Source organism: Nodosilinea sp. FACHB-131 (assembly GCF_014695395.1).
Classification (GTDB): domain Bacteria; phylum Cyanobacteriota; class Cyanobacteriia; order Phormidesmidales; family Phormidesmidaceae; genus Nodosilinea.
Genome location: NZ_JACJOF010000012.1, coordinates 112241 through 169743, shown reverse-complemented (window position 1 = coordinate 169743; position 57503 = coordinate 112241). Strand labels below are relative to the sequence as shown.

Below are 57503 nucleotides of genomic sequence, written 5' to 3'. Positions count from 1 at the left end.
GCGTCGCTAGCGGCCTCGGGATGGTAGCTATGGCGCTGATCGCAGAAAAAGCCGTGCTCAGCACCGGGGTAGCGAAAGATTTGGTGAGGCACGCCATGGTCCTTTAAGGTTGCTTCGATTTGGTCTACCTCGTCAGCCGCAATTAAGGGGTCTTTTTCGCCAAAGAAGCCGTAGAGGGTGCCCTTGATCTCGGGGGTGCGGCTGAGGGTGGGTTCACCACCGCCAGGGGTCATGGTAGCAATGCCTGCCCCATAGAAGGAAGCGGTGGCCTTAACCTGCGGCAGGGTGGCGGCCAGGTAGGCGACATGGCCGCCAAAACAGAAGCCACTGCAGCCGACACCCTCAGGGATGACGTTGGCTTTGCTGTAGAGGTAGGCGATCGCCCCCTGCACATCCGCCAACAATTCTTCTGCCTGCGTGCCTTGCTTATAGCTGCGGCCCAGCTCTAGCTCCTCCTGGGTGTAACCCACCTCAAAGCCGGGGGCCTGGCGGTGATAAATGTGGGGGGCGATCGCCACGTAGCCCGCCCTCGCCAGCCGTTCGGCCACCTCGCGAATGTGGCTGTTGACCCCATATACCTCTTGAATCACGACGACGGCCCCATACCGGCCCGGACTAGAGGGCTCGGCCAGATAGGCCAAAATCTCGGTGTCACCGCTGGGGATAGAGATGGTCTCGGTACGCACGAGGGACGGCATGGCGAGTTGTCGTTGTCTATACTGATCACTCTTACTTTAACGCTGGCTTTAGCGCTGGCCCTAGTCCTAGCTACAGAGGTCTACAATTGTCAAAAATCATTGCGGGGAGCAGGGCGGATTGTCAGAACCCGGCGACTTTTTGAAGATTCGTCCTAAATTAGCAGTATGGCCGGTGTATCTATCCTGAGTTTGTTGAAATTGTGTTGTCTGGCGACAACCTGGAGGTAGTTTGGTGGTGCAGTTTCACATTCAACCCGATAGCGAGATTCCGGCGTCGACTCAGCTCTACGACCAGATTTGGTTTGCGATCGCATCTCGGCAGTATCCGCCTGGCTATCGGTTGCCCAGCACCCGGCAGCTGGCTATGCAGACAGGGCTGCACCGCAACACCATCAGCAAGGTCTACCGCCAGCTCGAAGACGCTGGCGTAGTTGAGGCTATGCCCGGCTCCGGCATCTACGTGCGTGAGCAAAACAGCACCGAGAGTGCCCGTCCCCAGACCGTGCTGTGGGCTGAGTTTCCCCAGGCGCGCGATGTGGTCGAGACTGGCCTGGACGAGCTACTGCGCCAGGGCTGCTCGCTCAACCAGGCGCGGGAGCTATTTTTGGCGGAAATCGACTGGCGACTGCGCTGTAGCGCTCGGGTGCTGGTCACCGCCCCTGGGCAAGACATTGGCGCCGGGCAGCTGATGGTGCGCGAGCTAGAGAGCGCGCTGCACATTCCGGTGCAGCTGGTGCCCCTCGAAGAACTCGACACGATTTTGGCCCAGACCCGCTCGGGCACGGTGGTGACCAGTCGCTACTTCATTAGTGAAGCAGAGGCGATCGCGGCCCCCAAGTCGGTGCGGGTCATCCCGGTCGATATTTACGACTATAAAAAAGAGCTGGGTCTGCTGAAGGATTTGCCCAAGGGTACCTGTCTGGGCATGGTCAGCGTCAGCACCGGCATTTTGCGGGCGGCGGAGGTGATTAGCTACAGCCTGCGGGGCGACGAAATTTTGCTGATGTCGGCCCAAACCGATGACCCCTACAAGCTCAATGCCGTGATCCACAGTGCTCAGACCATTGTGGTGTTTGATGAAGCGAGTCTGCCTACGGTTAAAGAGGCGATCGCCGAAGCCCGCGAAGACTTAATTCGCCCGCCCAAGCTGATAGTCTGCGACAACTACATCGGCGAAAAGTCGATCAACTTGCTCAAGCGCGAGCTAGGGTTGGATTGATAGAAATCGGGCAAGGTTGACAGGCATTGCCAAGGGTTAGCTGCTCCAACTCAGCAACGGGTCAGGCATAACCTCTTTACCTAAAAAAGGTGAATGAGTAGAAAGGTTATGCCTGACCGCCTAGCCAAAAATTTGCCGAAACTTTGCGTTGCTATCAATCTGCGCCGCCTTGTCAAAGTTCACAAAACTTAGCTTAAAAATTATTGATTCACAAAAGCGTCGGGCTAGCAAGGCCGATTTAGTAGACCATCTGCTATGCCATAGAGATGTGCCGACTTCCCTAATTCCTCAAGCATAGGAAAAGTACAACCCGGAATACTAGCTTGGCAGACAGGACAGCAAGCTTCTTCCAAAAACACTGTTTTCTATCAATAGATAGAGCCTTATATCAGCATTTTGGTAGCAGACTAAAGCTTAAGACATAGTCAAAATAGGCTTAATAAAAAAGACCGGACAAGATAAAGCATTAACTATTGACTCAGCGCTGTCTGAGCCGAGAGCTTACATCTTCAGGGGCATTCAAAACAATGCTCTCTCTTGGCAGTTTTGTAGCAATAGTCATACCGAATTTGGAGTTTGCGAATATGTCTCAACTTAACAGAAAGCAGCCCAGTTCTAACGACAAAAAACAGACATCGGGCAACGTTTTCAACGTTAGAACACAAAGATTTTGCCGCAGTGTTTTCGCCCTTGGGCTGATGACCATACTGGTAGGTGCCTGTGCCGAAAGCGCACCTGAGCAGGAAACCTCCGACGGTTCAACGAATGTGCAGACAGAGGAAGTTGCTGAAAACACCGAAGGCTATATTGGCCAAATCGTCACCGTTAGAAGCGCACCAGTCGAGAAAGTCGGCGATAACTCATTCACTATCAACGATGAGCAGTTCTTTGGTAGTGAGCCCATCCTGGTCATCAATGCTTCGGGCGAACCCCTGCTACTGCCTGAGGACGATGTTGAGGTACAGGTGACCGGAGAAGTTCGTAATTTTCTAATTTCAGAGGTCAATCAAGAGTTTGAGCTAACCCTTGATCAAACTCTCTACGAAGAGTATGAGGATCAGCCGGTCATCATTGCTCAGTCGATCGCGCTGGCACCAGAGCCCGGTGAAATCTCTGAAAATCCTGAGCAGTACTACGGCGAAACCCTAGCTGTAACCGGCGAAGTGGAAGAGATTCAGAGTGAAGACACGTTCACCCTACAGGAAGAACAGCTGTTAGGGGCAGACAACCTGCTGGTTATCTATGCCCAACCCAAGGCAGGCTCCCCAGAATCTCAGGCGGCACCACCCACCATTACTGACAATGAGCAGGTTGCGGTTACCGGTGTGCTGCGCCCCTTTGTCGTCAGTGAACTGGAGCGCGACTACGATTTGACCTGGGATGCTGGAGTGCAGGAGCAGCTAGAGGCAGACTACAGCGAAAAGCCGGTTCTGATTGCGACTCAAATCTACCCTTCGGCTATTCCTGAATAGCATGGCATTGAGACGCTGCTATTGCAGACGTCCATTGGGATAAGAGCCGACGTAGGGGCATTGCACTACAATGCTCCTACCAAAGAATTCCGCTTGTCAAAGTGTTCTAACTAAATCACCTAATCCAGCGGCTCTGCCCACTGCTGTTAACCTATTCTTTAGTAAACAGCAGCGGGCTTTTGCAAATTGCTGGGGCGATCGCAGCAACTCCCTTCCAATCTTGTTGGAGGCAGTGGGGTTTCGCTAGGCTTGTAGCCGCACTGTGGTCATTCCCTCGCGCAGTGGTCGCTGTTGCTGGGTCCAGACTTGTTTGACCACAGGGCCAAGGATGGGGGAGAAGGTGCTGAGCCCCTGACGTAAAACTCCAAAGCGGCGCAGTAGTTCTCCCCGGCTGGCTTCGTGGGCCTGAAGCTTTTGGGCCTGAATGATTTCAGGCTCGCGCTCGGCTTGGATGCAGGCTAAAGCGCGATCGAGAGCGATGGGGTCTGGTGCTGACGCATCGGCGGTTCTGAGTACCGGGATTAGGTGGTTGGCGGCTGCGATCGCATCCCTGAGCGCCAAATTAATGCCCTGGGCACGCACGGGCGACATGGGGTGAGCGGCGTCGCCCAGCAGCAGTAGGCCCGGGCGGTGCCAGCGGGGGCAGCGCCCGACCAGCACTGAGAGGCGCATAGGGGGCGAGATGTTGTCTTTTGCGGATTGAAAGTGTTCTACGAACTCGGGCGGTACGAGGGCGGCAAAGGTCTTGGCCCAATCTTTTTGCTCGGTGGGTTCGTTGGGTGCGATCGCCCAGGCCAGGTGCAGTTTGCCCTCTTCTGCTCCGTGAAAGAGGCTGAAGACTCGTCCCTTTTTCACCACAGTGCAGAAGCGATTGTCGGCCTCATAGCCGAGCGGTGCTGGCAACTTAAACCAGAGCACATCGATACTTTTAGGCTGGGTTTCTAGGGTAAGCCCGGCTTTTTGGCGAATTGCGGAGGCGCGACCATCAGCTCCAATTATCAGGTCAGCATCTATAGTGCGGCCATCGGCGAGTTGGATGCCGGTGACACGATTTCCGCTTTGGGAAGCTTCGCCGACGGTTTGCCAGAGCAGATCCTTGACCGCTGTTCCGGATATCCACTCGAAATTGGGCTCGCGTTGGGCGGTCTGCACTAGGGCTTCTAGCAGTGGCGGTTGAGAAACTAGGGTGCAGGGGCGGGCTGAACCTAAAGGCTCGTCGGCGCGAAACAGGCGGCGATCGTTGAGCCAAAATTCCCAAGCGCTGAGGGGGCGATGGGGAACTGTCTGTAGCAGTGAATCTAGGCCCATTTGGGTGAGAGCATCGAGGCCGCTGGGCATTAGCCCCTCGCCGCGAAACTGGCGCTGAAAGTCGCGGGCGGCTTCCACCAGGGTGACGGGGATGCCTTGCCGAGCCAAGAGGAGGGCCAAGGTCGTTCCAGTGGGGCCAGCACCAGCAATGACCACTTTGGGCATGGGTGTGCTGTTTATCAGAAACTCTGTTTAGGATAGCGCTCGGCGGCGAGTAGGCGTAGGGTGGGCAATGCTCACCGCTGGACTTGGGCGATCGCGTAGTGGTAGCAGCGCACAATTGGGTTCAAAGCCAGATCTGCCGCTGGGGCCAGCGAAATGGCCCCAGACCGCCAGCTTCGCGCGCCCTTCGGCCTACGACAAGGACGTTCCGTCGTCCTTGTCCTCACGGAAAAGATTGGCCGACCATCGGTTTAAACCCCTGTTCTGCCGACGGGCTTAGGGAAAGCACAAACCCTGTCGTTTCACATCACTCGGCTTGAAGCACTGTAGGGTGGGCACTGCCCACCATCAACCCTGGGGCTACCGATCGAGAGAATCGTATTGCTCACCGATCCAGGGCATAGTGGCTAAGTCTTCAAAGCTGACCTGGCGATCTTTCTCTAAAGCTTCAATCCGGCGTTTTTCGGCGTAAATTTGGCGCTGGTATTCAGCGAACTGCTCGGGGGCGGTGGTGCAGTCAGTCTTTTCCCATAGGGCGAGAAAGTGGCGGTAGCGCTTTTCGCAGAGGTTCTTTTCCATGCAGGCGGCGGCAGCACGAACGATTAGGGAGGCACGGATTACGTCGCGTTTGGTCTTTTCGCTGAGGTGCAGCAGGGCTTGTAGGGGCGTGGTGGCCAGGCCAGTATCGGCGAGTTGATTGCGTAATAGGTTGACCAGATCAACTCTGGGATCGTCAACTTCAGCGAGCAGTCGCTGCATCTGACGCCACAGGGCCCGGTGGTGAGAGTAGCTAAATTGCAGGTCGCGGTCTTCGAGCACCTGACGAATTTCGTCGCGGTAGGCCGCATCATGGAGAAAAATACGCAAGATGGCAGCCTCGGCCTGTTCTAGGGAACTGGCGCTAGGGGTGGTGGCCGGAGCCGATCGCTGGGGGGCTTCCGAGGAGGTGGTGCGACGCTGACGACGCACCTGGGTGACAAGGTTTTCAGCGAGTAAGGGCACCAGGCGGCTGTCGCCGTTGCTAAAGATTTCGGCACAGTAGCGCACATAGTGGGTGCGAGTGTCGGCGTTAGCAATGTCGCTGAGCAACTTGACCACCGCCTGGCTGGTCTGCTGAAACTGGTCGGCCTGACGCAGATCTTTGCCACCAATTAGGTTGTTGATCTGCCAGTCAATCCAGAGCGGGGCGGCCTCAATCAGATCTCGGTAGGCAGCGGCGCTGTGGTGCCGCAAAAACTCGTCGGGATCCTTGCCGTCGGGAATGTTGAGCACCCGCAGCTGCACGTCGCCCCGGTAGGCCATCTCCTCAACTTCGCCGATCGCCCGTTGAGCGGCCTTGACTCCGGCAGCATCGGCGTCAAAGTTGAGCAAAATTTGCTTGGACTCGGTGTAGCGCAGCAGTTGGCGCACCTGGGCTGCATTCAGGGCCGTGCCCAGGGCAGCGACAGAGTTTTCTAGCCCAGCAGCGTGGAGGGCAATAACGTCAAAGTAGCCTTCGACAACAATAGCGCAGTCGTCTTTGGCGATCGCCGCCCGAGCCAAATCCAGTCCATACAGGGTCTTGCCCTTGTCAAACAGCTCAGTATCGGGCGAGTTGAGGTATTTAGGCTTTTCGTCGCCCAGGGCGCGGCCGCCAAAGCCAATCACTCGGCTCTGCCCATCGCGAATGGGAATCATCAGGCGATCGCGGAAGCGATCGTAGTAACCATCCCCCTTTTGGCGAGGCACAATCAGCCCCGCCTTTTCCACTAGCTCGACGGGGTAGTGCTTTTGCTCAATCAGGTAGCCGTAGAGGGTCTGCCACCCCCCCGGCGCAAACCCCAGCTGAAACTGCTGAATGGTAGCGTCATTCAGGCCCCGCTCGTAGAGGTAGGCCAGGGCCGTGGCCCCGTCGATCTGCTGGAGGGCGTGCTCATAAAATCTAGCCGTCAGCGCCAAAATTTCGTAGAGCTGCTCCCGCAGGGTGAGCTGCCGCTGAAGCTCTTGGCGTTTTGCGGGTTCCAGGGTGGTGACCGGCACCTGGTAGCGCTGGGCTAGATCGAGCACCACATCGGCAAAGGAGCGCTTGTTCAACTCCATCAAGAACTTAAAGGCATTGCCCCCCGCCCCGCAGGAAAAGCAATAGTAAAACTGCTTACCGGGGCTGACGCTAAAGCTGGGCGACTTATCTTCGTGGAAGGGACAGAGGCCAACAAAATCTTTGCCCTGCTTTTTCAGCACCACATGCTGGGAGACCACATCGACAATATCGGCGCGATCGCGCACAGCTTCGATAGTGTCGGGGTGGAGGCGAGGGGTATCCATAGTGTTGAGACTGCGCGGTGGCCGGGAGGAGGACCACTACATGTTGGGTCGTGGCTTGATTGTAGCCCATGGTGTTCAGAAATCAGCCATCAACCATTTGCTTGGTAGTACTTCTAATTTATGACAGGAAAATTTAGGTCGGCCGCAGCTACCCTGTTAACAAAAAATCGCCGCTGGAGGCGTTTAAGCGTCCCCAACGGCGATTTTGATTCAATACTGTATGTCCTGTAGTCTGCCAAGCAGGAGATCAGCGCGGTTTATTCGGCAACTACCCGCAGGTTGACGACAGCAGTCACTTCAGGATGTAGCTTCACCTCGGCCTGGTATTCGCCCAGCTTGTTGATGTCGGGTAGCGAAATATCGCGGCGATCGACTTCTTTGTCCGCCAGCGACTTGATCACGTCAGCCACATCGCCAGAGGTGACGGTACCAAAGATGGCTTCGTTTTCGCCCACGGGCTTTTGAATGGTGAACATGCCGATGGTTGTCAGCGCTGTCTTAGTCGCTTCAGCCTCTTGCTTAATCTCTAGCAGCCGCTGCTTTTGCGCCTCGCGCCGACGCTCCACCTGCTTCAGCACGCCGGGGGTAGTGCGCACCGCTTTCCCGTTGGGGATAAGATAATTACGTGCATAGCCAGGGGCCACATCTACCAAGTCGCCGTTGTAGCCCAGCTTGCGAACATCTTCTGTGAGAACTACCTGTACCCGTTTTGCCATGATTTTTCTCGTATAGCCCAGTTGACTATACTACCCAAAGGCGTTGTCTCTTGGCAACCCTTCCCTGTCGCCCCACAACCTATCCTGGCCCATGATTAGATTTATGTTTGCCCTGGTACCGGCGGTCTGGGTGATTGCGATCGCCATCATCGCCGTGCAAAACGCCACCCCCGTCTCCATTCAATTGCTGACCCTGCAATCGATCGCCATTCCCTTTGGGGTGCTGCTGGCCTTTTGTGTCGCTGCCGGTATGCTAGCTGCCGCCCTGGTACTGCTGGTGCTGGGCGGAAATCCCCTGCGAGCACCTCGCCGTCAAAAAAGGTCTGAGCCGTAGCCCAGACCTTTGCGTAGTTGAGTTGTCAACCGGTTGTTTGGCTAGTTGCCCGGTGCCGTCGTGACGCTGTCGCCAGCGCGAGCTTCCTTAATTTCGGTGCTTAACGCTTCCAAGGCCGCCGCATATTGAGGGTCGGCATCGGTGCCAATAGCCTCACGATTGGTCGAGAGTTCTTCCTGCTGTTCTTCGGTCAGCTCAATTGAAATATCGGGCTCAATGCCGTGCTTATTGATGTCGGTGCCATCAGGGGTGAGGTATTTTGCCACCGTAATCGCCACCCCGGAGCCATCGCCTAGGCTGCGCACCGACTGCACTAGGCCTTTACCAAAGGTGCGCGTGCCCACCAAAATAGCTCGCTCGTTATCCCTCAGGGCCCCTGACAAAATTTCGCTAGCGCTGGCCGAACCGCCATCAACCAGCACCACGAGAGGTTTATCGGTCAGGGCACGGCTATTGGCTGTTTCTTCGTCAGCCACTCCCTGACGATTGACCGTAGACACAATAATGCCGCTGTCAATCCACATACGGGCGATGTCAATGCTGGAGTACAGCAGCCCACCGGGGTTCGAGCGCAGGTCGAGCACATAGCCCGTTACCCCCTGACCTTCAAGATCTTCAATGGCGGCGCCCATTTCTTCGGCGGCGTTGGCACTGAATTGGTTAAGGCGAATGTAGCCCACCTGACCCTCAGGACCAGCCTGCACGTTGTAGCGCACCGGATGAATTTCGATGCGGGCGCGCACCATAGAGAAATCCAGTTCTTCTTCACCCCGGCGAACAGTGAGGCTGACCTCAGAGCCAACGGTGCCACGAATTTTGCTGACTGCGTCGTTGAGCTCCATGCCCTCAGTAGATTCGCCATCGATGGCCAAAATCACGTCCTTGGGACGAATGCCCGCATCAAAGGCTGGGGTGTCTTCGATGGGAGCCACGACGACTATTTCTTTGCTTTCTTCATCCTGAGAGATTTGAATACCGACCCCGGTGAGTTCGCCGGAGGTGTCAATCTGCATGCTGCGAAACTCTTCAGGATCCATGAAGCGGGTGTAGGGATCCTCTAGCTTTTCTAGCATCTCGCGGATGGCGCCATAGGCTTCTTCCTGGTCGGCATAGTTCCGCCCCAGGTAGTCTGTCCGCACCGCATCCCAATCGACTTGGTTAAAGGTGGCATCGACGAAATTGCGGTCAATCAGCTGCCAAACTTGATCAATTAGTTCCTTAGGGCTTTCTTCAAAGAAAGCTTTGCTTTGGGATAGGTGAATCCCAGCGCCGGTTACAGTTACCGCCGCCACAGCAACGGCCGTGGCACCTAGAATCAGTCCGCGCTTTGCAAATGTCATGTGTGATATAGGTTCTAGCAGCAAATTACGCCCAATCTAACACACACAATTGAGAAGCAAGGGGAAGATTTTGTGAGGGATTTTGCCTCCGTTACTAACGGTAACAATAGGCACTTAGAGGGTGAAAATTGGGAAAAAATAGGGGCTTAATACTATTTTTCAGCGGTAATCGGTCTAGCGGCAGCAGCAGTGATTACTCCAAACACCGTGCCGCCTAGAGTGCCGCGCTATAATCAGTCGCGATCCTTTGCAGCACTGTCTGTAAAACGCTAACTCGATGAACCGCTGATCCAAGCCCCAGGCGTTGAGACGTTTAAATCCTATGGGCACATCTATCGCCGATCAGGGCACCCACATTTTGCTGGTGGGCACCAACGAGGGCCAAACCCGCCAGATGGAGTTTGACCTCCAAGAGTCTGGCTATCACCCCGTAGTGGCCAGCAGTGCTAAAGCGGGGCTGGCCCTAGCGACTGAGAGCCAGCCGGCGTTGATTGTGGTCGATCGCTTGCTAGGGGGCGAGTCGGGGCTGGTGCTCTGCCAAACCTTGCGCAACCAGGGCATCAAGTCGCCGATTGTGCTGCTGATGGCTAAAGATAGCCTTGAAGACCGGGTAGCCTGCCTCGAATGCGGCGCCGATGACTACTTTCTCAAACCCTACCGGGCCGACGCCTTCTTAAAAATTGTGCAGCTTTACCTACAGTCGGCCCCAGGGGAGGTCGAGCACCTGCGCTTTGGCGACCTGACGCTGGATTTGGACAATCGCCAGGCGCTGCGGGGCGATCGCATCATCGAGCTGACCATGAAAGAGTTTGAGCTGCTCAAATACATGATGGAACACCCCCGCGAGGTGCTGCCCCGCGAGCAAATTCTTGAGAATGTTTGGGGCTACGACTTTGTGGGCGAGTCGAACGTCATTGAGGTCTACGTGCGCTATCTGCGCCTCAAAATTGACGGCGAAGACGACAAGCGCCTAATTCAGACCGTGCGGGGCGTGGGGTATGTGTTGAGGGAGAGTTAGGCGGTGGGTGAGTGGGTAGGCGGGTGACGGGTAGGCGGGTGGATGGGTGAGGGAAAACATCTACGGGGTGAACGACTAGAATATTAACGCCCTGGTTGGGTGCCCACCGTTGCTTTCCCTGGTTTCTCCATGTCCTATCGTTTTGCTGGTTTGGCTCCCCAACGGCTCTATCTTTGGCTGAGGCAGGGCATGGCCTTGAGCCTGGTGCTCAGCGCTCTGGTGTTGGGAGCCGGGTGCGGGCCAACCCCCTCTGTGACTGAGCCCCCGTCCACCTCCGACGATGCCCCATCGACGCCGACTGCTACTGAAATCCCTATGGTTGACCCTCGCGGCCAACAGCTTGCCGTCACAGCGGTAACGACCCTGGGCGACGAAGAGATCTTTCTAGAAGTGGCGACTACCCCCCAGCAGCAGGCTCTGGGGCTGATGTATCGCGACGCGCTGCCCGACGATCGCGGCATGCTGTTTCCCATGGGGCGATCGCGCCCGGTGAGTTTTTGGATGAAGAATGTGCCGGTGGCGCTGGATATGGTGTTTGTCCACCAGGGGCAGATCGTGGGGCTCGCGGAGGCTCCCCCCTGCACGGCTGACCCTTGCCCGACCTATGGCCCCGGCAGCCAGCTGGTGGATCAGGTGATTGAGCTGCGGGCCGGGCGCGCTGCCGAGCTGGGTTTAGCCGTGGGGGATGAGGTTGTGATTAGGGAGTTAGGGCAATAGGGTAGATGGGTGGATGGATAGGGTGCTGTTAGGCTGCAGAACCGTTTGGGCTCAAAAGTCTGCTGCGCTAGGCCGTAACGCACCGTTGAGGCATCCCTACGTTGGGATTACTGATACAAAAACAGCCGTTTGGCGGCGCGGGTGAAGGCGACGTAGCAGAGCTGGTTGCGCTCGATCGCATTGCGGTTGGCCACCATCGATGGCACGTCCACAAACACATCCTGAAAGGTTGACCCCTGGCTTTTGTGGATGGTTAGGCTATAGGCATAGTCAACAGCGTGGAAGCGCTGCTGCAAATCCCAAAATTCCATCCAACGCTTTTCTTTGGCGAGAAAGTCGAGCCGGGTTTTGAACTCAGCCTGGCCCGACTCATGCAGCACCTGCAATGTTTTGTAGTCGCCGGTTTCGGTTTCAACTTCGAGCATCCATAGAGGCCATTCACCCTCGCGACCTCGGGCAATGTTGAGCACCTCACACTCAGCCGAGGTGGGCAGCACGATCGCCTCTTTTTCTAAACAGGGATTAATGGCAATCAGTCGCTCACCGGGCACAAACCGCTTGGCGTTGGGACCATAGATGGCGGCTCGAATGGTGTGGTTGAGCTGGGCCACCCGACGGTTGGTGTAGGCTAAGGCGCGCACCTGGTCGGGGTTTTTCTGGTAGGCAGAGCTGGTAAAGGCGCGAATCAACAGGTCGTGCCACGCCGTGCGAGGCAGCACAAAGCAGCCTTCGGTGTTGTCGGCATTAGTGTCGTTGGCAAACTGGGGCAGGGCATCGCGCTCCAGGTTGCGGCGAATGTCTTCGGCAATGACGCCGATCGCCCCGCCATAGCGCACCACCTCGGTGAGCTGCGATCGGTGAATAATCTGGCGAAAGCAGGCCGACTCGGGCTCGTTGACCGGCGGCAGCTGAGCTGAATCGCCCACAAATAGAATCTGGGTGCCCCGATACAGGTTTGATACGGCATTCACCAGCAGCTCCCACAGTTCCTGGTTGATCATCGAGCATTCATCGATGATCACCAGGCGGTAGCGATCGATCTGGCTGGCCTGTTGGCGATCGATCGCAAACACCTGCTTGCCATTTTCTTCGTCGATCACCGGGCGCAGGCCCAGCAGCTTGCAGCAAGTCATAGCGTCAATGTCTAGCCGCCACTGGGCCGCCATCGCCGCCAATACTTTGGTGGCTTTGTTGCTAAAGGCACTGAGCACAATGGGGCGATCGTCACCGCGATCGCGCAGCCCATTCACAAACACCTGAAGCAGCGTGGTTTTGCCCGTGCCCGCGTAGCCTGTTAGCAGATACAGCTTCTCGGTGCCCTGCACAAAGGCGTCCAGCGCCTCCAGAGCGACCTCTTGCTCGGTGGTGAGCGCCAGGTCAGCGTTAGCAGATTTGGGCGGGGATACAGCCATGAGTAGCGAACAGATGTTCTATCTCAGATTAGCCTGATTCACAGGTTCAGACAGGGGAGACTTCATCCTAGGGCAAGCTTCGGATAGCAGCTGCAATGAGGCTGGCCAACTCAGGTTTATCGAGCTGGCCCTGGGCAACCTGCATCACCAAATCGTAGGCGTCGTCATTCGTCAACAGCAAGCGTTTCCTATTCACCCGCAGAAAGGTGTCCATCACCGCAAAAGCCGTGCGCTTGTTGCCATCCACAAAAGGATGATTTTTCGATAAATGATATAGATAGGCTGCCGCCTGCTCCGCTAGGGTCGGATGCAGTAGCTCGCCGCCAAAGGTAGCCTGGGGTTGAGCCAGAGCGGAATCTAGCAGCCCGGCATCTCGCACGCCAGTGGTACCCCCAAACCGCTCGATCTGCCTAGCATGAAGCCTCAAAACGGCTTCTGCATCTAAAAACCTAGGAGTCGGCAAGGCGACGATAGACCTCTTCGCGTTCTTGCTCAGACTCTAAATAGGCTTGCCAAACCTCGTCTTGGGATGCCACGTTCTCGTCTCTTAACCCCTGCACGTAGGCCAAAATTTCAGCCAGCGTTTCTACGGGCAGAGGGTCGATCGCTTCTAGAATTTTGTCTTTAAGGGTAGTAGCGGCGGTGGTCATGGCTCTGGCCTCCAACCTATAGGGACTTCGAAGTTTGGTTCCGACTCCCCTCTCCCCCTGGGAGAGGGGCTGGGGGAGAGGGCTGCGGGGATTTGTGATTTACTAAGTTTTCCTAAACCACCGCCATGTCGGCTTTGATGGCAAAGATATGCGCGATGGTTTCTTCCACCGAGCGATCGGGGGTCGAAGCTCCAGAGGTGACACCCACGGTAATGGGGCCATCGGGCAGCCAGTTCTCTGTCACCGTCAGGTCACCGTGGAGGGGTTTGTGCTCGATGCGGTTGCCGGGGCCAATGCGGCTGGCGCTGTCTATGTGGTACGAGGGAATGCTGCGATCGATTGCAATCTCTTGCAGGTGGGTGGTGTTTGACGAGTTGTAGCCACCAATCACCACCATCAAATCCAGCTTTTCATCCACCAGCTCAAACATGGCGTCTTGGCGCTCTTGGGTGGCGTCGCAGATAGTGTTGAAGCTGAGAAAGTGGTCGTTGAGGGCCTGGGGGCCAAATTTCTTCAATATAGTGTGCTCGAAGAGTTTGCCGATTTGCTCAGTTTCGCCCTTGAGCATGGTGGTCTGGTTGGCGACGCCGATGCGATCGAGGTCGGCATCGGGGTCAAACCCGGCAGAGCAGGCGTTGCCAAACTTGGACATAAACTCGGCCTTGTCGCCGCCGTTGAGAATGTAGTCGGCCACGTAGTTTGCCTGATCTAGATTCAGCACCACCAGGTACTTGCCCGCAAAGGAGCTGGTGGCCACGGTTTCTTCGTGGTTGTACTTGCCGTGAATAATCGAGGTGTGGTCGCGTTTCTTATGCTTTTCGACCGTATTCCACACCTTAGAGACCCAGGGGCAGGTGGTGTCAACGATGGTGCAGCCTTTGTCGTTAAGTAGCTGCATTTCCTGCACACTGGCTCCAAAGGCGGGGAGAATCACCACGTCGCCCTGACCCACGGTAGAGAAATCTTTTTCGCCATCGACTACTTCAATGAACTCCACCGCCATGTCTTTGAGGCGCTGGTTGACGCTGGGGTTGTGGATGATTTCGTTGGTGATCCAGATGCGCTCGGAGGGGAAATGCTGGCGAGTTTCGTAGGCCATAGCCACGGCCCGCTCGACCCCCCAGCAAAAGCCAAAGGACTGGGCCAGCTTGATGGTGACGTTGCCCCGAGTGAGGGTGTAGCTGCGGTCGCGAATTTCTTGGATCAGCCCGCTGTTGTACTCGGTCTGCATTTGCCCGGCGACCGCGTCTCCGTGGCCAAACCCCTGGCGAAAGTACTTGTCGGAATGGTTTAGGGAGCGCTTAAAAGCCTTAGTATCCATCGAATCCTCAGCGGGTTGCGGCATGGTTCTAGGATAGCGGGTTGTGGGTGGGGGTTTGAAGCGCGATCGCCCAGTAAATTTCAATCGATGCCTGTAATGCCGATCTAAGATTTAAGGCCGACGTCGGTAACAGTTCCCCTGGGAGGCTCACGTCTATGGCAGGGGTAGTTATGGTCTGACTGTAATGCCCACCGGTTCATCGTCACAATCGATAATCAGGGTCTTCAGCACCTCTGATTTAGTACTGGGGCGATCGGCCAGATAAATGTTGAATATATAGAGTGTTTGTATCGGGAGAAGTAGGTCGGGCTTCATTAAGGTTCTTCTCTCCCAATCTGGCGACGGTAAAACGTAGTACTGCGATCGCCCCTCAGCAATTCCTAAAACATTTATAAGGCTATAGGGCGATCGCTGTTGACATAGAAGCGATCGCGGAGACTGTTATATTTTGGCGGAAAAGAAAGTGCTCTCGCTGGTGATAAATGACACCCTTTGGGAACGCTAAATTCACCTACTAGCTATAGCGGCAGCCTCTCTCAAACCGGCACAGGTTGCCAGCCAAAGCACTAGATCATCCGCAGTTGAGCCGAAACGATGAAAGCAATAGGATACCCTTTCCTTTTAACCGGAATTGGCATGTTGGCAGCCACATTCTTCACATACACAAATACCAATACCTTCCTCAAAGATGCCATCAAAACAGAAGGGACGGTGATAGAGCTGATACGATCTCAATCAGACGATTCAGTGACGTACAAACCTGTTGTGGTTTTTGTCAGTCAAGAGGGCGAAGAAATTGAGTTCACCTCGTTGTCAGGCTCTAATCCGCCAAGTTACTCAAAGGGACAAGCAGTAGAGATTTTTTATCTGCCAGATACTCCACAGAAAGCTGAGATTAATGGATTCTTTTCACTGTGGGGTTTGCCAAGTATTTTAGGTGCACTAGGCAGCATATTTTCGACAGTTGGCGCTGGCCTCCTCATTGTGCCCATGGTGAAAGAACGTGAAGAAAAATATTTGAAGCAGCAAGGAACTCCCATTCAGACAAAATTTAAGAGCGTAGAGATTGATACTACGTTATCGGTTAATGGAAGGCACCCTTTCCGGATTACAACACAATGGCAAAATCCGTCTACTACAGAGATCCATATATTCGAGAGCAACCGCCTGTGGTACGACCCATCCGAATTTATAACGAGCGACCCAATCACCGTCTTTATCGAGCGAGAGAATCCTAAAAAGTACTTCGTTGATCTCTCGTTTCTTCCCAAATTAGCAGAATGATACGCCATGAACAGCTTTGAGAAGCGCTTACCAAACTGAGTTAGAACCAGCAGATTCTTACTCAATCAATTCTCCAATATTAAAGTCAATGCGAATCCAACTCCTCAGCTTCCTCAAACTGTCGAGCAGTAGAAGGGGAATTTGCCAGTGGTGCACCATCAAAAACGGAAGGGGATCATTCACCATGAAAATGGCTTCCTTACCCTGCCAGATGTTGCTGAGCCAGCGTTGCAGTTGTTGGAGCGATCGCACCTCGTTTAACCGCCAGAGTTCGTGGTAAAGCCAGTAGGTAGGTTTACTGCTCGTGAGCGGTTGCAGGGGTTCTAGGGGAGCTGTGGGATTCAGGTAGGCATCGGCGACACCGGGATGGTTGTAGAACATGGTGAGTGCCGAGTGGGTGCGGGGGTTGCACTCGATCGCGTAAACCGCTCCGTCTTCAGCTTGAATCAGGTCAAAGGAAGCCTGACCGTAGCCTGGAACAGCCGACAAAAACCTTTCGACCCAGGCGGCGATTTCGGGTTTATTAACCTGCTGATAATTCACTTGAAAGGCGGAGGATTCGCAGCAGCAGTAGAGCGTCGATCGACCGTCGCGGACAGTACTGTGGGTGCAATATTCCTGCCCTGGAATGAACTCTTGCAAAATCCAGGGTTTAGCTTCGCTAATTGGCAGACGGTTCACGAAGGCAGCCGTTGCCTCCGGAGTTTCACAAGGGAGTTTAGTCAGGTCGAGGCGATGTTTAGAATCGTAGGGAATGCTTTTGAGGATATACTTTCGCTTCTCCTCAGAAAAGTCGAAGTTTAAGACCTGTTCTGGCGATGTAATTCGATAGGACTTTGGCACGCTCAAAGCGAGCGATCGCGCCTGTTCTGCAAAGGCAAATTTATCATCCAGCATCCGAATCGTTTCGGCATCAAAATGGCAGACCTCACAATAGTCTGCTAATGGATGCTCTGTCATGCCGTCGTAGTAAAGCACAGAGAAGATCGCAACGGGAATGAACAAGTCGATCTTCTCTCTACGGGCGATCGCCTGGAGGGTATCGATATAACCCTGCAAATCTTTCGCTGGATCGGGCACGGTATAAAACGCCGCAACCGCGTTGGAATACTGATTGCCGCTATGCCAAAACTTTTCTGTATCAATCAAAATTGCCCGATGCCCAGCCGCATGAAATGAGCGAGCGAGCTGAAGCGCCTTGGTCATTCTGCCGCCTGCAATCAAGATGCTTTTTGGCTGCTCAGCTGCAATGATCGAAGGTGAAGAACGATTCAACCGGCTCCGGAGGAGCGACCCAAGCACAATCGCCAGATTGAAGGGCAGGGCGATTGTCAATAAAGCCAATACGCCGAGATTTTGTAGAATTGCCCAAACGACGGTCTGAAGATTGCGGACTGCTGTAACGGTTTTGGTCGGAGATATTGTGTCTGTCTGCTTAGGCAGTAGCGTTTCAGTTGACATGGATCGGTAGGTTTCAGTCATTATCTTTAGCCCATCCCTCAAACTCGGCGAATAAGGGTGAGTCCATCCCGCACCGGGAGGAGCACCTGTTCGGTGCGGGGATCGTCAGCAACGACCTGGTTGAAGTGGGCGATCGCTCTAGCCGTATCCGATCGCTCTGATTCTGCTAAATAAACCTCTCCCAAAAATAGGGTGTTGTCCGCACAGATATAGCCGTTGGGAGCAAGCAAATTGCCGCCGATCAGCTTTTCGTAGTAATCTACGTAGCCCGCCTTATTCGCATCAATGAAGGCAAAATCAAAGCTGGCCTGATCGGCAATCAGTTGATCTAGAGTGTTGGAGGCAGGCCCCAACTTGACATCGATCTTGTGCCCGTGGGGCGATTGCTCAAATAAACTCTGGGCAAACCGGGCGGCGTAGGGGTCAATTTCGCAGGCAATCATACGACCATCCTCGGGTAAGCCCTCTGCCATTGCCAGGGCAGAATATCCGGTAAACATCCCAACATCTAGAATTCGCTTTGCCCCGGTCATGCGCACAAACATCTTCAAGGCTTGCCCTTCTAGATGCCCGGTTAGCATTTCCTGCTCTAGCTGTTGTTCCGTTTCCCCGCCCTCAAATTTGGCCTGCCAGGGTTCGTGCTGGGTTTTTTGGGCGATCTGTGTCAAAGCAGGCGATTCGGGTGTAGTCGATCGCTCAAGATAGCCATCCAACCCGGCGATTAGCAGCAGTGCTTTTTGAAGATGGGTGCTTAAATCGCCAGGGTTATCTGTCACCTGGGGCAACAGGGCGATCGCCTTCTCCAAATGGTGAGCCGCAATGGTTACGGGAGTAATGGGGCGGGGTGGAGGTGTGGAACTGGTGCCGCTGAAGCTCATACTTTACCTCCCACCAGAGAAGGAACGGGTTTAGCGAAGCTCTCTTCTGGCTTCACGTAGGCATCAATGCCGTCCCCTGCTCGGGGATAATCGACACAGAGAGTCTTGTGTTCTTCCAGGGTTGCTTCCAGTTCCTCACGGGTCAAAGCATTGACGAAGTGGCATTTCCCAATGGGATGGGGAACCGCGGCCCGCAGTAAACCATCACGGGTGAGGGTAATGGATTGATTGGCTTTCCAAAGCAGTTCAATGTCTAAACTAGGATGATCCAGAGCTAATCCCAAACGGCTCATTAATCCTAAAATGCGATCGCGCTCTGCCGAGGTAATGTAACCCCGACGGGCGGCAAGGGTGGCGGAGAATGCCATGTCAATGTTGACGGCATGACCGTGGAGTAGCGGTGGCTCTGGCGTGAGTTCTAAAGTTGGACTCCAGGTATGACCATAGGCAATCACGCGATCGAGCATCAGCTCATGCAGATTAGGAGTTTCTAGCTCCAGCATGGTTTTGATCGACTCGTAGTTCACCTGATGTCCAATCTTTTGCAGGGAAGTATCATCATTGTGGTAGCCAAAATGGTTGTATAGCAGCTCTTCACCGTAGCGATCGAGCAGGTCAAACACCTGCCGATTAGAGACGACAGCAATCTTGACCAGTTCTGCCATGCCATTGCGAATTTGATCAACGGGCAGCGTCCGCAGAAATGAAAAATTGAGAAAGGTTGCCTTTGGGGCGTGGTAAGCCCCCAAACGGTTTTTTAGCTTGCCGTGGTTAACCGCTACTTTGATGGCAATTCCGGCATCAATCAGACCAATTAACGTAGTCGGAATCCGAATGTAGTTTGTGCTCCGGCGATAGGCAGCACAGGCAAACCCGGCTACATCTGTCACCAAACCACCACCAATTACTAAAACAGGTTCTTTGCGTAAAAGATTAAATCGGCAAAAGGCATCAATAATGGTCTGCCAAGTTGCGACCGTCTTGTCAGGCTCTTTAATAGAGACCGGAAAGACCGTTAAATCAATTCCATAGTACTTAAAGTATTGCTGCAATTGTGAGCCATATAGCCGATTAACGTTATCATCCACAATCGCAAGACATCGCTTGAGTGTCGTGTAATAACTTGCCAGTTCGGGCTGATGAATGTTGAATAACTGTTCAACGAACTGAAAATCAAGTTCAATCTTTTCGTAACCTTCAACTCGAAAGCCGGTTGAAGTAGTAGAAAACTCTGCCTGGATATTGCTCATGGCTCTAATGGTAAATTTTGCTTAGTTAGGAAGACTAGCGGACACAGGCGTATCAGCAGAAAGGCTCTAAAATGGCTATCTCCACGAAACCGTTCCACCATAAATGATTTGCCCTAAGCCAAAAGCGGCCCGGGACAAGGGGCATTGAAACCCCTGCGGATTGCACTCAATTACGACCTGAACAAGCTGCTTCCAGATTCTCCAGTTAGCAGATGTTCAAAGGTTATTGAGGTAAAAAGCTTCGACAAAGCTATACCTGGAAGAGCCAATCCGTCGCCACAAATTGAGAGTAAATAAAAACTCGAATTCGGATAGACTTGGCAAACTCCCAAAAAGTCACGATTCCAAAGATGCCTCTATGCTGAATCATCGTGGAGTAATACCAAAACTTTGCGTAGCTTAATTTACTCCCGCAAATGATGAACTCTATCAATAGGTAGAGAACAGTTGGAGCAGCAAGACTCAGCTAAGGAGTTGTTCGAGCAGTTTGGTGCTTATCTGCAAAGGGCGGGCTATACCGCCAAAGTATGGACAAATCGTAGATGCAGCGCTGCTTCCGCTGCCTAAGCGGAGCAACACCCAGCGCGAAAACAAAACCATCAAGCAGGGTGAGGTGCCGTCTGAGCGGCAAGGTTTTAGAACAGCAAGCTATGCTGACCCGCTACATTCAGACTGCGATGCACGAAGCCACCTATAAGCTTCTAGAGAACGGCACCTTCCACGGCGAGATACCTGCCTGCAAAGGGGTTTGAAGCAATGCCACAGCCTTGAGTCTTGCCGCGAAGAAGGGCAAGATTTCCTAAAAAAGTAGATTACCGCAAGGTTGCGGCTGCGGCGTACCTTCCTTAACGCGCTAACTCGCTATAGCTAGCAATTCCTACAAGATGTGTAGATAGGACTCCAGCGCACCCCGGTAGCGATTACAACAAAAGATCCGTTTTCCTGTGAGGATCGTTGCTGTGAAGAAGCTTTTGCCGTCTAGTCTTTTATTTGGGGGATGTTTGGTTGGCCTGGCAGCCTGGCTGTGGAGCGTGCCCGCTGCTGTAGCCGATCCCTGCACCGTCAACTGTCGGTCAGGGCAAATTCAGTTTACGCCGGGCGATCGCATTACCGTACAGGTCATCAACGTCGGCAGCCGTCCTCTCAGCTTGGAGCAGCCGCCCCTGCTCGGCCCCCGCCTGCTCTACACCGGCAACACCTTTGAAACTCGGATCAACTGGGCCGGGCAGCCCAAACCATCGTTCTTCTTTTGGTCGCAGGAGCGGCTGCCCGTGCGGGTTCGTCTCAATCGCCCCAGCCCCGATACGCTGCGGGTAGAACTCTACAATGCGCCTAGTGAACCGAGCGATCGCAGCATCACGATCGAAGCCGATGGCCGCGTCTCGGTGAAATAGCGGTGCGGGTGTTGAGTTTCCGAGGTCTTATGCCACTCAACACCCGACCGATTGACCTAACCGCAAGATTGCGTTCAGGCTGGCGCAAAGGCCAGGACCAGCATAGCTATAGTGAAGACAGCCGAACCAGTGATGCCGAAGGTTCGCGGCCAGTTGTAAGCGATCAACTCTTGAATGACCTCAGGCTGCTTACCGCCCCGCTCAAGCCGAAAATGGCGTGGAATTTCCAACGCTACCGTAACCCAAAGCCCCAAAAGACCACAGGCAGCATTGGCCAGGGCTAGCCCCAAAGGCACAGACTCGGGACGCAGAAAGATGATTGCGATGGGAACGAGAAAGCAGGAAAACCCTGGGATAATGACCGGCAGCGGTATTTGACTGGAATAAAACTTGTGGTATGCGACATAGTCTTCTGGGCCAACCTTAGCAAAAAGAGGATAGACCACAAGCTGCACAAACCAGATTGTGCCAAGGTTGTAACAGATAAGAGCCATGTAGAACAATAAAAGACCGTGGGAAAAATCCATTGTATTTAGCCTTTATAACGAAAGTTTTTTGATGAGAGTAACCATCTGTTGAATGGTATTTTTAGGAAGTTTTGGGACGACAAAGATCGTCATCTGAGGATCATGGGACAACACAAATAACTTTTAATTCATGCATCCGTTGCCCATAATTCAGTGAAGCTATTCACATTCATAGGAGATTTAGAATGATGGCGAGCTTACTTTCCTCAATCTTATTTACATACCCTTAGCATTTTGAAGTGAGTTTTTCGTTGCACGGTTAAACCATAGAACAACTATTCACTGATCCCTTAAAGAGCGGGCTCTCTTAAGCATCAACACTTAGACTTCCAACTGTGCGAAGCTGGTTTTACTGTTTGATTAAGCTGGCGAGAACGCCATTACCACCATGGCTAACGTGAAACCAGCGGCACCAGAAATACCCAGTGTTCGCGGCCAGTTATAGCGAACCAACTCTTGAATAACTGCAATCTGCTTACCGTCTTGCTCGAGCTGAGCATGGCGTGGAATCTCTAGCGCTACCGTTACCCATAGCGCTAATAGGCTACAGGCCGCATTGGCCAAGGCAAGTACTAATGGCACAGACTCGGGGCGCAGAAAAATAAGCGCGAGCGGCAAGAGCAAACAGGCAAAACCTGGAAGAATGACCGGCAGCGGTATTCGACTAGAATAAAACCTGTGGTATGCGACATAGTCTGCTGAGCCAACCTTCGCGAACAGAGGATAGACTACAAGCTGCCCAAACCAGATGATGCCGAGGTTATAACAGACGAGCACAGCGTAAAACAGTAGAAAACTGTGGGGAAAATCCATCTCATTTAGTATCCGTAGTGACGATTTTGATTGATGTAATTAATGTTGCTCTCCCCTGTTATGCATCGTTAAGCAGCGCAGATAGGTGAGGCGGCATTGAACGGGTGTGAACCAACTGGCCTGTAGCTAAGTAATCGAGTTCTTCAGGAGTTGAGGGGCGTCCCAGCAGAGCATTGCGGTGGGGCTGTCGTCCAAACCGGGCAATCACTTCTCGATGGGCGCGCGCTTGGGAGGCAGAAAATGCCAGCAGTTCGCGATGTTCAGGTAGAGCCTCTTGCACCAGTTCCTCAGCCAATTGAACGGCTAAATCCAATTTTTTCAACCCTTCAGCATGACCTAGCGGCAGCAAGAAAAACGTCTTTTCCCAAGGTGTTCTCAGGGCAGTATAGTGGCCGACATTAATGCCTTCTAACGCAAGTAGACAGGCCTTCGAATCTTGGGCAAAGGCTTGAGCCGTGCCTTGATAGATCGTTCGAGAAAACTGGTCGAGAAGAATGATGAGCGCTAGGCGCGATCGCGGTTCCTCCGCCCAGCCGTCAAGTTTACCTCGAATTGCCTGCTCTAGCAGCGGTAAAAACCGCTCATTCTCACTGGCGCTCATGCCACCTCGAAACCACCACTGCCACTGGCGAACGATAGCGGCCTGTCCCTGGTTGAGCTGGTCAGGAAACCAGAACTGAAGCACCGATTCATAAGGTTGAGTAATCATTGTGTATATTCCTCTCTGCCGATCTGCCAACGGTATATTTCGCCTGGTTCAGAGGCATCTACCTCAGCGCTATACCTGATCTCTACTTTTTGCGGCGGACAATTGGTTTATTTACTCAGGGTCTTAGAATGTCGTGCCAGTCCGGATAAATGTGAGTCGCGCTGATCTAGCATCATCAGCAGTTTTTGAGCATAATCCTTGGCAAAAGCGCGCTGAATAGAGGGGCGTGACCGTAAGTTTTGTCTCCAGTTATTCACCTTAGGAGCCTTTGCCAACCCAAAGTCAGCAATCTCGTCAAGGGCATCGAAGTAGTAAAACATGGGTGCATAGGCTGCATCTACCAGTGAGAAACTTTTGCCACCAAAGTAAGGTGTATCCAGGTTTCTCTCAATCCAGGTCAGCTTACTCATCAGCTCTTGGTGTTTCTGCTCAAAGACCTCTTTTGTAGGTGCATTCAAGAAGTCATACATAACCACGAGCGTAGTGGATGCAAATTCGATCCAGGCTCGATGCTTTGCCTTTTCAAGAGGATCCTGTGGATGCAGTGCTCCTGGCGTAACTTCGTCTAAATACTCGCAAATGACAGACGATTCAAATAGCACTTCAGATCCGACTTTTAGCAGAGGAACTTTCCCCAAGGGAGAAATCTCAAGGAACCAGTCCGGCTTGTTCATCAAATCGATGTGGGTTAACTGGTGAGGAATCTCTTTCTCAAGCAATAAAATGACTGCACGTTGTACAAAAGGACAGAAATAATGGCTGACTAGTTCTAGTGATAAGTTGTGCATGGTAGTTACAGGAAAAATTCCGCTGTTGTAAACAATTAGATAAAGGCTGTGATAGTTAGAACTGCTCGGTTTCAAAAAGCCTTACAGAGAATAAAGGCCTTGATTAGTCGGTTTTTGCGGCTGCATACTGAGCCCGATCCATCATCGATTTAAGGGTTGCCCCATCATTTTTTGAATTGACTCGGGCCGCATAGCTTCTACATATTGGGGCGCAAACTCTGGCGGCAAAAACTCAAGTAGGGTGCGATTTTCGGCCCAAAATTCAACTACGCTGAAGGGAACAACATCGCCCCGGATGCGAGCAAGCACTCGCCATCCCTCGCGCTGCCCAATCTGCTCAATTTGAGCGGGGGTAGTGGGCACCGAAATAGCCGCATGGGCGGCCACAAATTGAGCGGGGGAAGTTTGGCGAACTTTGGCCGATTCAGTATCAGCCCCCGGCATCCAAGCATCGCCCTGCTTAAACACCACAATGTGGGTGCCATAGTTGTCAAAAGGCATGACTAGAAAACTACCGGGAACCAGAAACTTATAGACTTCTCCCTGCCAAATTTCGGCTAAGGCACTAGCAACCCGCAGAGGCTCTTGAGCATCGATTGAAATGTGGTGAATCACGGTATTTACTCTCCTAGTTAGGGTTTCGGCGATTAGATGATGGCTTGCACTGATCTTTTCTAGGGCAAAGGTGGCACCTCAACCTCCACGCCGCGATCGCCGACAAAGACCTTGAGCACGGCGAACGCTGCTGGGTTGCCGCTAAACAGCGCATGGTTGGTGACCAGCACCGAACCGCGATTGTCGAAGGCAAAATCCGCTGGGGTATCGTAGGCAATCGGGCTGTTGGCCGGACCTTTGAGCCGCGCCCCCTCCCGACCATCGGGAGTCAGAATCGAGATTTCGCTGGGCGACTGAAGCGCAACATAAAGCTGGCCAGACTGACCAAAGGCAATGCCGTCGGGCATTTCGCCCTGCAAATACTGGTGAAAGATCTTGAGGTCGCTCTCCTGAGGGGCATCGACGAAGGGCAGCCGGTAGATGGCGCCACCCGGTGCCGAGGCGGAAGTGGTAACTGCAACGTATAGCTCAGTTCCATCTGGGGTGACCTTGATGCCGTTGGGGCCAACCGGAAACGGGGCTGTTGCCGAGCCGGCCAGGCGATCGCTCTGAAACCAGGGCTCAGCCAGTCCACCACCGGGCGGAACGCGGAAAATTGTGTTCTGAAACGAGTCGCTCCAGTAGAGGTAGCCGTCGGGACCAAAGGCAATCTCATTGGGCAGGGAACAGGGCAGGCCGGGCGGCAGTGACGGGTTGCAGGCTATTTCGGGGAGAACAGGGGAGTAAATCTCTTGGCTATAGCACTCACCCTGGGGGCTCAGACGAACAATGCCAAGCTGACTGCTGACCACATATAGGCGGTGCTGACTATCAACGGTTAGCCCAGCCACCCCGTGAATCTCTGACAGCCGCTCTCCCTCCAAAAGAATGGTCGTCAGGAGTTCGCCCGTGCGCCGATGGAAGACCCGCACCTCAGAAGGGCGGCCGCCGTTGTCGCCAAGGGCGGCTGGCCCGGCCACATAGACGCGGTTGCGATCGGCGACAATTCCCTCGGGAAAGGGGGGCGAGAGATCTGGCCCAGCAAATACTCTACCGTCGCCAATTTTGGCGTTCTGCAGTTCACCATCGGCAATTTCGATCTCAGTCTCAGCTGCAAGGCGATCGCCCTGGTCAGCTTGAGAAGAGATACCCAAGGCTTGCTCGGGGCTGACTGACGATTGAAAATTTTCGAAGCGAAGATTTGTCATAGCAATTTCCTGCTTTATTAGAGGTGTTTGTGGTGTTAACGTCTGCTGTGTAAATCTCAATGTTTGACATTAATCAAAGCCCTACCGATCTCGACGTTGAGGGGCCTTGATAACATCAATCAGAAAGCTTTGACTTAATTGCGGTCTAGACCACAACAATGTCGGCGTTGCTCAGAGCGGGCGCACCGCTCAGCGTGGCCAGCAGCACTTGAGCCTGGCAGCCATTGCCATCGGGGTCAAAGAATAATTCCCCCGACAAATTGTTGTAAATAAAGCGATCTTTGCCATCGACAGCGGCTGTGCCCAAGCTAAATTGATCGGGCGAAATCGGGGCACCGGCTACTAATCCGCCATCAAAGCCCGCCGCTCGAACTACGATGCGATCGCCTTGGGTAACAAAATCAGTAATTCTGTCACCCCCTTGATGCAAGTTGTTAAAGCGGAATGAATCATGCCCTTCACCGCCCGTCAAAGTGTCGATGCCGTCTTCACCGAGCAAAATATCGTCGCCACAATCGCCACTGAGCCGATCGTTGCCTGCTCCGCCGCGAAGCAGGTCATCTCCGCCTAGACCTCGGATGCGATCGTTGCCACCCTGGCCATCAATGATGTCGTCAGAGTCGTTAAACCCGTCGAATTTGTTGTTTCGATCGTCTAAAAAGATCGTGTCCGTATCGAAGGCAACTTGAAGGTCTTCGTCAACAACCTGTAAAACCGATTCCTGACCGAATTGTTGCTTATAGGCCTGGATAATTTGATCAATTGCCGCTTCGTTTTCTACGCTGTCTTCAAAGATGAGCGAGACAATTTTGCTAGGCTCTTTCACTAGGCCGTTTGTGCCGCTGAGGAACTGTCCATCAGCATCGTAAACCGTCAACCCATTGGGGAAAAGCGGAGTGATCTCTTGATCTAAAAACTGCTGAAAGTCTGCCTCTGAAACTTCGCCGCCCCCGGCAATGTTGCGACCAAAGTACAGATCGGTTTGAATCAGCTCTGGAACTGTATCATTGTCGATCAGATCTTCCGACTGACCAAAGCCCACCTTAACGGCTTCGTTGACGACCTCTAAAACCGATTCTTGCTGAAACTGCTGCTTGTAAGCAGCGATAATCTCATCAATACTCTGCTCATTTTCTACCGTATCTTCAAAGATCAGAGTAACGACCTGACTAGGTTCTTGCACCAAGTTGCCGGTGCTGTCTAGAAACTGCCCATCGGCATCGTAGACCGTCAGCCCGTTGGGAAATCGTGAGGTAATTTGAGCATCAATAAATGCCTGAAACTCAGCCTCTGAGACTTCGCCGCCACCGGCAATATTGCGCCCAAAGTACAAGTCTTCTTGAATCAGCTCTGGAATGGGATCATTCTCAATCAGGTCGTCTGTTTCATCAAAACCAATCTTCAGCTCATCGGCGTTGACAAGTTCTAAAACCGATTCTTGCTGAAACCGCCGCTTGTAGGCTTCGATAATTTGATCGACCTCTGCCTGGTTTTCTAGCGTATTCTCAAAAACGAGGGTAACCACCTGGCTGGGTTCTTGAACCAAGTTGCCGGTGCCGTCTAGGAACTGCCCATCGGCGTCGTAAACCGTTAGTCCGTTGGGAAATCGCGGTGTGATTTCGGCGTTGATAAATGCTTGAAAATCGACCTCTGACACTTCACCGCCACCGGCAATATTGCGCCCGAAATAGAGATCCTGCTGAACGAGCCCAGGGCTAATTTGGTTGGCTTCTATGCTCGGCACGACCGATTGGGTATGAATTTCTGCATAAATTGTGGGGGCCATCGGGCTCTCCTTTTGCCTGTATTCAGAATTAGTCTTTTTTAGGAGGTTGATGCCGGGGGCATAGCTTCCGGCATCAACCAAGGTGGGTTAAATCACAACAATGTGAGCGTTGCTTAAGGGAGGAGCCTTGCCCTGTTAGTAGGCGATCGCCGGAATCTGATACAGATAGTCATCGCTAGTTGCCTGTTGCAGCATGAAATCTGCGACATCTGCCCGGGCGATACGCATACCCTTAGCGGGGAGCCCATCAACGGCTATGCGATAGCGCCCGCCCCAGGCCCCATTGGTCAGTGCCAAGGGACGTACGACGATCCATTCCGAGGCGTGCTCCCGAATCTTCTCCAGCGCCCGACGATGATCCGCTAGGGTGTGGGGAATAAAGCGTTTGATTAAAAACAGGAGTACGGCTCCTGGCAAATCCTGCGCCTTTTCGCTAAGTACACCAAAATTTGAGAGAAAAATGAGTCGGCGTACCTGATGCGCTTGCATTCCTTGCACAATGTTTTGGGCACCTGCTGAATACAAGGTCGTGGGCGCTTCGGCATCAGTCCCCAATGTGCAAAACACCACGTCCTGCCGTGCAATTGCCTGACTGACCGAAGCTGCGTTGAACACATCGCAAGACACAACGCGCAGTCGTTCGTGAGTGATATCTACGGCCGCAGGATTTCGTACTGCTGCTGTGACGTGATGATTCTGCGCCAGGGCTTGCTCAATGAGGCAACGGCCCACGCCTCCACTCGCTCCGAAAATGACAATGTTCATCTATGAATCTCCGCTTAAACTACGACGATGTCAGTGTTGGTAATGGTTGGCGCGCCACTCAGCGTGGCCAGCAGCACCTGGGCCTGGTGACCGGTGCCATCGCGGTCAAAGAACAGCTCGCCGGAGGTGTTGTTGTAAATGAACCGATCGCTGCCGTCGGCGGCAGCGGCACCCAGCACAAACTGACTGGTTGAAATTGGTGCACCGGCATTTAGCCCGCCGCCAAAGCCCGCCGCCCGAATAAGAATCTGGTCGTCAGCGGCGACAAAGTCAGTGATGGTGTCACCCGCCTGATCTAGGTGGTCAAAGCGGAAGGAATCGTTGCCTTCGTTCCCGGTCAGGATGTCTGCACCCTTGCCGCCGAGCAGGTTATCGCTCCCTTGGCCGCCGAGCAGGGTGTCGATGTTAACGCTGCCGACGAGGTTGTCGTGGCCTGCGCCCCCGTCGAGGGTGAGCTGAATGCGGTTTAGATCCAGGTGGTCGGCTTTGATCTGATCGTTGCCGTCGCCGCCGGACACCAGCAGGCGATCGCTGGCATCGGCCCGGAAGATCGAGACGTCGGCGGTTAGCCCAGAGACCACTACATCCTGACCTGAGGTAGCAATGCGAATGGCATCGTGACCGGCTGAACCGGTGATGTTGATGGTGTCGATTTCGCCATCGCCTCCAGCGGTGCCCGAAATGCCCAAATTCAGGTTGATTTGCTTAATATCAGTGCCTGTAAGGTCATTGATATTGATGGTGTCGGCTCCCCCAAAGGCTCGGAAGTCGACCTGCTCCAGGTTGTTGGTATCCATCACCACGGCGCCAATGTTGCGCAGGAAGGTGAATCGCTCGCCATTGGCCAGCATGTCAATGACTTCGCTGGCACCGGCGCCGTTGAAGAGCATCGTGTCGTGGCCGGCACCACCATCGATGGTGTCGTTGCCCTCTCCAGGGTTCCAGAGAAACGCGTCTCTACCGGCGCCTAAGAATGCCGTGTCGTTGCCGCGTTTGCCATCGACGAAGTCGTTGCCGTCGCCGCCCAGCAGCAGGTCATCGGCAGCACCGCCCAGCAGCAGGTCATCGCCTTTGCCACCGTCCAGCAAAAGCTGCATGGCTCCCGGAGAACTGCTGGAGTCAGCCAAGAGATTGGTGGCGTCGATCGTGTCGTTGCCGCCTAAGCCATTCACCACAAGCAAGTCTTGCCCCAGATCAGTCCCTAAAATCTTGACCTCGGCTCCCAGACCCGACACCGTAGCGCTGTTGCCAACGCCGCTGATGTTTAGAACGTCGTTGCGGTGAGAGGCATTGAGGGTGGTGAGATCGGGGGCGCCATCGCCGACGGTCGAGCCCAAGGTCGCTAGATTGACTTCGACAGTCTGCAACCCGGCTCCGGTCAGGTCGTCAATGGTGACCTCATCCACCCCCAACAACGGGTTGATGACGAGGCGATCGCGATCGCCATCGCCGCCAACAATGTCAACCTGAGCGGCTAAGCCTTTGACAGTGGTTTTGCCGGCAGCCCCACTGACCTTGATCGCATCGCCATTGCCTGAGCCGTTGAGGGTGATAGTATCGGTGGCCCCGTCACCGGCCGTCGAGCCAGCGGTGGCCAGATTGAGATTGATCTGCTTAACGTCGGTGCCCGTCAGGTCATTGACGGTGATGGTATCGATGCCACCCAGGGCGTTGAAGTCCACCTGCTCCAGGTCGTTCGTATCCATCACCACGTTGGCTATGTCGCGGAAAAAGCGCAGCCGCTCGCCCACCGCAGACATATCAACCTGTTCAGCGATATTGGCACCGTTAAAGAGCATCGTGTCGAGCCCATTGCCGCCTTCGATGGTGTCGTTGTCTTCACCGGGGTTCCAGCCAAAGAGGTCGTTGCCATCGCCGAGAAAGGCCAGGTCGTCGCCGTCGCCGCCGAAAACCGAGTCATTGCCTGCACCAGCCAGCAGGGTGTCGTTGCCGTCGAGGCTGGCAATCACGTCGTCACCGTCTAACCCAAAAACTGTATCGACCTGATCGGTGCCGAGCAAATTGCCCAGACCAGAGGTGCCAAAATCGCTGTCGTTGCTGCCAATAATAAGCGCCATGATCAAATTCCTTGTGGTGTAAATACGTTGAGCGTGCACGGCATCAGGGGATGCTGCTTTGCGATCGCCGTTCCCCGCTCAAAGACAACAGCGAACCGCCCCAAGGGGAAACACATCCCCTAAGGTTTGGGCGTCCTCCATCGGAAGCCGCCGAGTGCTAAGTAGGTCGCACAGTCGCCAACTGCGGGCAACTTTGCTGAACTTAAAAATTCAGAGGCTCGGTCAATCGGGCCAATTGCTCACGCCGCCGCGTTGGCAGCGGCCATGGACATGGCAAAGGCTCTACCGGCTGCCCGATATTTTTCAACATCCTTTGGGGTGGCCGGCTGGCAATCGGTAGTGTCGCCATACAACGGGTTGAACTCTCGATGCCAACCGGCGAATTCGAGCACGATACCGTCTGGGTCTTGGAAATAGATCGAGCTCACGAAGGTCTGGTCATTGACCTGTTCTGAGGCCTGCGTTGGCGAGTTATCGTGATGAATTACCGGACTGACCGGAACACCTTTTTCGATCAGTTTTTGTCGGTATGCCTCGATGTTCTCTGCTGGCACATTAAAGGCGAAATGATTCATTGAGCCGTGGGATGAGACCAGGGAAGCTGGATCGCTAAAATCAACTGCCATATCAAGGCTTCCCCGAGGATTTGAAAGCCCAGGTTGGCGATCGGCGGCTTCGGTGAACCAGAAGAAGGCGAGTGCCTCACCCTCACCCATGTCGAAGAAGAAGTGCTGTCCAAGACCGGCTGGCAGATCAAAGGCTTTGATAAGCTTCATGCCGAGCACATTGGTGTAAAACTCAACCGTGCGTTCCATGTCTTTGCAGACTAGAGCGACATGGTTTAGACCCATAATTTTGAATTCAGAATTTGTGTTCTGCATTGGATAATTCTCCTGCATAGTTGGGGCTGGACTGTGCTGTTCGAGATGTCATTTGCTATCAAGTTCTTTGCAATACTCGTTCTGAACTTGCGCGTTCAGGTTTGAGTGGGGCAGTGCCCCCAGCTCTCTGGGGACACTGCTAGGGCCGGAGTCATCTACAAAACCGCAACCTAGTGAGTGAGGTTGAATCCTAGATGTTCTCGCCGCAGCTCATCAGGATTGAAAGCACTTTTTTCAAGGTTTTCCAACCGCAGTCGCTCGAAGTCGACTGCGCTGGATTTCTCTAGGTTCTCGCGACGGGTGCGATCGAAGTTAACGGCGTCTTTGTCGAGGTTTTCCTGCCGCAGCTGATCAAAGTCAACTGCGCTAGATTTCTCCAGGTTCTCGCGACGAGTGCGATCGAAGTTAACGGCATCCTTGTCGAGGTTTTCCTGCCGCAGCTGATCAAAGTCAACTGCGTTAGATTTCTCCAAGTTCTCGCGACGGGTGCGGTCAAAGTTAACAGCATCCTTGTCGAGGTTTTCCTGCCGCAGCTGTTCGAAGTCAACGGCATAGGCAACGGGAACAATCGCGATCGCAGCAGCAGAGGCAGCTAGTATAGACAGTGCAAAACGTTTCATGAATTTGGCTCCTTGGGGGCTAAATAAATCAGTTCAGGTGTAGCTATCGAACTGAGTCATCTATCAGGTTGGTTCTACCCTAAGGAGCGAGGCGTTACTAAACCGTTCCGGGGCGTTCCAACAGCGTTCTGTTGAGCTAGCTAGGGATAAATAGCAGTGGGTAGAAGGGCGTTATCGCCGTCCCCAGTTCAGTTCAGACCGTTCAGTTGAAATGTTGCAAAATCTAAACGTTCAAACATTGGAACGTTTTCAAAGATTTCTAATTAATGGGGCAATGGCCATAGCTGTGGAGCTAGCCTATTGCAGCAGGGTTTGGTAAATCCGCTGAGTGTCGGCGCTGGGGTCGAGGCCCAACTCATCCTGCAAGACCTGCATGCACTGGTGATAGATCTGAATGGCCGTGGCGCGATCGCCGTTCTCTCTGTGGAGCTGCATTAGCGCTTGGTAAGTCGATTCGCGCAGGGGGTCGGTTTGCAGCAGCAGTTGACCATAGCGAATGGCCTGGGGATACTGCTGCTGGTGCTGAAGCAAAGCAATCAGCCGATCTAGCGCCTCCAGGTAACGCTGGTGGAGGCGTTCTCGGGCCTGCGTTAGCCACTCGTAGTCTAGCTGGGGCAATAGGGCACCCGTGTAGTGGGCGATCGCCGCCTCGATGTCGTGCTGCTGATTGGCCCGATTTTCGGCAGGGGCAATCTCGGCGCGGTTTAGGGCGGCTTCAAAGGCAGCCACGTCGAGGCTGAAGCTGGACCCTGGTCGCCACTGCACCAGCTGAGCCTCAATGTGCAAAAACGAGTCTGGCTCAGGCAGCGCCTGCCGCAGGTTGTAGAGATCCTTACGCAGTGCCGTGCGGGCTTGGGCCTCACCCATATCTGGGTAGAGAGAGTAGGCCATCTGCTGACGTCGGTGGGGGCTGTGGGGATGAAGCACCAGATAGGCCAGCAGGGCCTGCGATCGCTCATTGGTGACAGCCACAGCCTCGCCTTCGTAGCGCAGGCTGAAGTCATTAAAGAGCTGTATTTGTAACCTGGGCACCGGCAGATCAGAGGCCGGAGCAACTCCACTCACCTCTGGCGGCCTTGGGGTCAAGGCCGCGCCAATGATTGAGGACTCAGTGCTTGGCCCCCTCCAGCCCAGAGTAGGGTCGTAGCCGGTGAGGTGGCTGGGAAAGTTGGCAGCGGTTTCCCAGACTGAGTCGGCTCCTAAGGACTGGCTTGGAGCCGCGGGTGGCTCAGGCGGTAGTTCAGGGGGCGAGGCGTGATCGACGGCCCCCAATTCCTTGAGCACCGCTAGCTGACCGGCGGTGAGTCCCTGAACTCCCGTGATCACCATGCCTTCGTAGGGTCGCTCGGGTTGGAGCGATCGCACCTCCTCGCCGGTGGCACAGCACCAGAGTTTGATCATGCCGTCGTTGCTGCTGCTGGCCAAGGTTTGCCCATCGGCGCTAAAGGCCACGGCCTGCACTTGGTTGGTGTGACCGCCCAGGGTGCGGAGGACCGCTCCAGTCTCAATATCCCAGAGCCGGATGGTGGAGTCGCCGCTGGCGCTAGCCAAAATGGGCTCCACCGGGCTAAACACCACCGCCTGCACCTGGCTGCGGTGGCCCCTAAAGACCTGCAACAGTTCGCCGCTGGCGCTATCCCACAGGCGAATGGTCTGGTCGGCCCCGCCGCTGGCCAACCACTGGCCGTTGGGGTGCCAAGCGACGGTGAGCAGCCACTTGTCGTGGCCCTGCAACAGCCACATCTGCTCGCCGGTTTCGGTATGCCAGATCCGCAGGGTTTCGTCATCGCCGCCACTGGCGAGCAGGGGCTGCACCGGATTCCAGGCCACCGATCGCACCTTGTTGGTGTGGCCGCTCAACACCCGCAGGCATTGACCAGTGGCCACCTGCCACAGCCGAATGGTGCCATCGGCACTGCCGCTGGCCAGCCACTGACTGGTGGGGTCCCAGGCGAGGGAACGCACCGAGTCGGTGTGGCCCCGCAGAATTTGGCTGGTTCTTGCTCGCGGGGACTGAGCGATCGCCCGCCCGTCCCATAGGCAAATTGTTTTGTCGGTGCTGCTGCTGGCCAGGGTGCAGCCATCGGGGCTGAACTGAGTGGCGCGCACCCAGAGACTATGGCCCGCCAGAGTTGCCAGGGTTTCCCCAGTCTGCCAGTTCCAGAGGCGCACTAGGCCGTCTAGGCTGCCACTCACCAGCCAGGGTTGGTGGGGATGAAAAGCGACCGCAAAGATCTGGTTGGTAAACCCCCGCAGGGTTTTCAGACAGTGACCGGTCTGCACGTCCCAAAATTTCAGGGTTTGGTCATCTCCCCCGCTGGCCAGCTGCGGCTGGTTAAAGGCCAAGGCCCACACCCAGTCGTGGTGGTCGCGCAGGGTGCGCAGCGCGTTGCCCGATGGCATCTCCCACAGTTTGATAGTCTGATCGGCGCTGCTGCTGGCCAACAGCTGGCCATCGGCGCTAAAGTCCACGGCGAGAACGGGGTGACTGTGGCCATACAGAGTCAGACGGCAGGTCTGCGTAGCCACATCCCACAGCCGAATCGTTTTATCAGAGCTGCCGCTGGCTAGGGTTTTACTATCCCCATGCCAGGCTAGCGTCCAGATGCGATCGCGATGGCCCTCCAGAGTGCTCAAGCAGCTGCCCGTGGCGGCGTCCCAGAGTTTTACCGTGCAGTCGGAGCTGCCGCTGGCCAAATAGGTGCCGTCTGGGCTAAAGGCCACGGCGCGCACTGGGGCGCTGTGGCCCACAAGGGTCGCCACGGCACTGCCGGTGTGGGTATCCCACAGTTTGAGGGTGCCGTCGTGGCTGCCGCTGACCAGCTGCCCCTGGGGATGAAAGGCGATCGCCTGCACATAGTTGGTGTGACCCGAGAAAGTTTGCACCGCCTGGCCTGTACTGATATCCCACAGGTGAATCATGGCATCGTCACCGCCACTGGCCAGGGTGCGCCCATCGGGGCTAAAGGCCACCGCCTTAGCCCAGTCGGTGTGCCCCTGTACAGTTAAAAGCAGCTGATAGTCGGCCAGTCGCCACACTCGTAGCCCACCGTTGCTGTCTCCAGCCGCCAGCAAGGTGCGGTCTGGGCTATAGGCTATAGATAAAATGCTGCTAAAGGTCTGGCTAAAGACCGCATGGACAAAATGGGCCTGGGTAAAATTGACCCGGTGCAGCTTGGCCTTAGGCAGACAGGCGTGGCGCAGGCTGAGGTGAGAAAAATCGTAGCCAGCCAGGTCGAGGCCCAGCTGAGCACAGAGATTGATTAGATTGCCGCCCCCATAGCCCGGCATCTGAGTTTCGCGGCAGCGCACAACCTCCAGCAGCAGCAGCATTTGCTGCTCTAGAGCCGATTCAGAGCTAAAGGTTTGGCTGAGCTGGCGGGCGATCGGCTGCAATATCAGCCGCCGCTGACTGTTGCGCAGGTAGTCGTTTACGGTGGTTTTGAGTAAGGCATGGCGCAGAAACAGAACTGGCTCGGCACTGGCCAACTCGTGGGAAATTTGCTCAATTAGCTGGTCGCTGACGTACTCCATCACCACGGGCTGCTGACTGTAGCGCCCCGACTGAGTCTCAATCAAGCTTCTCCAGCGCAGTGACTCCAAGACTTCGAGCACCTGCGGGCGAGAGGCCGAGGGCTGAATATCGGCCACCAGCTCTGAAATCGAAGTCCAATCGCGGTTGATGGCCAGCCAGTACATCACCGTTCGCTCTAGCTTAGACAGCCGCCGAAACTGCTGGTTGAGCAGGCGCTGCAGACCGTTAAAAATAACGGTGTCTTCGGCCAGAAACGCGGCAATATCTCCGTCAAACAGGCTCTGTATAGAGGTGGCAACAATCTTTAGGGCTAGGGGGCTGTTGCCGTAGCGGTGGGTCAGCTGACGCTTTTCGGCGTCGGAGCCGGTTAGCCCTTTGGCCTCACACAGGGCGAGGGCTGCTTCTAGGGACCCGGTCAGCAGATGCGATCGCACCGGCAACTCGTTGCCGGCCAACATCCCCACTACGGCGGGCTGCTCTCGACTGGTCAGCACCACACAGCCTTGGTGGCGGGTTTCGGCCACAAGCTGCAGCAGGTCGCCATAGTCTTCATAGCCATCACGAAAATAGCCCGCTCGCTCTCCCTCGTGCAACAGGGTTTCCATGTTGTCGAGCATCAGCAGACACCGGGACTGCCGCAGCCAGTAGAGCAGCTGTTTTAGCGTGCCTCGGGTATCGTGCTGGTCAGAGACAAACCCCACCAGATCTTCGAGCAGTTCGTCGAGCCTGGGGGCGTGGCGTAGCGATCGCCAAATAATTTTCTCAAAGGGAGCCTGGGGCAGGTCTACTAGGGTTTCGACTAGCTTGGCGGTCAGGGTGGTTTTGCCGATGCCGCCCATGCCCAACACCGCTACCAAGCGACAGCCATCGTCGATTACCCAGCGCGACAGGGTGGCAATCTCCACGTCGCGACCGAAGAAAACCGAGACATCTGGAGCTTCGCCCCAGTCGATGGCAGGGTTCGAACCTGGAGAGTTTTTCAACACGCGGCCCCGGAATTGGGTAGCGATCGCTGTATCCGTAGCCCAGTTCTGCGATCGCTAATCAGGATTCATTGCGATCGTCAGACCTAGCGCTACTGCAATTATATAAGCGGACAGAGGGCCCAAGACTAACCTTATCCCACCACCCCTACGCGCCCGTAGCGCTGACCAGACCACAGAGGATAACGTCAGCGAGACTGCCTGCCACAGGCCCCTTACAGAGTCCTAACCTGCCAGTGATTGCGCTAGCGACTACGGTTACAGCCTGTAAAGATTCTGGTTGAGTGGCGGCTCGGTGCTGCTTGGCTAGCAGGCTAACCTTCTCTCCAACCCGCCAATACCAGCTTGCCGATCGTCCGCCCCGACTCTAGCTGGGCGTGGGCCTGGCGCAGGTTGGCCGCGTTGATGGGCGAGAGCGTTTGCCCCAAGGTGGTGCGCAGTTTGCCCGCATCTACCAAGGCAGCGACCTCATCCAACAGCTTGCCCTGGTCGGCCATGTCGGCGGTTTGGTACATCGAGCGGGTGAACATAAACTCCCAGGCAAAGGTGGCGCTTTTGTTCTTCAGCAGGTTGAGGTCTAGGGGATCGGTATTGCCGACGATGCCAACGATTTTGCCCTGGGGGCGAATCAGCTCGGCCATCACGCCCCAGTAGGTATCGGTATCGCTGAAGTTGGCAATGAAGTCGACCTCGCGGTAGCCGAGCTGGGTCAGTTCTTCGATCAGCGCATCGCTGTAGTCCACGCTGTGGTCAGCGCCTAGCTCTCTCACCCAGGTCTGCGACTGGGGCCGCGATGCGGTGGCAATCACCACCAACCCAGCTAGTTTGGCTAGCTGAATGGCGATCGATCCCACACCCCCAGCTCCACCAATGATCAAAATTGAATCGCCCCGGTTGCCACCGGCCCGGTTGATGCCCAGGCGGGTAAACAGGGCTTCCCAGGCAGTGAGGGTGGTGAGGGGCAAGGCGGCGGCCTCGGCAAAGGAGAGGGTCTGAGGCATGGCACCCACAATGCGCTCATCCACTAGCTGAAACTCAGCGTTGGAGCCAGGGCGAGTGATGTCGCCCGCATAGTAAACCGCATCGCCGGGTTTAAAGCGGGTCACCGCATCGCCAACGCTCTCAACCACGCCAGCGGCATCGTAGCCCAGCACCTTAGGGGTGTCTTCAACTTTGTCCTTAGGAGCACGCACCTTGGTGTCAACCGGATTTACCGAGACCGCCTCTACCCGCACCAGAATGTCCTGGCCCGCAGGGCTGGGCTTGGGCAGACGAGCATCGAAGAGCGATTCTGGATCGCTGATGGGCAAGTAGTGGGTCAGGGCAACAGCTTTCATGGTGGGTTAGCGCTCGCTGTGCGCAGATGCAGGTCAAGGGGTCTGTTACTGGTTGTCTGCCAAGCCGAAGATGAGGGGTTATTAGGGGTTCAAGGTTGCGGGTTCAAGGTTTTAGGGCGACGACCTGCCTTAGACCGGACACCTTAAACCCTGACCCCTCAGCCGCTAGAGCTTGTCACGATTAGCTTGGTTCGAGTACTAGGATACGCCGGTTTTTCTAAGGCTGAGGTTTAGAAGCCATCAGTCATCGGTTGGAATAGTGATTCGCAAAGCCTCTCCGTTGGCACAGGCGCTTTAGAGCAGAAGTGACTAAACTGAGCTTGAAAGGGCGGAAAGGGGCGATCGCCCTATCTCCTAAGGCTGATTTAACCGAATCTTTTGGGAAATAGGCCCAAAAAGGGGGAACAATAGCCCGGTGCTAATGGTCTTGTAACCAAAAGCGCAGCATTTCTCCCGTAGGTTCCCGTGCATTTACCATTTGGCTCGGCTAAGCACCAAAACCCACTCCCAGGGTTTAGCGAATAAATAAATTTGCCCCCATTTGCTTCAGGCTGTTGGTTCTACCAAAGATGCCTTGGTAGGACGGCCCATCTCTATAGCAATGCCTCTGACTCGCTCTGGCTAGTTCTGGGGCCATTTTGCTATGGATGACGCCCGCTTCTATTGACCTTCCACTAGCCCTGTATTAACACCCCGCTTTTTTAAGGAATCATTGAGTATGAGCACCGTATTGAGTCTGTCTGCTAAGACCACTGCCTTTGTGGCCTTGGGTTCTGTAGCGTTTGTTGGGCTGGGGCTGCCTGCCAACGCCCAAACCAGCGATTTTACTGACGTTGGTTCGGGTTACTGGGCGCGTCCTTTTATTGAAAGTCTCGCCTCTGAGCAAATTATTGCCGGGTTCCCCGACGGCACCTTTCGGCCCGATCAGCCGGTGACCCGAGCCCAGTTTGCCGCCATTGTGCGCAACGCCTTTGACCAACCCCTCGATCGCACCGCTCCTCGCTTTAGCGATGTCTCCAGCAGCTATTGGGCCAGCGCTGCGATCGCAGACGCCTACGGCCAGGGCTTTCTCTCGGGCTACCCCAATGGCGCTTTCCAGCCTGAGCAGCAGATTCCTCGGGTGCAGGCTCTAGTTGCCCTAGCCAACGGTCTCGACTACAGCCCTCGGGGCTCCGTCAACGAAGTTCTGGGCGTCTACCGCGATCGCGGCCAAATTCCTAGCTATGGCGAAGGGCCGGTGGCGGCGGCTACCGAAAACAAGCTGGTGGTCAACTATCCCAACGTAGACACCCTGCAACCCCAGCGCACCGCCACCCGCGCTGACGTGGCCGCCTTTATCTATCAGGCACTAGTGGCCCAGGGCCGCATGCCAGCCCTGCAAGCTGGGCAAAGCGCCAACAGCTACATCGTCGGCGCTACCCCTGGGACGGGCACCGGTACCGGCACCGGTACTGGCACCGGCACCTCCACCAGCTCGCCCCGCCTAGTGCCCAGCGGCACTGAGCTGGCGGTGCGCTACCCTAACAGCAGTGCCGATGTGGATATTGTGGTAGCCCCTGGTCAAACCGTTGCCACTAGCCTGCAAGTTACCACGCCGATTCGCAATAGCCAGAACCAGGTGCTAATTCCTGCGGGCAGCACCATCGTGGGACGCATCGTGCCGGTAGAAATTCGTGGCTCTTCGATCACGGCCGCTAAGTTTGTCGCCGACAACCTCACGATCAACGGCCGCACCTACAGCGTCAACGCCGAGTCCAGCGCGATCGCGGCCACCAACAGCGTCAGCGGCGGCACTCTGCAAGGGGCGCTAATTACCGGTGCAGCCGAATCGATTTTGGGCAGGATTACTGGCAACAGCGGCTTGGGCAGCGTGGTTGGGGCCGTCATCAACGGCGACAACCAGGTCACCTCTAACAGCGCGGTAGTGGTCATTAGCCCCAGCGATCTCGACCTCACCCTGCGCTCTGACCTCACGGTAGACGCGATCGCCAACTAGGCAGACCCAAAAATCAGGGGTCGGCGGTGCCATACCCCTGAGCTGAGTTCAGGTCCGCAAAGGTTAGTGGGGGTATAGGGTTTAAGGTCTCAGGTCTAAGGTCTGCCTTGAACCTGAGACCTTATACCCTGCACCCGAGACGGCTAGAGCCTGTCACAATCAGCCTAGCCAAGCCCTAGCCCGAAACCCGGTCGCTCACCCAGAACTGTGAATCGCCAGCCAAATGCAGGGCGGCTCACGGCTGGTGAAATCGACCCGGTGACGTCTGTGGGCGGGTATGAGTACATAGTCACCTGGCCCCATTGTTAAAGAAGCGCCATCCTCGTAGGTGAGGGTGGCGCTTCCCTGTAGCAGAACAACCCACTCATCCTGGCTTTGGTCGTACCACTGGTCGGCGGGTGTGGTCTGCCCGGTCGAGAGAATGCGCTCAACCCGTAGATGGGGTGTTTCAAACAGGGCGGTAAACAATTCCGCCGCCGGTAGTGGGTCGGGCAGCTGAAACAGATTGCCGGATTCTGGCACGGGGGGCATGACGGACCCGATATGGCCCTAGCTAACCGAACAGCTGTCTTGGTCGCAGGTGACTTTAGAGGCCACCGCATTCTCGGGCACCACGGTAAACCCACCCACGCTAACGCCCTCTACCCCGTACTGCTCTCGCAGCACTTGATTAAAGCTGGCAATAATTTCTGGCAACTGCTGCTCTAGCACAGAGCGCACCTGATCGGCCTCAGGGGGCGGGCTGCCAACGGTTTCTACAGGCATAGGTTCAAACAGGTAAGGGATGGACTCATTGTAGGGTGACCCGAAATACCCAACCTCGTTTGCTTCACGGCTCTACATATAGACGTGAATTTCCTCAGTTTGACCTCCGCTAAGGCGCTGAGAATTCACCGATGTCTTACTCGTTGTGCACAAAGCTACAGGAGCTATTGAAACTTGTAGCTGGCGATGGTTGGCTGCAAATCACTTCGTCGGGCGATCGCACATAGACCCACTGCCCCTGCAAATTCAGCCCTACCTGGTTGGTTTCAGCGTTAAAAGCCAAAGTGGCCACGCCCGCAGAGATAATATCGGTGTAGCTGCGATAGACCTGATGGCATATCCCCAACCGGCAGCTGAGCAGCATCAGATCGCCGTAGTTATCATCGAGGGGAAAGGCCACATACACAGCGCGATAGGTCACCCCCCAGGGCGCAATGTTCTGGATAGCGTGAGGAGCATAGCCGGCCATGAACGCTGGCAGTAACGCTAACAGCAAAAGCAGTCCTGCGATCAGCAGCAAGACTACTTTTGCTAAGCCTCGGCGGGCGCTTTGTCGCCACTCTGGCTTCAGACTCAAAAGCAGCAATAAGCAGATGGCTAGGCCTCCTGCCCCTAACAAAACAATTACCGCTAGCAGGGTCAGCAGAGCGATCGCAAAGAGCTCGTTGTAAGCCCAAGCCAGCCAATACATCCCAGGCACAGCCCCCTCAACAAAGGGTAAATACCCCAGCCATCCCAAAGCAGCCAGCATGGCCCAACCTAGCAGTAGCACCCGTTTGGGGTGACGGGTAAAGCGCTGATCCAGGGCGTGGGCAGCAGGTTTGCTCGCGGGCGTGTTGGGGCTAGACATGGGGCAGAGGGCGAGAACGCTACCCCAAGGTGGCTCAACTCAGGCTCCACTGTCACTGGCAGGAGAGAGTTGCCCAGCAAAAACCCGCGGCTAAAATTCCTGTGATATTCTCAGGGGAACAGTGACGACGATGCCAAACTTGTCCAGTTTTCAGCCTTTTTAACCCTATGACGTTAACTCGACGGTGGTTTAGCCAGGCCTGCCTGGGAGTAGCGACGGCGCTAGTGGCAGCGGCCTGCGGCGGTGGCGGTAACGGTGGCGGCGGTGATGTGGTCAGCGTTGGCTCAAAAGACTTTACCGAGCAGCTGATCATCGGCGAAATGTATGCTCTGGTGCTGGAAGAAAACGGCCTAACCGTTGAGCGCAAGCTCAACTTAGGGGGCACTCCGGTGGCCCAGGCTGCGATCGAGAGCGGCGAAATCGACCTCTACCCCGAATATACCGGCACCGCCCTGCTCACCGTGCTCAAGCAGCCGGTCAGCAGCGACCAGCAGGCGGTCTTCGACACCGTCAAGCAGGCCTACCAGGAGCAATTTAACCTGGTGTGGCTCGACCCCTCGCCGATGAACAACACCCAGGCCCTGGCCATGACCGAGGAACGGGCCGATGCCCTCGGCATTCGCACCATCTCTGACTTCGCCGCCCAGGCCAGCAACCTGACGTTGATTGGGCCGCCCGAGTTTGAGGTGCGCGAAGACGGCCTACCCGGTCTGCAAGCGGCCTACGGCAATTTTTCGGTCAAAGAATACAAAGCCGTCGATGCGGGTCTGCGCTACAAGGGTCTAGTGGATGGTGAGGCCGATGTGGCCGTGGCCTTTGGCACCGATGGCGAAATCAGCGCCTTTAACCTGGTGGTGCTCGAAGACGATGAAGGGCTGTTTCCGCCCTACCAAGTGGCCCCCATTGTCAGCCAGGCCGCGCTAGACGCCAACCCTGCGATCGCTGAGGCCCTCAACCAGGTTTCACCCCTGCTCACCGATGAGGTCATGCGCCAGCTCAACTACGAGGTCAGCGGCAACCAGCGCGAACCGGCAGAGGTAGCGAAAGAATTTTTAGTCGATGCGGGCCTAGTCGCAGAATAATGGCGTGGGGTATGGGGTTTTAGGTTCACGGTATAAGGTTCACGGTTCTGCCTCGTATTTGCCCCCTTTGCATCTTGTACTTGCCCCCTTGCACCTTACACCTCATACCTAACGCCCCATGAGCGCTATCCAGTTTGACGATGTTTCGCTACGGTTTGCTGGGGGTGCCCGCCCGGCGGTGAACCGGGTGACTTGCCAGGTCAACTCAGGCGAAATTGTGGTGATTTTGGGGCCGTCGGGCTGTGGCAAAACCACACTGCTCAAGATGGTTAACCGCCTCTACGAGCCCACCGCAGGCAACATCTTTCTCGATGGGTCGAATATTCGCCAGCTCAAGGCGACCAAGCTGCGGCAGCAGATCGGCTACGTGATTCAGCAGTCGGGGCTGTTTCCTCACATGACGGTGGCCGACAATGTGGCGGTGGTGCCCAAGCTGCTGGGCTGGCCCAAGCCCCAGATTCAGGCCCGCATTGACGAGCTGCTGGACTTGGTGAAGCTATCGCCGGGGGAATTTCGCGATCGCTACCCCGCTCAGCTTTCCGGTGGGCAGCAGCAGCGGGTGGGCATTGCCCGAGCCCTGGCCGGCAACCCCGCCATCATGCTGATGGATGAGCCCTTTGGGGCGATCGATGCGATCACGCGCACGGCGTTGCAAGACGAGATTTTGCGCCTTCAAGGCCAGCTTAAAAAGACGGTTTTGTTTGTCTCCCACGATGTGGAAGAGGCCCTGCGCCTGGCCGATCGCATTTTGATCATGCGCCTGGGCGAAGTGGTGCAGTTTGATACCCCCTTCAACCTGTTGACCCGACCTGCCGATGAGTTTGTGCACACCCTGCTGGGGGCCGACGACATGGTGCGCCAGTTAGGTCTGCTGCGGGTGGGTGCGGCGATGATGGCGCTGCCGCCCAACTACAGCAATGGCCACAACCCCACACTCTCTCATCTAGACAGCCTGCGAGATGCGCTGTCGCTGATTCTGAAAACTGGGGCACCAGCTCTCACGGTGCTAGAAGGAGGCAATCCGGTGGGGCTGCTCACCCTCGACCACATTCGCGAGTCGGCAGTGAACGGGCGATGAGCTACCTGCTGAGCAACCCCGGCGACGTGCTCACCCTGCTGCTCCAACACCTGCGGATGACGGGGATTGCGCTGGGCATTGCGATCGCCCTCGCCGTCCCCCTCGCTCTGCTGGTCTCGCGCCTGCGCTGGCTGGCGGTGCCCGTGCTCGGCGGGCTAGGGGTGCTCTACACCATTCCCAGCCTGGCGCTGATTATCTTTTTGGTGCCGCTATTTGGCCTCAACGCTACGTCGGTCATTGTAGCGATGGTGCTCTACACCCAGGTGATTTTGGTGCGCAACCTGACGGTGGGCTTGGCGGGCATCAACTCAGCGGTACTAGAGGCGGCGCGGGGCATGGGTATGAGCGTGGCCCAGCGCTGGTGGCGGGTGCAGGTGCCGTTGGTGCTGCCGGTATTTTTGGCTGGGGTAAGAATTGCGGCGATCGTGGCCATTGCGATCGCCACTATTGGGGCCAAATTCAACGCTGGCGGCTTGGGCAAGCTGCTGTTTGATGGCATTCAAACTAACCGCTATGACAAAATTGTGGCGGGTGCGATCGCGGTGGCAGTTCTAGCGCTGGTGATCAACGGGCTGCTGCTGGCCCTAGAGCATTACACCCAACCCCAGCGGCGGCTAAAGCATGAGTAAAGTGGCAGTTGCGGCTTAGCCACTATCTGTATAATCCACCCTGGAAGGAGTTATACGGAAACTTTCGGCATAATAAGTTGTTAGGCGGCAGCAGACTTCCTCGGAGTAGAAAATTACGTTTAAAGTGAGGGTGGCGAGGTGAGTTTTCACACTGAGTAGTAATTTGGAATGATTGAGAATCTGATTTTCTCAAAATTTAAGGCTCAAGAATTTGATTCGATATCTAGACTGCTGTGCAATATTTTCGATACAACAAGCTCAGAGCTAGAACTGCTCTACCAAGAAATAATTAACGATTTCGGTAAAAATGGATGGCCGTCTCATTTTGTCAGGCGAGATTTCTTTAAGAGCCAGCATCAAAATTTTCAAAAGATATATGAAATATCTCCTTCAATTGCCATAGACTTGCCAAGTCTCTTTGAGTTGGATAATGGAATAAACGATAAACCTACAATTGTTATACTTGGTCAAGATTCCAAGAGTGATCAAGATTCTGAACAAATAAGCCTTGGCACCCCTTATGGTTTGCATCACAAAGGTTCTCGTGAAATTCTTGGGCGTACAAAGCTTTACTTTGAAATGATCGTTGCCCTGTTGACCTTGGGCTATAGAGTATATTTGACAGATGTCTACAAAGTCTGGGTTTGTGATCCGAATCGCCCTTACTACGGTGTAAAACTACCGAGGATAGATCAAGAAAAATTCATAAGTAATTTGAAATTAGAAATTCTGGCTATGAGTCCCATTGCTCTAGTAACCTGGGGGAAGGAGTCAGCGAATAGCGTCAAGGAATTAGATCTCAATATTCAGCATTTGAATTTTCCTCACCCTAGTGGCGCTGCCAATGGGACTTGGAAAAAGTTGATGAATCAATCTCCTACCTACAAAAACAAGCTGGCATACTGGAGTTCTGAGATCTCAAAGGTTCTACCTAAAAGTATCTGACGAGTTTGACCTAGCATTAATAATCGCAGTCTAGATCATGAACGATAAAGAAATTATTTCTGAATTCAGACAAGTCAAACAAGAAAATGATGAAATTCAGCTCCTTGTTCGCGGTATATCCTGGCCACACCCTCATGAACCATATCTAGTTGGACAGTAGCCTCTATACTCCCAAAAACCTCCTCACCTCAGGAAGTAGACTTTAGAATTCAAGCAATTCTGCAAAACAAGCAATATCTTCAAATTTGCCAGGAGTGTGGGGAGCGGAACCCCCGTGGTTGGATGCATAATGATGGCATCTGCCAGAGTTGTGCCGAGAAGAATCATGGCGTTGTCTACCAAACGCAAGCTATACGGGAGCTGAGTGTTATGACTATCTCTTTGGATTTACCATTAGAGCTAGAGAATGAGCTTTCTGCTGAGGCTTCCCAGCTTAAATTGCCTCTGTCAGAGTATATTCTTCGTGTTCTCTCCTTTCGCCCTTTTCTGCAAAACCCTCCCAAAACAGGGCTAGACCTTGTTGCCTACTGGGAGAGCGTTGGGGTGATCAACTCTCGGCCCGATATTGCTGACAGTCAGGAGCACGCCCGTCAGTTGCGCGACCAAGCCGAACACCGTGAGCGGGCATAGGTAGCGAGTGTATATAGTCGATACCGATGTCATGATCGATATTCAGCGGGGGTACGGGCCAGCAGTGACTTGGTTTGCCTCTATTCCAGAACTGCCAAGCATTCCCGGCTTTGTGGCAATGGAATTGATTCAGGATGCTCAGAACAAGCAACAGGTGCGTAAAGTCCTACAGCTTATAGCACCGTTAGCTATTGTTTGGCCTACTGAAACCGACTGTTCCCGTGCTCTATCTGACTTTACGACATATCATTTATCTCACAAGGTTGGTCTAATTGATGCCTTGATTGCGGCTTGTGCCGTTGGTCGTAGCGCAACCCTCTGCACTTTCAACGTGAAGCACTACCAAGTCATCTCCGGCTTGAGAATTGAGCAGCCTTACAGTCGCTAAGCCGCACAACACCTCGTTGGTGCGGACGGTACAAAGTTTATCGGTGAGAGTTCAAGGTTACTTGCCGCCGCACAACTTCACCGTTACGTAGAAATTCCATCAATACTGATAGCTGGACTTGTTATGCATTGCTGCATGTCTGGTTGTGTGACTAATAGGCAAAACCCACCTATGCCTGCTGAATTCATAATGCCAAGTTAACCCTATGCCGATCGCACCCCCGGCGGCTGCGCGGCCCGCTGCACCGCGCTCAACCCCACCTCCGCCAACAGCGCCAGCAGCGCCACCGGCACCGCCCCCACCAGCAAAATCGCCGGGTCGTAGGCGGCAAACCCCAGCACAATAAACGCACCCAACCCACCCGCTCCCACAAACGCCGCCAGCGTAGCGCTAGCGATCACCTCCACCGTGGCGGTTTTGATGCCCGCAATCACCACCGGCAGCGCCAGGGGAACTTCGACCGTTTTGAGAATGTCAACCGGGGGCATTCCCATGCCCGTCGCTGCCTCGCGAATAGCGGGGCTGATATTGCGAAAGGCCACGTCGGTGCTGATCAAAATGGGCGGCATCACCAGTAACGTCAGGGCCAGCACCGCCGACCAAAAGCTCAACCCCAGCACGGGCACCGCCAAAAACAGCACCGCCAGGCTAGGAATCACCCGCAGGGCATTAAAGCTGTTGAGCATGACCGTGGAGATCAGGCGCGATCGCGCACTCCACAACCCCAGCGGCAGCCCCACCAGTAGCCCAATCGCCAGGGGCACCGCCACCAGCAGCAGGTGCTGTTGCAGGGCGGTGAGAATACGATCGCTGTTATCCAGCGCGTATTGATAGGCGTTTTGCAGCATAGGGACACTAGGGCATCACTGCCCCTACCTTACCCCGAGTGTGTGACCAGGAAAGTTCCACAAAACATCACCCAAGGCGCTGCTCAGTCTCGTCGTCGAACCAGTGGATCGACTCGGGCGGCAACGCCAATTGCAAATTTTCCTTGCTCCAGGCGGCATCGGCGGGCAGCAGCGCCCGCAGAGTAAGGGTCGGATCGCCCTGCACCCGCAGGCTCACCAGGTCGTGCATGCCCAGATTTTCTACCAAAAATACCTGCCCGCTGACGGTGTGCATATCGCCCTCGCGAGGTAGCCGCAGATGCTCGGGGCGAATGCCCAGCACCACAGAGGCAGCCTGGATGCCAATAGGCAGCGGTATGCTGAAATCGCCCAGGGCCACAGTGTTTCCGGTGCGGCTGAGGGTAATCAGGTTCATCTGGGGGCTGCCGATAAAGCTGGCGACAAACCGATTGGCGGGGGTTTTGTAGATGTCGTGGGGGTGGCCCAGCTGTTGCAGATAGCCGTTGTTGAGCACCGCGACCTTAGTCGAGAGGGTCATGGCCTCGGTCTGATCGTGGGTGACGTAGACAATGGGCGATTTTTGGTCGGCAAAAATCTGCTTGAGGTCGGCCCGCACCTGCTCGCGCAGCAGAGCATCGAGGTTACTCAGGGGTTCGTCGAGCAAAAACACATCGGGGTTGCGCACCAGAGCGCGGGCCAAAGCCACTCGCTGGCGTTGGCCACCCGAGAGCTTAGCGGGTTTGCGATCGAGCAGCGGGTCAAGGCCCAGTACCCCAGAGACTTCCTGCACCCGCTTTTGAATGTCGCCCACCGGCAGATGACGCAGCTTCAGCCCCGAAGCTACATTCTCGCGCACCGTCATGTGAGGGTAGAGAGCATAGCTCTGAAAGACCATGGCGATGTTGCGATCGCCCGGCGGCAGTCGGCTAACATCGCGATCGCCAATCATCACCCGCCCCTCCGTGGGCTGATCCAACCCCGCAATCAGCCTAAGAATAGTGGATTTACCACAGCCCGACGGCCCCACTAGGGTCAAAAACTCGTTGTCTTCCACCACCAAATTGAGCTGCTTTACCGGCACAATGTCGCGGCTGTAGGCTTTGGTGAGGTTTTGGAGTTCGAGTTTAGCCATGATCGTAGAGGTAGGTGGATGGGTGGGAGGGTGGGAGGGTAGGAGGGTGGATGGGTGGGAGAGTGGATGGGAAGGTTGAGGGGTTGGAGTTTTTGGGCTCGTCTAACCCGCCTACTCGCTTACCCGCCTACCCATCTACCCATCCACCCATCTACCCCTTAACAGAGCCAGACGTGAGCCCTTGCACAATGCGACGTTGGAAGAACAGCACTAGCAAAACCAGGGGTAGGGTGCCGACCACTGTAGCGGCGGCCAAGGGGCCGTAGGGCACTTCAAACAGAGTGGTGCCACCAAGCTGGGCGGCGGCGACGGGGATGGTTTTCATGCTCTCGCGGGTCATAAAGGTGAGGGCAAACAGGTACTCATTCCAGGCAAAGATGAAGGCCAGAATGCCGGTGGTGACCAGGGCGGGCAGGGTCATGGGCAGCACGATGCGCCAGAGCATTTGCACGGTGTTGTAGCCATCCACACGGGCCGAGTCTTCCAGGTCTTTGGGCAGCTGCTGAAAAAAGCTGCGCATGACCAAAATCGTCAGGGGCAGGTTGATAGCGGTGTAGGGAACGATCAGCGCCAGGTAATTATTGGCCAGGCCAAAGGCCCGCACGAGTTCGAGCAGCCCCAAGAACAGCAGAATGTAAGGGAATAGAGTCACCACCAGCACGATCGCCAAGATCGCCTGCTCACCCGGAATCCGCAGGCGGGCTAGGGCGTAGGCCGCTGGGGAACCCAGCGCCAAACACAGCACTGTCGAGACAATCGCCACCAGCGCGCTGTTCAACATATAGACGTGGAACTGATTGAGCCGAAACAGGTCCACATAGTGAGTCAAGGTGAGCTGGTCGAACCCCGGCAGGTAGACGACTGGGGCCTGGGTGATGGCCGCATTGGTCTTGAAGGATGTCAGCACCTGCCACAGCACCGGGGCGAGGCTAAAGATGACGGTAAATGCGATCGCCAGCCACAGCAGTACTCGCCCCCAGGGGATACCGCGATCGGGGGTTTGGGGAGAGGCGGCGGTTTGAGGGACGGTGGTCATGGGGGGTGGATGGGTGGGGGGTGGATGGGTAGAGCAGACCAATGTGTCTGCTCCTAGGAGAAATTGACCAAAGTTACTCGGTCTTGGCTCGTAGGCGAGAGATGTATAGCCAGCTCACAGCCACAACCGCCACCAGCACTAGAAATGTCACGGTTACGAGGGCGGCCCCGTAGCCAAAGTCTAAATAGCGCATGACGGCGGCGTAGATGTAGATCGATACCGTTTCGGTGGCCCCGCCGGGGCCGCCGCCGGTCATCACCTGAATTAGGTCGAAAATGCCAAAGGACTGGGCAAAGCGAAACAGCATGGCAATTACAATCTGCGGCGCGATCAGCGGCAGCGTAATCTGTCGAAAGCTTTGCCAGGGGCTAGCTCCGTCTAAAGCGTGAGCCTCGTACAGATCCTGAGAAATCGACTGAAGTCCCGCCAGCAGCAAAATCGCCACAAAGGATGTCGTCTTCCAAACATCGGCAGCGATCACTGCCACCATGGCCCAAAAGGGTTCTCCCAACCAGTTCACCGGGTTGCCGATTAGATGCAAGCGCATCAGCATGTCGTTCCAGACACCAAACTCGGTATTAAAAATCCAGCGCCAGGCCAGGGCAATTAGGGCGGTGGGCAGCGCCCAGGGCAGAATGGCGATCGTCCGCGCCAAGCCCCGACCGCGAAAGGCCTGATCGAGTGTCAGGGCAATGATCAATCCCAGCCCCAGCTCAAAGACCAGCGTGAACAGGGTGAACACAGCCGTATTCCGCATGCTCTGCCAGAAACGACCATCTCCCACCATCAACTCGTAGTTGTCTAGGCCGCTAAACACCGGCTCTAGGTTGGTGCTCAGGTTTTCGGTAAAAAAGCTTAGCCAAAAGGCCCGCAAAATCGGAAAGGCATACACCAGCAGCAACACCAGCAGCGCTGGCAACATCAACAGCCACCCGGTCCGCTGTTCCCGCTGCCGAATATAGTCCTTACTCACAATTCCTCTCCCATACTCATACACCCATCCACTCGTCTACCCATCCACCCATCCACCCCCTACCCATCCACCCATCCACCTCTACCCGTCTACCCCCAACACCCGCCGACTCTCACCCGCAGCGGCTCGCATAGCGTCCTCAGCCGTCATTTGATCACTGATAGCAGCGCTCAAGTAGCGCTGCAGAATGTCTGAAACCTGGGCGTATTGACCCACGGGAGGGCGAGGCACCGCTGTTTCTGCCACCTTTAACAGCTGCTCATAGTGAGGAAACGTCGCCAGCACATCTGGATCGGTAAACAGGGCGCGACGGCTAGGCACGTAGGCAAATTCGGTGATGAAATCCTTCAGCGGGCCGGGGCTGGTGAAAAATTCCACCACCCGCCAGGCTTCCTCAGGGTGGGGAGTGGTAGACGAAATTCCAAAGCCCCAGCCCCCTAGGCAGGCGGCGGGCTGCTGGCCGGCGGCATGCACCATGGGCTTGAGGGCAATTTTGCCGGCGACCGGAGTGCCGTCGCGGTTGGCCTCGGCCCAGGCATAGGGCCAGTTCCGCAGAAAGGCCACATTGCCGTTCTGGAACTGACGGAGAGAATCTTCCTCGATGTAGTTGGTCACACCGGGGGGAGAAATGCGTTGGTCAATCAGGCCCTTCATAAATTCAACCGCCTGAACCCCAGCGGGCTGATCTAAGCCCACTTCCAGGGTGGTCGGGTCGATCCAAAAACCACCGTAGCCAGCGATGATTTCGACAAAGTTGGTGACTAGGCCCTCATACTGCAAGCCTTGCCAGGTAAATCCCCAGTCCACGTCGGTCTGCGCTTGAATGGCCTCGGCAGCAGTAATTAGATCGGCAAAGGTTTCGGGGGGTGCTAAACCGACCTGATCGAGCAGATCGGTGCGGTAGTAAAGCATGCCCATGTCAGAGCGAAACGGCATGCGGTAGAGGCCACCCTGATAAAGGCCAGCGGCCACGTCAGCCGGCAAAAAGTCGGCCAGATCGGCTTCACTGACGCGATCGGAGAGATCTAATAGCCACCCGGCAGCAGCAAATTTGGGAATCCAAACAACATCTGAAAAAAGAATGTCGTAGGGGGAGTCGCCCAGCAAAAAGGACGTGGTGTAGAGGTTTTCGACCGCATCGGCAGCGTTGGGGCCGCGCACCATCTCAATACGAATATCGGGGTTTTCGGCCATGAACTGCTCGGCCAAGCCCTGCATTTGATCGGCTTCAACAGCTCGCAGCAGAAAGGAGATGGTGACCGGCTGCTGCGACCAGACATGAGCACCAACCAGCACCGTGGCGGCGATCGCAACCAACGCCAATAAAAACCTGCTGAGACGCACCCAACTGCGCCTCAGGAAAGGGAATCGGTATTCACGCAAAATTAAAGCCCGAGAATCGAACGTTCCCGGGCTACCCAATCAACTGTTCAGCTGATACAAAGCCGAAGCTTAGAGTTCAAATATGGCTAACCCAGGTCACCTTATAAAACAGGAATGCTAGCAACCCAGCCTCTACCCAGGGGGAGATTTTGGATATGAGCTATGGTCGGGCTGGGCTAGGCGTAGGCGCAGGCTGTAACGGCGAGGCCGGTTCCTGTAGCGGCGAGGCCGGTTCACTGGGAAACAGTGGCGAGGACGGCGATTGGGGCTGGCTGCCGGGTTGACCAAAACCAGGCGGTAGCTGACCCTCAGGAGTCTCTTGAGGAAATCCTTCCGGGAGCTGAGTTGGATCACCGCCGGGAGCGGCCTCCTCTGGTCCCAAGGTAGTATCGGCGGGCAGCGTGGCAAGGGCAACGCGATCGCCCCCGACTGCCCGCAGCTCGTCAAGCACCACGACCACATCTTCGTAGCGCGCATCGCGGGCGGCATAGAGCACAATCAGCCCACCAGGGTTGACCTGGTTAAACTGACCCAGCACATCTCTGAGTAGCTCAATGGGCACGGGCTGCTGGTCCAGATACACCTGGCCAAAGCCGTCGATGCTAACGTAGAGGCGATCGGCCCCCTGACCGACCTGTCCGGGCAGAGGTTGCCCCGTTTGGGCCGTAGGCAAGTCCAGGTCGATGGCCTGCTGCCGAGTCAGACCCACCGCCGCCAAAATGAAGAACGTCAGAATGCAGAAAATTACGTCGATCAGCGGCACAATTTCTATATGCACATCCCTAGAGGGATTATCGAGCAGATCTATTTTCATAGCGAGGGGTTCTCCGCAGATGGCGTAGCATCGAGCACAGAGGCATTTGGCTCAACCAGAGCGTCTGCGGGCACCGGTACCGGCACCGGCATGGGCGACACCCCATGGAGATGGGCCCAACTTTGCCGGTAAAGCAGCTCTAGCTCGCTACCCGCCTGGCGAAACATTTTGGCTTGGCCAAACACAAACCCCTGAAACAACCGATAAAAGGCCAGGGCAGTAATAGCAATAATCAGGCCGGTGGCGGTGCTAATCAGCGCCTCACTGATACCCAACGAGGTACCTGCGGTGGCATCCCCGCTGCCCAGATCAGTAATTTGAATAGAACTTAGGGAGTTGATCAAGCCCAGCACGGTACCCAGCAAGCCCAGTAAAGGGGACAGGGTAGCAACGGCCTCAAGAATTTTTTCGCCCCGGCTCATAGCCAGCAGTTCTTCGTTGGCCGAGGTTTCTAAGGCCAGGCGAAACACCTCTGGATCGGGGGATTGCAGCCTGAGGGGGGCCGACAAAAACCGCCCCATGGGCAATGCCGCAGAGCGATAGGCGATATCGGCAGCCGCGGCCCAATCGCGCCGGGCGGCCTCTAGGACCCGCCCAGACACCTCGCGTTCGCGGGTCAAGATGCGCGACCAAAACCAGATGCGCTCCAAAATGGTGCCCACAGCCAAGATTGAAAGTAGGAGCAGCGGCCACATGGCAGGACCGCCACGGGCAAATAGCTCAGGTATGTTCACTAAAGATCCTCCTGTCACCACCGGGCCGGGCTGTCAGACTAGACAGAGCGACCTCTTTCCGGCAAAGCATAACAATTGTAGTGACTTTGGGGACGCTTCAACTGTTTCAGGTTGATTCATATCGGGGACGTCCTATTACGACATCTCGGGCAGGGCATCTAAGATCAAATCTGCAGTGCGCTGGCAAACGCCGGGCGGCCCTAGCTCTTCGCGCATTTTGGCGTAGCCCGCCCGCATGGTCTGGCGAGCGGTTTCGCTGTGCAGCAGCTCTAGGGCCGCAGCGGCGATCGCCTCGGGGGTAGCCTGCCACTGCAAAAACTCGGGCACGACGGGCTGGTTCACCACCAGGTTGACCGGCGACACGTAGGGCACGTCAAATTTCAGCAGGTAGTGGGCAATGCGGGCACTTAGGGGGTGAATGCGGTAGGCCACCACCTGGGGCACGTCCATCAGGGCAATTTCTAGGTTGGCGGTGCCCGACTTGGTGATGGCGACATCGGCAGCGGCGATCGCCCCCTGGCTACCCTCGCCTATCACTCGACCATTTAACCCGTGGGCAGCTAGCCCCTGCTCAAAACTGGCCTGCAATGCCGGAATTGACACCGGCAGCAAGAAAGTGACTTCGGGGCACTGGGCCTGAATAATCTGCGCCGCCTTAAGCAGCACCGGCATCAGGTACTTCACCTCTTGCTGCCGGGAGGCGGGCAGCAGCGTCACCACCGGGGTATCTAAGGGTAAGCCCAATTGCTGGCGGGCGGCAGCCTGGTCAGCGGGGCCGGGATAGCGATCGACCAGGGGATGGCCGACCCAGGTGGTAGCGGCCCCAAAGCCCTGATAGTAGTCTGCTTCGGCCTTAAAAATAGCCAGCATGCGATCGCTGCACTGCACCAAATTGCGGGTGTCTTTTTCAGAAAAGGCCCACACCCACTGCTGCGGGGCGATGTAGTAAATCACCGGCACCTGGGGATGGTGGGTTTTGACGTAGTTGCCCATTACCAGGTTGGGGTTCATGTAGTCGATCAGCACGGCAATATCGGGCGGCTGGGCATCGAGCGCCGCCTTAGCCACCTTCTGGAGGCGCAGGGTCGGCATGAGGTAGGGCAGCGCCTCAAAAATACCCACCGAGCCAATGCCCGTGGTTTCACCCACTAGGGTAGCCCCCGCCTTGGCCATGCGGGGTCCGCCCAAGGCCGTGATGTCTAGGGTGAGGTGGCGATCGCGCGCCCGCTGCACCAGCGCCTCAATTAATAGCGCTCCCTGCAAATCGCCCGACACCTCGCCGGTGCTGATAAAAATCCGTCGCCGAGTGGGATCAGCCATGCCCTATGCTGCTCCCCAATTACTCATCATCGCCGTGCTTGCTCCGACGGCGACCGGGGGTCAATCCGCGGCGATCGGGCTGCAGGGCGGCTCGCAAAAACTCGCTAAAGTGGCGTACTAAGCCGTTAGACTCATCCTGATTGAGCTTGCTCACCGCCTCACTGAGCGATACGCCTGAGCGATAGACCAGCCGATAGGCCTGCTTCAGTTCACGATAGGCTTGGGGGTCAGCGGTGAGGCCCGCTCGCTGCAAGCCAATTTGATTGAGCCCTCGCACTTCGGCCGGATTGCCGTTGACCAGCGTAAAGGGAGGCACATCGCGATCGATGCGGCTCAGCCCGCCGATCATCACCAGCCGCCCAACGCGCACAAACTGGTGAACACCTACCATGCCGCTGATGCGCGCGCCCGACTCCACGTACACGTGGCCCGCCAGCGCCACTGAGTTGGCCAGAATAACGTGGTCCTCAACCACACAGTTGTGAGCCACGTGGGAGTAGGCCATCAGCAGACAGTTGCTGCCCACCAGAGTCACTGCCCCGGCATCGGTGGCCCGGTTAATGGTGACATACTCCCGAATCAGGTTGTTGTCGCCAATCACCACCCGACTCATCGAGCCGTCGTACTTGAGATCCTGCGACTCAAGACCAATGGCTGCCCCCGGAAAAATTCGATTTTGGGACCCAATCGTCGTTTCGCCATCAATGATTGCGTGAGCACCAATTTCGGTGCCAGGGCCAATGCTCACCTGCTCACCAATCACCGCATAGGGGCCGATCTTGACGCTAGGGTGCACCTGGGCGCCCTCGTGAACCACTGCTGTGGGATGAATCAGGGTAGTCAACGGCCCGCCTCCAAAACCCAGAGATTGCAACATAGACACATGTTTTTCCTATTTCTCCTCGGGAGTTGTTGCCGACTCCACCACAGAGAACATCAGATCGCCTTCGCAGACCAGTTGCCCGTCAACCTCAGCCCGACCGCGCATTTTGCCAAATCGCAGCCGCTTCATCGCCAACAGTTCTACGGTCATCACCAGCTGATCCCCAGGCACTACGGGGCGACGAAACCGCACCTTGTCGATGCCGGCAAACACGCACAACCCCTGCACTCCCGGAATCTGCATTAGCACAATGCCCCCCACTTGGGCCATGGCCTCAACAATCAACACCCCTGGCATAATTGGGTGCCCCGGAAAATGCCCTTGAAAGTGAGGCTCGTTGAACGTGACGTTTTTGATGCCAATGGCGTGCTTGGCTGGAACATAGTCGATGATGCGATCGACTAGGGCGAAGGGATAGCGGTGGGGCAGCAGGGCATGGATCTCTTCAGCGCTATAGCTAGACTTGGGAGCCGCTATCGGTTCCGCCGCTTCAGCGGCTTCAACGCCGTCTAAGGCAGTAGTCAGGGGGCTCGATGCAGTTGCGTCAATCACAATAGGGGAGTCAATACGGTAAGGTGCAGCAGGCAAATATGCCTAGATTGATTTTGCCACTAGAGGGTGCCATAAACGAGGGCCGGCACCAGCGCCGCCGCTAACTCACCGTGGAGACGATGGCTCGCTTTATAGGCCACAATATGGGCCATAGGCAAACTGCCCAACAGGCTAAGATCGCCAATCAGATCCAGCATTTTGTGGCGAGCAGGTTCGTTCTCAAACCGCAGGGGTGGATTCAGCCAGCCCTTTTCCCCGCACACCAGAGCGTTGTCAAGGCTACCCCCTTGAATCAAACCGCTGGCGCGCAGCTGCTCGATCTGGTGGGCCAGACCAAAGGTGCGGGCCGGGGCAACGGTGGTAGCAAACCCTTCAGGACCAAAGGGGTCGGCACTGGGCGACCAGCTAAACCACTGATTGCCAATGGCCGCCACCTCAAAGTCAATGCCGTAGGTAAACCGTGTCACCGGAGCCGGAAAGGCGGCGACGAAGGCATCCCCATGGTGAATGGTCACCGGCTGTTCTAAATGCGCTACGGTGCGGAGAGCTTCAAGCTCTTGCCGCCCCGCCTGGCGAATCGCGTCTACCCAGCCTGAGGCTGACCCATCCAGCAAAGGCACCTCTGGTCCAGTAATGTCAATGCGAACATTGTCAATGCCCAATGCGACTAGGGCCGCCAAGAGGTGCTCGACCGTGCGTACTGAAGCCTCCCCTTGGAGAAGCTCTGTCGATAGCACAGTTGGGTTTACCGCAGCGAGGCTAGCGGCCACCGAGGGCTGGCCCGGCAGATCGGTACGGACAAAGAAACGCCCTTGACCTGGTGCCGCTGGCCTCAGCGTAACCGTGGTCGCCACGCCCGAATGGAGTCCTATTCCCTGCCGGTCTACCACAGTAGCTAACGTGGTTTGCCCGGTGGCCATGCCCCAGTTCGCCTGAGTCAATTGATTGGAGTCAATCCCTGTTTGCACCATTAAAAGCGCTCCCCAAACCCGAAGTGGATGCGGCCCTCGCCCTGATTATTAAAGCCGTAGTCAACCCGCAGGGGACCCAGGGGAGTCGAGACCCGCACCCCAGCTCCATAGCCAATGCCGCTGCCGGGCTTACCTCGCGCCGGACCAGGGGCACCGGGTACGGCATTACCGCTGCCCAGGTCACTGCCAACATCTAGGAATAAAGCACCGCCCAAAAACGAAAACAGCGGAAAGCGATATTCGGCGGTGAACTGAGCATAGCTACGTCCACTCCCCACTTCGCCTTCGTCGTAGCCGCGAATGGAGTTGGTGCCGCCCAAAGTAAACGCCTCATAGGGCGGTAAGTCGCCAACAATGGTGCCCGCCTGAAAGTTAAGGGCCAGGGCCTGGGGTCCTTCGGCAAAATTTAGCAGCCTGAGGGGAATGTAGTAGCTGTAGCTCCCCCGCAGCCGATTCATAAAGATACTGCCCCGCCCTAGGGGCACCGACTGCTCGCTATTGAGCCGCAGAACGCTGCCGCTGGTGGGGTTAAAGGCATCATTGCGGCGATCGAGAGTAGCACTGACGGGGAATGTCCAGAGGTCATCAACCCCACGACTGCTTGCCGTCAGGGGTCTGCCTTCGGCGTCTACAGCGTTGACCCTACCATCAGCATCGCGAGCCGACACGTTTTGAAATAGGGTGCCAACCGCTACCGTCCAGCCATTGTCAAAGGGACGGCTAAAGGTAATGCCGGTACCCAAGCGGCGAATGCGCACCTGATCGCCGTTGGCTAAGTTAACTGGTCTAGGGCCATCCTCGAAGTTGAGGTTGTTGGCCGAGCGGGCAAAGGCCGTGGCGGTGTAGGAAGTCCGGAAGGGATCGCCCGCAATCCAAGGATCTGTAAAGGACAGATCAAATAGGATATCTCGGGTGCTGAGCTGGGCCTCGGC

Annotated in this window: 54 protein-coding genes and 1 pseudogene (2 of these 55 running past the window's edge); 15 read left to right on the top strand and 40 right to left on the bottom strand. The window is 55.6% G+C overall.

What is annotated here, in order from left to right; genetic code table 11:
* Positions 1–698: the 5' portion of a dienelactone hydrolase family protein gene (locus tag H6F75_RS07980; RefSeq protein WP_190750926.1), read on the bottom strand. The gene continues 61 nt to the left of window position 1, outside the view; 698 of the gene's 759 nt are visible here — the first part of the coding sequence; its start codon is at positions 696–698; the stop codon falls past the left edge of the window.
* Positions 699–930: 232 nt separating this feature from the next.
* On the opposite strand from H6F75_RS07980, the gene H6F75_RS07975 reads away from it, so the two are divergent.
* Both H6F75_RS07975 and H6F75_RS07970 read left to right on the top strand, forming a co-directional pair.
* Complete coding sequence (locus H6F75_RS07975; protein ID WP_190750924.1) at positions 931–1917, top strand: GntR family transcriptional regulator; 987 nt, start codon at positions 931–933, stop codon at positions 1915–1917.
* A 698-nt stretch (positions 1918–2615) separates the two neighbouring features.
* Positions 2616–3389 carry a hypothetical protein gene (locus H6F75_RS07970; protein WP_242019798.1) on the top strand — a complete coding sequence of 258 codons (774 nt, stop codon included), beginning with the start codon at positions 2616–2618 and terminating at the stop codon, positions 3387–3389.
* A gap of 243 nt (positions 3390–3632) precedes the next feature.
* Here H6F75_RS07970 and H6F75_RS07965 read toward each other — a convergent pair whose 3' ends face one another.
* The 3 genes from H6F75_RS07965 to rplI all read right to left on the bottom strand — a co-directional run bounded on the left by H6F75_RS07965 (position 3633) and on the right by rplI (position 7879).
* On the bottom strand, positions 3633–4862 hold the full coding sequence (locus H6F75_RS07965) for an FAD-dependent monooxygenase (RefSeq protein ID WP_190750921.1): 1230 nt from the start codon (positions 4860–4862) through the stop codon (positions 3633–3635).
* 357 nt (positions 4863–5219) lie between these two features.
* Positions 5220–7163 (bottom strand): DNA primase, encoded by a 1944-nt coding sequence (dnaG, locus tag H6F75_RS07960; protein WP_190750919.1) that lies wholly within the window; start codon positions 7161–7163, stop codon positions 5220–5222.
* 257 nt (positions 7164–7420) lie between these two features.
* Positions 7421–7879, bottom strand: a complete 459-nt coding sequence (rplI, locus tag H6F75_RS07955) for a 50S ribosomal protein L9 (RefSeq protein ID WP_190750917.1) — start codon at positions 7877–7879, stop codon at positions 7421–7423.
* 91 nt (positions 7880–7970) lie between these two features.
* On the opposite strand from rplI, the gene H6F75_RS07950 reads away from it, so the two are divergent.
* Complete coding sequence (locus H6F75_RS07950) at positions 7971–8213, top strand: lipopolysaccharide assembly protein LapA domain-containing protein (protein WP_190750915.1); 243 nt, start codon at positions 7971–7973, stop codon at positions 8211–8213.
* A gap of 41 nt (positions 8214–8254) precedes the next feature.
* Here H6F75_RS07950 and ctpC read toward each other — a convergent pair whose 3' ends face one another.
* On the bottom strand, positions 8255–9553 hold the full coding sequence (gene ctpC, locus H6F75_RS07945) for a carboxyl-terminal processing protease CtpC (protein ID WP_190750913.1): 1299 nt from the start codon (positions 9551–9553) through the stop codon (positions 8255–8257).
* Between the two features lie 322 nt (positions 9554–9875).
* Here ctpC and nblR point away from each other — a divergent pair, with 322 nt between their 5' ends.
* Both nblR and H6F75_RS07935 read left to right on the top strand, forming a co-directional pair.
* On the top strand, positions 9876–10571 hold the full coding sequence (nblR, locus tag H6F75_RS07940) for a response regulator transcription factor NblR (RefSeq protein ID WP_190750911.1): 696 nt from the start codon (positions 9876–9878) through the stop codon (positions 10569–10571).
* Positions 10572–10700: 129 nt separating this feature from the next.
* Positions 10701–11288 carry a DUF192 domain-containing protein gene (locus H6F75_RS07935; RefSeq protein ID WP_242019796.1) on the top strand — a complete coding sequence of 196 codons (588 nt, stop codon included), beginning with the start codon at positions 10701–10703 and terminating at the stop codon, positions 11286–11288.
* Positions 11289–11395: 107 nt separating this feature from the next.
* Here H6F75_RS07935 and H6F75_RS07930 read toward each other — a convergent pair whose 3' ends face one another.
* From H6F75_RS07930 to H6F75_RS07915, 4 genes are all read right to left on the bottom strand, one after another.
* Complete coding sequence (locus tag H6F75_RS07930) at positions 11396–12700, bottom strand: AAA family ATPase (protein WP_190750909.1); 1305 nt, start codon at positions 12698–12700, stop codon at positions 11396–11398.
* 67 nt (positions 12701–12767) lie between these two features.
* The gene (locus H6F75_RS07925; RefSeq protein WP_190750907.1) at positions 12768–13163 is read right to left on the bottom strand and encodes a type II toxin-antitoxin system death-on-curing family toxin; all 396 of its coding nucleotides are present in this window, start codon (positions 13161–13163) and stop codon (positions 12768–12770) included.
* Positions 13150–13350, bottom strand: a complete 201-nt coding sequence (locus tag H6F75_RS07920; RefSeq protein ID WP_190750905.1) for a DUF2281 domain-containing protein — start codon at positions 13348–13350, stop codon at positions 13150–13152. Before H6F75_RS07920 ends, H6F75_RS07925 begins: the two co-directional genes overlap by 14 nt.
* Positions 13351–13462: 112 nt before the next feature.
* Positions 13463–14671: a 4-hydroxy-3-methylbut-2-enyl diphosphate reductase gene (locus H6F75_RS07915; protein ID WP_190751080.1), complete on the bottom strand. Its 1209-nt coding sequence runs from the start codon at positions 14669–14671 to the stop codon at positions 13463–13465.
* 594 nt (positions 14672–15265) lie between these two features.
* On the opposite strand from H6F75_RS07915, the gene H6F75_RS07910 reads away from it, so the two are divergent.
* Positions 15266–15955 carry a DUF3592 domain-containing protein gene (locus H6F75_RS07910; RefSeq protein ID WP_190750903.1) on the top strand — a complete coding sequence of 230 codons (690 nt, stop codon included), beginning with the start codon at positions 15266–15268 and terminating at the stop codon, positions 15953–15955.
* Between the two features lie 57 nt (positions 15956–16012).
* On the opposite strand, the gene H6F75_RS07905 is transcribed toward H6F75_RS07910, so the two are convergent.
* The 3 genes from H6F75_RS07905 to H6F75_RS07895 are packed head-to-tail and all read right to left on the bottom strand — an operon-like array spanning position 16013 to position 19544.
* Complete coding sequence (locus H6F75_RS07905; RefSeq protein ID WP_190750901.1) at positions 16013–17416, bottom strand: ATP-grasp enzyme; 1404 nt, start codon at positions 17414–17416, stop codon at positions 16013–16015.
* A 38-nt stretch (positions 17417–17454) separates the two neighbouring features.
* Positions 17455–18294, bottom strand: coding sequence for a class I SAM-dependent methyltransferase (locus tag H6F75_RS07900; protein WP_190750899.1), 840 nt, complete (start codon positions 18292–18294; stop codon positions 17455–17457).
* Positions 18291–19544 carry a sedoheptulose 7-phosphate cyclase gene (locus H6F75_RS07895; protein WP_190750897.1) on the bottom strand — a complete coding sequence of 418 codons (1254 nt, stop codon included), beginning with the start codon at positions 19542–19544 and terminating at the stop codon, positions 18291–18293. Before H6F75_RS07895 ends, H6F75_RS07900 begins: the two co-directional genes overlap by 4 nt.
* 650 nt (positions 19545–20194) lie before the next feature.
* On the opposite strand from H6F75_RS07895, the pseudogene H6F75_RS28975 reads away from it, so the two are divergent.
* Both H6F75_RS28975 and H6F75_RS07890 read left to right on the top strand, forming a co-directional pair.
* Positions 20195–20355: pseudogene (locus tag H6F75_RS28975) on the top strand (hypothetical protein).
* Positions 20356–20503: 148 nt separating this feature from the next.
* The gene (locus tag H6F75_RS07890; protein WP_190750895.1) at positions 20504–20938 is read left to right on the top strand and encodes a hypothetical protein; all 435 of its coding nucleotides are present in this window, start codon (positions 20504–20506) and stop codon (positions 20936–20938) included.
* A gap of 74 nt (positions 20939–21012) precedes the next feature.
* On the opposite strand, the gene H6F75_RS07885 is transcribed toward H6F75_RS07890, so the two are convergent.
* From H6F75_RS07885 to H6F75_RS07815, 13 genes are all read right to left on the bottom strand, one after another.
* Complete coding sequence (locus H6F75_RS07885; protein WP_190750893.1) at positions 21013–21465, bottom strand: hypothetical protein; 453 nt, start codon at positions 21463–21465, stop codon at positions 21013–21015.
* A gap of 360 nt (positions 21466–21825) precedes the next feature.
* Positions 21826–22278, bottom strand: coding sequence for a hypothetical protein (locus H6F75_RS07880; RefSeq protein WP_190750891.1), 453 nt, complete (start codon positions 22276–22278; stop codon positions 21826–21828).
* A gap of 58 nt (positions 22279–22336) precedes the next feature.
* On the bottom strand, positions 22337–22987 hold the full coding sequence (locus H6F75_RS07875; RefSeq protein ID WP_190750889.1) for a DUF924 family protein: 651 nt from the start codon (positions 22985–22987) through the stop codon (positions 22337–22339).
* A 107-nt stretch (positions 22988–23094) separates the two neighbouring features.
* Positions 23095–23775 (bottom strand): glutathione S-transferase family protein, encoded by a 681-nt coding sequence (locus H6F75_RS07870; protein ID WP_190750887.1) that lies wholly within the window; start codon positions 23773–23775, stop codon positions 23095–23097.
* A 141-nt stretch (positions 23776–23916) separates the two neighbouring features.
* Positions 23917–24390: a hypothetical protein gene (locus H6F75_RS07865; RefSeq protein WP_190750885.1), complete on the bottom strand. Its 474-nt coding sequence runs from the start codon at positions 24388–24390 to the stop codon at positions 23917–23919.
* A gap of 59 nt (positions 24391–24449) precedes the next feature.
* Positions 24450–25577 (bottom strand): SMP-30/gluconolactonase/LRE family protein, encoded by a 1128-nt coding sequence (locus H6F75_RS07860; RefSeq protein WP_190750883.1) that lies wholly within the window; start codon positions 25575–25577, stop codon positions 24450–24452.
* A gap of 145 nt (positions 25578–25722) precedes the next feature.
* Positions 25723–27363 (bottom strand): DUF3574 domain-containing protein, encoded by a 1641-nt coding sequence (locus H6F75_RS28445; RefSeq protein ID WP_277874243.1) that lies wholly within the window; start codon positions 27361–27363, stop codon positions 25723–25725.
* Positions 27364–27498: 135 nt separating this feature from the next.
* Positions 27499–28128, bottom strand: coding sequence for an SDR family oxidoreductase (locus tag H6F75_RS07840; protein ID WP_190750881.1), 630 nt, complete (start codon positions 28126–28128; stop codon positions 27499–27501).
* A 14-nt stretch (positions 28129–28142) separates the two neighbouring features.
* Positions 28143–30206, bottom strand: coding sequence for a calcium-binding protein (locus tag H6F75_RS07835; protein WP_190750879.1), 2064 nt, complete (start codon positions 30204–30206; stop codon positions 28143–28145).
* A 239-nt stretch (positions 30207–30445) separates the two neighbouring features.
* Positions 30446–31087, bottom strand: coding sequence for a VOC family protein (locus H6F75_RS07830; RefSeq protein ID WP_190750877.1), 642 nt, complete (start codon positions 31085–31087; stop codon positions 30446–30448).
* 170 nt (positions 31088–31257) lie between these two features.
* Positions 31258–31707 (bottom strand): hypothetical protein, encoded by a 450-nt coding sequence (locus tag H6F75_RS07825; protein ID WP_190750875.1) that lies wholly within the window; start codon positions 31705–31707, stop codon positions 31258–31260.
* A gap of 297 nt (positions 31708–32004) precedes the next feature.
* The gene (locus H6F75_RS07820; protein ID WP_190750873.1) at positions 32005–36225 is read right to left on the bottom strand and encodes a BTAD domain-containing putative transcriptional regulator; all 4221 of its coding nucleotides are present in this window, start codon (positions 36223–36225) and stop codon (positions 32005–32007) included.
* Positions 36226–36539: 314 nt separating this feature from the next.
* Positions 36540–37562, bottom strand: a complete 1023-nt coding sequence (locus tag H6F75_RS07815) for a zinc-binding alcohol dehydrogenase family protein (RefSeq protein WP_190750871.1) — start codon at positions 37560–37562, stop codon at positions 36540–36542.
* Between the two features lie 718 nt (positions 37563–38280).
* Here H6F75_RS07815 and H6F75_RS07810 point away from each other — a divergent pair.
* Positions 38281–39558 (top strand): S-layer homology domain-containing protein, encoded by a 1278-nt coding sequence (locus H6F75_RS07810; protein WP_190750869.1) that lies wholly within the window; start codon positions 38281–38283, stop codon positions 39556–39558.
* A gap of 195 nt (positions 39559–39753) precedes the next feature.
* On the opposite strand, the gene H6F75_RS07805 is transcribed toward H6F75_RS07810, so the two are convergent.
* The 3 genes from H6F75_RS07805 to H6F75_RS07795 form a co-directional block, all read right to left on the bottom strand.
* Positions 39754–40089 carry a cupin domain-containing protein gene (locus H6F75_RS07805; protein WP_190750867.1) on the bottom strand — a complete coding sequence of 112 codons (336 nt, stop codon included), beginning with the start codon at positions 40087–40089 and terminating at the stop codon, positions 39754–39756.
* A gap of 18 nt (positions 40090–40107) precedes the next feature.
* Complete coding sequence (locus H6F75_RS07800; protein WP_190750865.1) at positions 40108–40323, bottom strand: hypothetical protein; 216 nt, start codon at positions 40321–40323, stop codon at positions 40108–40110.
* 136 nt (positions 40324–40459) lie between these two features.
* Complete coding sequence (locus H6F75_RS07795) at positions 40460–41173, bottom strand: hypothetical protein (protein WP_190750863.1); 714 nt, start codon at positions 41171–41173, stop codon at positions 40460–40462.
* A 167-nt stretch (positions 41174–41340) separates the two neighbouring features.
* Between H6F75_RS07795 and H6F75_RS07790 the strand changes: the two genes are divergently transcribed.
* The 6 genes from H6F75_RS07790 (at position 41341) to H6F75_RS07765 (ending at position 45925) form a co-directional block, all read left to right on the top strand.
* Positions 41341–42255, top strand: coding sequence for a glycine betaine ABC transporter substrate-binding protein (locus H6F75_RS07790; RefSeq protein ID WP_190750861.1), 915 nt, complete (start codon positions 41341–41343; stop codon positions 42253–42255).
* Positions 42256–42373: 118 nt separating this feature from the next.
* A complete protein-coding gene (locus tag H6F75_RS07785) occupies positions 42374–43333 on the top strand; it encodes an ABC transporter ATP-binding protein (RefSeq protein WP_190750859.1) in 960 nt (319 codons plus the stop codon).
* Positions 43330–43962: an ABC transporter permease gene (locus H6F75_RS07780; RefSeq protein WP_190750857.1), complete on the top strand. Its 633-nt coding sequence runs from the start codon at positions 43330–43332 to the stop codon at positions 43960–43962. Before H6F75_RS07785 ends, H6F75_RS07780 begins: the two co-directional genes overlap by 4 nt.
* Positions 43963–44130: 168 nt before the next feature.
* Positions 44131–44907 carry a hypothetical protein gene (locus H6F75_RS07775; RefSeq protein ID WP_190750855.1) on the top strand — a complete coding sequence of 259 codons (777 nt, stop codon included), beginning with the start codon at positions 44131–44133 and terminating at the stop codon, positions 44905–44907.
* A gap of 369 nt (positions 44908–45276) precedes the next feature.
* Positions 45277–45537 carry a hypothetical protein gene (locus H6F75_RS07770; protein WP_190750853.1) on the top strand — a complete coding sequence of 87 codons (261 nt, stop codon included), beginning with the start codon at positions 45277–45279 and terminating at the stop codon, positions 45535–45537.
* Positions 45538–45544: 7 nt separating this feature from the next.
* Positions 45545–45925: a PIN domain-containing protein gene (locus tag H6F75_RS07765; RefSeq protein ID WP_190750851.1), complete on the top strand. Its 381-nt coding sequence runs from the start codon at positions 45545–45547 to the stop codon at positions 45923–45925.
* A 203-nt stretch (positions 45926–46128) separates the two neighbouring features.
* Here H6F75_RS07765 and H6F75_RS07760 read toward each other — a convergent pair whose 3' ends face one another.
* From H6F75_RS07760 to H6F75_RS07705, 12 genes are all read right to left on the bottom strand, one after another.
* Positions 46129–46773, bottom strand: a complete 645-nt coding sequence (locus H6F75_RS07760) for an ABC transporter permease (protein WP_190750849.1) — start codon at positions 46771–46773, stop codon at positions 46129–46131.
* A gap of 67 nt (positions 46774–46840) precedes the next feature.
* Complete coding sequence (locus H6F75_RS07755) at positions 46841–47905, bottom strand: ABC transporter ATP-binding protein (RefSeq protein WP_190750847.1); 1065 nt, start codon at positions 47903–47905, stop codon at positions 46841–46843.
* 151 nt (positions 47906–48056) lie between these two features.
* On the bottom strand, positions 48057–48941 hold the full coding sequence (locus H6F75_RS07750; RefSeq protein WP_190750845.1) for a carbohydrate ABC transporter permease: 885 nt from the start codon (positions 48939–48941) through the stop codon (positions 48057–48059).
* 73 nt (positions 48942–49014) lie between these two features.
* Positions 49015–49914 (bottom strand): sugar ABC transporter permease, encoded by a 900-nt coding sequence (locus tag H6F75_RS07745; protein ID WP_347710622.1) that lies wholly within the window; start codon positions 49912–49914, stop codon positions 49015–49017.
* Positions 49915–49995: 81 nt separating this feature from the next.
* The gene (locus H6F75_RS07740) at positions 49996–51237 is read right to left on the bottom strand and encodes an ABC transporter substrate-binding protein (protein WP_190750843.1); all 1242 of its coding nucleotides are present in this window, start codon (positions 51235–51237) and stop codon (positions 49996–49998) included.
* Between the two features lie 220 nt (positions 51238–51457).
* The gene (locus tag H6F75_RS07735; protein ID WP_190750841.1) at positions 51458–52111 is read right to left on the bottom strand and encodes a biopolymer transporter ExbD; all 654 of its coding nucleotides are present in this window, start codon (positions 52109–52111) and stop codon (positions 51458–51460) included.
* The gene (locus H6F75_RS07730) at positions 52108–52845 is read right to left on the bottom strand and encodes a MotA/TolQ/ExbB proton channel family protein (RefSeq protein WP_190750838.1); all 738 of its coding nucleotides are present in this window, start codon (positions 52843–52845) and stop codon (positions 52108–52110) included. The genes H6F75_RS07735 and H6F75_RS07730 overlap by 4 nt, the downstream gene beginning before the upstream one ends.
* Before the next feature lie 135 nt (positions 52846–52980).
* Positions 52981–54165 carry a lipid-A-disaccharide synthase gene (gene lpxB / locus H6F75_RS07725; protein WP_190750836.1) on the bottom strand — a complete coding sequence of 395 codons (1185 nt, stop codon included), beginning with the start codon at positions 54163–54165 and terminating at the stop codon, positions 52981–52983.
* A 19-nt stretch (positions 54166–54184) separates the two neighbouring features.
* The gene (gene lpxA, locus H6F75_RS07720; protein ID WP_190750835.1) at positions 54185–55009 is read right to left on the bottom strand and encodes an acyl-ACP--UDP-N-acetylglucosamine O-acyltransferase; all 825 of its coding nucleotides are present in this window, start codon (positions 55007–55009) and stop codon (positions 54185–54187) included.
* 48 nt (positions 55010–55057) lie between these two features.
* Positions 55058–55525 (bottom strand): 3-hydroxyacyl-ACP dehydratase FabZ, encoded by a 468-nt coding sequence (gene fabZ, locus H6F75_RS07715; protein WP_347710625.1) that lies wholly within the window; start codon positions 55523–55525, stop codon positions 55058–55060.
* 134 nt (positions 55526–55659) lie between these two features.
* On the bottom strand, positions 55660–56520 hold the full coding sequence (gene lpxC / locus H6F75_RS07710) for a UDP-3-O-acyl-N-acetylglucosamine deacetylase (RefSeq protein ID WP_242019813.1): 861 nt from the start codon (positions 56518–56520) through the stop codon (positions 55660–55662).
* A gap of 50 nt (positions 56521–56570) precedes the next feature.
* On the bottom strand, positions 56571–57503 hold the end of the coding sequence (locus H6F75_RS07705) for a BamA/TamA family outer membrane protein (RefSeq protein WP_190750831.1). 1443 nt of this gene lie beyond the right edge of the window; the window shows 933 of its 2376 coding nt (coding positions 1444–2376); its start codon lies beyond the right edge, outside the window; its stop codon occupies positions 56571–56573.

Bases quoted from the DNA above. Each gene is read 5' to 3' on its own strand.
- H6F75_RS07965 (WP_190750921.1), bottom strand. From the start codon at position 4,862: ATGCCCAAAGTGGTCATTGCTGGTGCTGGCCCCACTGGAACGACCTTG.
- dnaG (WP_190750919.1), bottom strand. From the start codon at position 7,163: ATGGATACCCCTCGCCTCCACCCCGACACTATCGAAGCTGTGCGCGAT.
- H6F75_RS07790 (WP_190750861.1), top strand. From the start codon at position 41,341: ATGACGTTAACTCGACGGTGGTTTAGCCAGGCCTGCCTGGGAGTAGCG.
- H6F75_RS07795 (WP_190750863.1), bottom strand. From the start codon at position 41,173: ATGTCTAGCCCCAACACGCCCGCGAGCAAACCTGCTGCCCACGCCCTG.
- H6F75_RS07935 (WP_242019796.1), top strand. From the start codon at position 10,701: ATGTCCTATCGTTTTGCTGGTTTGGCTCCCCAACGGCTCTATCTTTGG.
- H6F75_RS07750 (WP_190750845.1), bottom strand. From the start codon at position 48,941: ATGACCACCGTCCCTCAAACCGCCGCCTCTCCCCAAACCCCCGATCGC.
- H6F75_RS07755 (WP_190750847.1), bottom strand. From the start codon at position 47,905: ATGGCTAAACTCGAACTCCAAAACCTCACCAAAGCCTACAGCCGCGAC.
- H6F75_RS07905 (WP_190750901.1), bottom strand. From the start codon at position 17,416: ATGTCAACTGAAACGCTACTGCCTAAGCAGACAGACACAATATCTCCG.
- H6F75_RS07785 (WP_190750859.1), top strand. From the start codon at position 42,374: ATGAGCGCTATCCAGTTTGACGATGTTTCGCTACGGTTTGCTGGGGGT.
- H6F75_RS07840 (WP_190750881.1), bottom strand. From the start codon at position 28,128: ATGAACATTGTCATTTTCGGAGCGAGTGGAGGCGTGGGCCGTTGCCTC.
- H6F75_RS07900 (WP_190750899.1), bottom strand. From the start codon at position 18,294: ATGAGCTTCAGCGGCACCAGTTCCACACCTCCACCCCGCCCCATTACT.
- H6F75_RS07770 (WP_190750853.1), top strand. From the start codon at position 45,277: ATGACTATCTCTTTGGATTTACCATTAGAGCTAGAGAATGAGCTTTCT.
- H6F75_RS07805 (WP_190750867.1), bottom strand. From the start codon at position 40,089: ATGCCCCCCGTGCCAGAATCCGGCAATCTGTTTCAGCTGCCCGACCCA.
- H6F75_RS07815 (WP_190750871.1), bottom strand. From the start codon at position 37,562: ATGAAAGCTGTTGCCCTGACCCACTACTTGCCCATCAGCGATCCAGAA.
- H6F75_RS07950 (WP_190750915.1), top strand. From the start codon at position 7,971: ATGATTAGATTTATGTTTGCCCTGGTACCGGCGGTCTGGGTGATTGCG.
- H6F75_RS07735 (WP_190750841.1), bottom strand. From the start codon at position 52,111: ATGAAAATAGATCTGCTCGATAATCCCTCTAGGGATGTGCATATAGAA.
- H6F75_RS07915 (WP_190751080.1), bottom strand. From the start codon at position 14,671: ATGGATACTAAGGCTTTTAAGCGCTCCCTAAACCATTCCGACAAGTAC.
- H6F75_RS07930 (WP_190750909.1), bottom strand. From the start codon at position 12,700: ATGGCTGTATCCCCGCCCAAATCTGCTAACGCTGACCTGGCGCTCACC.
- H6F75_RS07800 (WP_190750865.1), bottom strand. From the start codon at position 40,323: ATGCCTGTAGAAACCGTTGGCAGCCCGCCCCCTGAGGCCGATCAGGTG.
- H6F75_RS07885 (WP_190750893.1), bottom strand. From the start codon at position 21,465: ATGGATTTTTCCCACGGTCTTTTATTGTTCTACATGGCTCTTATCTGT.
- lpxB (WP_190750836.1), bottom strand. From the start codon at position 54,165: ATGGCTGATCCCACTCGGCGACGGATTTTTATCAGCACCGGCGAGGTG.
- H6F75_RS07775 (WP_190750855.1), top strand. From the start codon at position 44,131: ATGATTGAGAATCTGATTTTCTCAAAATTTAAGGCTCAAGAATTTGAT.
- H6F75_RS07780 (WP_190750857.1), top strand. From the start codon at position 43,330: ATGAGCTACCTGCTGAGCAACCCCGGCGACGTGCTCACCCTGCTGCTC.
- ctpC (WP_190750913.1), bottom strand. From the start codon at position 9,553: ATGACATTTGCAAAGCGCGGACTGATTCTAGGTGCCACGGCCGTTGCT.
- H6F75_RS07880 (WP_190750891.1), bottom strand. From the start codon at position 22,278: ATGGATTTTCCCCACAGTTTTCTACTGTTTTACGCTGTGCTCGTCTGT.
- nblR (WP_190750911.1), top strand. From the start codon at position 9,876: ATGGGCACATCTATCGCCGATCAGGGCACCCACATTTTGCTGGTGGGC.
- lpxC (WP_242019813.1), bottom strand. From the start codon at position 56,520: ATGGCCACCGGGCAAACCACGTTAGCTACTGTGGTAGACCGGCAGGGA.
- H6F75_RS07895 (WP_190750897.1), bottom strand. From the start codon at position 19,544: ATGAGCAATATCCAGGCAGAGTTTTCTACTACTTCAACCGGCTTTCGA.
- rplI (WP_190750917.1), bottom strand. From the start codon at position 7,879: ATGGCAAAACGGGTACAGGTAGTTCTCACAGAAGATGTTCGCAAGCTG.
- H6F75_RS07920 (WP_190750905.1), bottom strand. From the start codon at position 13,350: ATGACCACCGCCGCTACTACCCTTAAAGACAAAATTCTAGAAGCGATC.
- H6F75_RS07910 (WP_190750903.1), top strand. From the start codon at position 15,266: ATGAAAGCAATAGGATACCCTTTCCTTTTAACCGGAATTGGCATGTTG.
- H6F75_RS07825 (WP_190750875.1), bottom strand. From the start codon at position 31,707: ATGAAACGTTTTGCACTGTCTATACTAGCTGCCTCTGCTGCTGCGATC.
- H6F75_RS07810 (WP_190750869.1), top strand. From the start codon at position 38,281: ATGAGCACCGTATTGAGTCTGTCTGCTAAGACCACTGCCTTTGTGGCC.
- H6F75_RS07835 (WP_190750879.1), bottom strand. From the start codon at position 30,206: ATGGCGCTTATTATTGGCAGCAACGACAGCGATTTTGGCACCTCTGGT.
- H6F75_RS28445 (WP_277874243.1), bottom strand. From the start codon at position 27,363: ATGGCCCCCACAATTTATGCAGAAATTCATACCCAATCGGTCGTGCCG.
- H6F75_RS07870 (WP_190750887.1), bottom strand. From the start codon at position 23,775: ATGCACAACTTATCACTAGAACTAGTCAGCCATTATTTCTGTCCTTTT.
- H6F75_RS07970 (WP_242019798.1), top strand. From the start codon at position 2,616: ATGACCATACTGGTAGGTGCCTGTGCCGAAAGCGCACCTGAGCAGGAA.
- H6F75_RS07830 (WP_190750877.1), bottom strand. From the start codon at position 31,087: ATGCAGAACACAAATTCTGAATTCAAAATTATGGGTCTAAACCATGTC.
- H6F75_RS07760 (WP_190750849.1), bottom strand. From the start codon at position 46,773: ATGCTGCAAAACGCCTATCAATACGCGCTGGATAACAGCGATCGTATT.
- H6F75_RS07860 (WP_190750883.1), bottom strand. From the start codon at position 25,577: ATGACAAATCTTCGCTTCGAAAATTTTCAATCGTCAGTCAGCCCCGAG.
- H6F75_RS07875 (WP_190750889.1), bottom strand. From the start codon at position 22,987: ATGATTACTCAACCTTATGAATCGGTGCTTCAGTTCTGGTTTCCTGAC.